Genomic DNA, 53,642 nt, shown 5'->3' with positions numbered 1-53,642 from the left:
ATTTCAACCAACGTTTTCCAGGGATTGGCAAATACCAACGAGCCACAGAAAGCTTACGTAAAGAGAGGGTATAAGCCAAAAGGATTTAGCCCGTCATTTTCACACTGGAAAATCAACAATAGAGCGCTGGTATCATTATGGTTATGAACGACAAGAGAAACGGATTACATCGCCTCTATGTCCTCGGGTATTGGGTATTGATGAACACTCCTTTACAAAGAAGCAGGGCTATATAACCACTTTATGTGATTTAGGTAAGCACAAGGTTTTTGATATTGTTAAAGGTCGTTCTGTGCGGGATTTGGAGAGTTACTTTAAAGCACTGGAAGGCAAAGAGCGTATACGCGTGGTTTGTATTGATTTAAGTAGTAGCTATCGTGCTTTAGTTAAACGCTACTTTCCTAATGCCAAGATTGTGGCTGATAGATTTCATGTCATCCGTCTCATCAATCAATTAAGTATGCAAACTTTTCATCAAATCGACCCGGCGATGAAGTACCAAAGAGGTACGCTAATGGCTTTGAAGACCAAGCCCGAGAACCTGTCTTGATTGCGTCTGAGTAAACGCAATCGCTATTTGGAACAACAACCCGCGATTGCTGCCATTTATGACTTTAAACAACAGTTGCATCAACTATTAACTAAAAAGCACTGTACAGCAAAAGAGTGTAAACGCTTGTTGCCGCACTTCTTAGAAATGGTCAAAGAATTGAAACAAAGCGCTTTTCAACACTTAAGAACATTAGGGAATACGTTATTTAAATGGAGAGAGGAAGTCGTTAGAATGCTTCGTTTTACAAAAAACAACGGAATTACTGAAGGGTTTCATCGAAAAATGAAATTGATTCAAAGAAGAGCATATGGGTTTAGAAATTTTGAAAATTATAGGTTAAGAGTTAGAGTGCTGTGTGGATGAGTAAAGTGCCCCCGGATTTGAGGAAGACCCGTGATTTTTGCTTCAGTGATCTACTGAAAAATGGCGCGCCCGGAAGGATTCGAACCTCCGACCCCCTGGTTCGTAGCCAGTGGGCATTAAATACAATTCATTTAAAATCAATAACCTGCGATGCATCATTGTGACGAATTACTGCCTAGAACAGCGATAAATATGTTAGCTGCGGCGTTAATTTGGCACGTTTTGGGCACACTTAAGTGAAGCATAATTTTGTAATGTGACCCCGTCCCTAATTCATATACATTTTAGGGACAAATATTTTTATTGGTATGTACTACTACATTGACGTATAATAATGATATGAATAATAAAAATAAATTTGAATGGGATGAGAACAAAAGGCAATCTAATATTGATAAGCATGGGATAGATTTTGAAGATGCTATACAAATATTTGAAGATAGAATGCGAGTTGAGGCTCCCAGTTCACAAAAAGGTGAAGAAAGGTATATTACGTTTGGCGTAGTTAATGAGGTTGTTCTTGCCGTGGTATATACCAATCGAAACAATGTAAAACGAATAATTAGCGCGAGGGTCGCACATGAAAACGAACGAAGAATCTACTACTTCCAAGAGTAAAGGTAAAACAAATTGGGATAGAGTAAAAAAAATGACAAACGAGGAAATAGAAAAGGCGGCAAATTCCGATCCTGATGCGCCTTTGTATTCTAAGGAAAAATTAAGATCTATGGGGTTCAAACGGGTTAATCCTGTACAGGAAGTAGACGTGAAGTTTATACGTGGAAGACTTAAGATGACTCAAGAGGAATTTGCACGAAGTTTTGGTTTTAAAAAACGTACATTAGAAGGATGGGAGCAACATAGAAGAGAACCTACTGGAGCTGCCAAGCTTTTCCTTAAGGTAATCGAAATTAACCCTAGAGCAGTGTCCCAGGCTTTGGAAGAATTGCATGGTTCAAATGATACGCTCACTAATCAAATAAAGAAAATAGACTCTTTGCAAAAAGAGTTAGAGTTAAATGCTTCCAGATCTGAATCACAGCGCAAAGATTGACTTCGGCCAAAAAGCCAGCTCTGCATATAAAATTTGCTGAGTGACAAGACCGGTAAAGTTACCCTCATAGCTAAATGATTCTTTCTGCTGCTGCTTGTAGGTGTTTTCCTGATAAGTGAGCATATCTTAAAACTGTCTCATAGTTAGACCACCCACCTAACTGCTGTAGCTCATGAAGGCTGGTGCCACTTTGAACATGCCAACTTGCCCAAGTATGACGTAAATCATGCCACCGGAAATCTTTAATACCAGCGCGCTTCAATGCCTTACGCCATGCATGATTATTACAGCGAGTGACAGGATTGCCATTATATGTGAACACAAAAATAGGATGTCTACCTTTTTGTTGGTTTAATATCTCTACCGCCTGACTATTTAAAGGAACAGGAATAGCTTTCTTAGTTTTTGATTCTTCTGGATGGACCAAAGCGTGCCGACGATTTAAATCAACATCTTTCCATTTTAATTGTGTAACATTAGACTCCCGTAATCCAGTGCATAAGGTAAAATGGACCATATCTTTAAGATGTGTGGGTAATTCTTCCAGCAATCGTTTAGTTTCCTGACGAGTAAGCCAACGAATTCGCTTATTGTCTATTTTTCTCATCCGAATAGGAGGAACAGAAAGAAGCCATCCCCATTCTTTTTGGGCTTTACGAAGAATTGCACGAATGATTTCTAGCATTCGATTAACAGTAGTAGGGGAGACATTCGTGGATTCTCGAGCTTTAGCAAGCGTCTCAATATGATCTTGATTAATTTCTGTTATTAATAGTCCCCGAAGATAAGGATCCGCCCAACGTAGGTGGATTTTGTCATCTTCTAGGCTTCGTTTATGAGCTGATTCTTCTAACCAGCGAAGAACTGCATCTACCCAACATTTTTGAGGCAACGAATTAAGTTTTGTATTGTTCCAGAGATCAAATTTTAATTTATCATGTAATTGTTGTGCCTTATTTTTTATTTCAGTCCCAGTGCTTTGACGTATTCGTTTTCCGTTGTGCGAGATGTCAATCCACCAGATGTTATTTCTTTTTGTGATTGCCATTGTTTATTGCTCCTGCTATCGCTTACAGATAATTCCTTAATGCTGTAATATTGAGATCGCATAAATTCAACGATATCTTGTTCTATAAATCGCCACGCTCTACCAATTTTTACCCCTGGAAGTTCACCTGAAGCTGCTAACCGCCGCGCTGTTTCTTTATGGATACCTAGAAAATTAGCTGTCTGAATAATGTCTAAGGTTTTTGTGTTATAATTATTTCCTCTATCATTATAGTTATTCATGTTATTGAAATCTCTATGAATCATCACAAGTAAAACATTACGTTTTTAATATTAAAACATATTGTGTTTTCTAGTGCAAGTTTTGTGTATTAAGAATTAGCATATAAAAAGCCCCAAAGAGGGGGCTTAGTAGCTAGAAAAAACATGCGTCTGAGCATCTGCTTCTACCGAAAAATAATCGTTTATAAAAAGATCACGTGCAAAAGCCTCATAATCAAAATAAAACAGCAGATCTTCCGGTATTGTACTGCTGTAGCAGTCGTCAAAAAGCGCACGGGCGAAATCAACTTCACTATCATAAGCGCCGTGGTAATTTTCCTCTAACATCCTCTCAGCATCGTCAATCGAGTAGTAGCTAAAAAGTTCAGCACCTAATTCCCCATGCTTCATAATGAAGGTGGCAAGCTCAGCAACATCATTGATGCTGTCATACTCGCCAATTTGCGCACCACCAAATCCTTCAAAATCATGGATCGCAAATTCCTCTGCATCCTCAATGGGGCTGTTAGCCAATATTTTATGAATTTCATCATAAATAGTGCTTACATCCTGAGTTGCATCAATCCATTCTCCGTGCAGCATGCCATTGTTATATGCTGCAAGGCATGCAACATAAATTTGAGGTGCATCCATTTTTTTAAGACTCCTTGCAAAAGAAGTGCTATTCCCTAAGTAGAAATAAGCACTCCTACTTAGGGTTAAACTAAATTGAGCTGAGGATGTTGAGTCTCTAAAAGAGAATGCAATTTCTTGCTTAGCTGCTTAATTTCCTCTATATCTTGTGCTGATAACTCATGGCGCAAGGTATGAAATTCATTAATAAAACAAGCTAAATCAAAAAATACGTATTCCTTTCTTGAGATAGTAGAACTCACATTTTCCATAGTTTTCTCCAAAAATTGGGAAAACCACCTTATCAGGGAAGTTTTTCCCAGATGAGTTAAAAAATGACTCATCCATACTTGGTTACAATAAGCCTGGTTGATTCGCCTAATTTTTAAAGAACAGCCGTTCGCAAATGACTATGCGAATGGACAAAAAGGTTTAAAACAAGAGGTTTTAATGTGGTTTCACCCTGGTGGATGATCAATGATCGAAACTGAGGTTCCCGACTTAACGTTCTGCCATAAGATTAGGGAATGATAGTGGCTCTTCACAAGACCTATTAGGTTTCGCCAGGCTTTCACTGGCTCTTCAGTTGTGTTATGGGTACTTTAAACTGTTACCACAAATAAATCAATCAAAACGTGTTATTAATTTAAATAAAACACGTTTTGATTGATTTTAGCCGCAATAGACCTTATGCTTAAGAGCACAAAAAATCTATTGTGGTTAGCAGATTATTATGTGCAGTAAATCTTGACTTATCTATGAATGCCATGCATCAAGCCTGAGTCATCATCTGATTTGAGGAGTATTCTCAGGCCTGTCTGAATATTGCTGGGAGTTACCTTTCACTTAATTGATGGTATTGCAAGATAATTTACTGGTTCTTCATTAAGACTACGTGTTTTATGACCTTTGCCAGTTAGATCTTCCGCTAACAATATTTCACCTGGGCTGAAATTTTTGATTTCACCACGACTTGTTTCAATTTGCATAACCCCAGATAAAACAATAATAAATAACTTTTGAGCAGGGTTATGCCAATCTTGCTCTTTATTAGGACCCTTGCCAAAAAAAACTTTGTGCGCGGGGATCACAGAGCTAGTAAAACCTACTTTAGCAGGATTTAACTCTTCTTTTGCTGTCTTAAAATAAGAGTTACCATCTTTGTCTGTAAGCAATATAGTGTAAGGGATAGGTTTGGCTGCGTGTAGCATAGAACTTAGTCCTAAATATATTAAGAAAAGAGACTGTGTAAATAACTTCATTGATCATTTAAGATTTATCAAAATTTACAGCGAGAATACCAAAAGCAAAATACACTGGCAATAACTGTTTAATGCTTAATAACTAGGTAAAGCAACCGCTTATGAGGTTTTGCAACAGATTCCAACTTTGATAAAATATTATGTAAAGTAACTATGACAATGCTTGCTGATTTTACTGATTTTTTTTAGGGAACTTTACATAATCACTTACTTTCCACAATAAATTCTTGTTATTGATAAACGAGAGTGTCCTAATTCAAGGCTAATCATTTGGCGTGCTTTTCTATCCATGGCTTTTTCTATTGGACTCATGTCCTTGAATTTTTTTCCGCCTTCAAATGGGCATACCATTCCTTTATTTTTTGGATCAAATAATTGGGTTAGCTCTCTATATCGTCTCTGGGCATAGGCATGTCTTAAGCCATGCAGTTTACTAACCCCCATGATTTTTGCTTGTTCTTCATAATGACTTAAGTGCTGCTTATAGGTTCTATTTGATGGTATGAGCGATTCCCCAGCTCTTACCAACCGAGAAACCTTTGTTAACCATTGACGTTGTGCCTCATTTGTTATGTTTAATGTTCTGCCTATGCCTCCTTTTGTCCAACTTGGTTTAATCATCAAGCTATCCCCATGGTGTGCTTCACTAAGTGTAAATTTCATGGATTCTTCACGCCTTAGGCCAAAAAGCATCTGACCTTCAATGGATAATCTAATGTAAGGATCGGTGCACCTGGATAGATCAATATGATAAATTGCTTTGTTGATTGAGGATACATAAGAGCGTTGACAGATATTATATGCACTATTTTCTGGCTTAAGGAGTTTTGGGCTATCTAATAGACACGCTGCTTTGCGTAGTTTGGCCATATAGTTTTTAATTGTTCCTGGATTTTTTCCTTCAGATTTCCAGTGATCTACTAACATGTAGATATGTTTTGCTTTTAATCCTTTTATATGGCCAATTTTATAGCCAAGCTCATGTAAGTCTTTCACACATCGAAAGAGCATATGACGCATGTCTGATTGGCTAGCATAGGAATGTCCATATGCTTTTTTAACCAATTCGTTGATTGAAAATTTTGCTGAACACAATTTTGTATTACTCATGCAGATAACTCCATAGCGTGCGTCTGGATTGCAATCCCATTTCACGCATGATGGTTTGTTTCGCCAAATATGGAGATAAGATTTGACTCAATTCAGAATACATATTCTTGGCATAAAAACAGCGATAGCTCTTTGATGATGACAAGCCTATTTTTTTCATTTCATGGCTGTACGCGCCGCGTACAAAATGATATCCAAAAGTTAAAATCAAACTTTCTTCTTTGCATAGTGTTTTAAGTGTTTTATTGGCTTGAGCTTGCCTATCATTTCTAACAGGAATCCTCCTGTCATGGCTGTTTGTGGCAATATCTCTTGTAATCCAAAGTGAATTTTCCTGAATATGGATAGCAGGATTTAGACGCATTACTTCACTAAGTGTTAATCCAAAATAAATTTGGAATTCGAGCATTATTTTTGCAACGGGATTTTTTAGTGTTTCTACGTGATTATTTGGAAAAAAGATTGTCTTGGAATGCTGTTGAGGGCTTTTAATTCCCAAATTCTGGTTACTAATATTATTAATTGAATGGTCAATACTCTGAAAAAATATACGAATGATGGTCATGTATTTCATGATAGTTTTAGACTTGATCTCCTCTTTTTGCCAATGAACAACAAGTTGCACCATATGATCATGAGTAACTGCATGCCATTTGGGGGGAACATGGCCAATATGATATAAATCACGAATCATTTTGTGTAATACAAAATGACGGTGTTTTTTCGCGCGGAATGACTCCGTGTGATTGTGTTTACAATACTGATCTACTTGTTGTCTAAGCTGACTTTTTCTCATCTGTAACCCTCTAAAACTATTTGCCCTGGTATTTTGTTTAGTGTTGGTAGAGCGGCCTGCAAGGTTGCAGTACCAGGCGTAGTGCCTCAAGGCTCAGTTCAGGGGCAAATCAGTTTTAAACTACAAACTTCTATTGACCTGATTACATAGGTACTACTTTTTTATGATGGTGATCTCCTTAAGTTTAATGGTTTTAAATACAACAAAGTCTCTACGAACTATTGTTGCGCCGGGGCAATACAGAGAGGGTATTGTGAGGTTCAATTCTTAAAGAATTGTATTGCTTTTTATTACAATAGATTCTGCGAAGTGCAGATGGTGTTTTGTTCTCGACTTATCGTTCTACCACAAGATTAGAGAATGAGAGTGGCTATTGAATAAGACCTATTCAGGTTTCGCCGGAATCGCACCGGTCTCGTCAGTTATGCTTAACGTTACATTAGCAAAACGACTTGTGTTGGACAAGGGCTTTTAAATGATTATTTTGAGCAATCGCGTTGCACGCGCTTGCCAAATAATGAATAGTAGCTTGAATTTATTGAAAAATTTCGCAGTCCTTGGGCTGCGTCACTGCGGATAAATCCTCAGTGACGCAGCCAATTTATTCTCACAAATTCCATCAAAGATTACTTAGTATGAAATATCTTCTGATAGTGTTGATAAATTGAAACTCCCTCTGAGTTCAAAAATAATACAGGATACGTAGGTATAAATATAAATGCGACAGGAAATAACGTTATTACACTTGGTGATGGTGATATAGTAAACACATTATATAACTTCATAGTGTACCTTAAAGATTTAAAAACATTATTCGCCTCAACTAATTTTGCTGCTGCAATTCACATAAATTCATTCTTTAATTTCCAACTTATTGCCAATCGGATAATTGTATCGTTAGATTAATGTCTACAGTTTTAGGTAAATTTTGTAACTGGAGATACCAATGGTTGAATAAGTAATGAGCGATATTAATCAGCTCATTTTATTATTTTTATTAAATCTAATAGTAAGTTTATTACCGGACTATTTCCAAGCGTTATGATTAAAAGGGTAAAGGCAAAAATTAATTGTACCATTGGAGAAAGAGACGCAAACCATTCCAATACCCATTTTACTGTTTTTACGAATTTTAATAAAATTTGATTTATTTTCTTTCTAACTGAAAGAGTTATTTTTTTCCATTTACCAATTGCTATTGGTTGATAGAATGTGCAAGACTCTAGGCATCCTATGAAATATTCTCCATCCTCTACGAATCTATATGAAGATTGAAGACACATTGTTGTAAATGCTGAGGCATATACCCTGTGTCGTAAAATTTTGGCATGGGAGCATTTTTTTATATAACCTAACTTTTGGTATCTTGCTTGAAAACAATACGCATCATGCTGATTATTAAAAACTAAATTTTTCTTTTTAATTGCTGGTTCCTTATCATCTACCACATCTGCCTCAGTATGCATTTTGTTCACTTAAAAGGGTTGCATTATACTTTCATTTGGCTCAATAGACATCCATTTTATAGATATCATGATGAATCTAGTTTGCTTGGAGATGTCATTGAACCGGGACAGTCGACAATTTCTTATTATTAAAAAGGATTTCGGAAAGCTACAGATCAGATTTATTGCTTAAGTGATTAAAAATTGCAGGATAAGGCGTAGATTTATCTTTCTGAATTTCTTTATAAAAGCGATGCATTTTTTCTGCTACTGAGGCATGCTTGGATAATACACTCTGGATTTTATCTGGTAAGGTGATAGGCAGATTGTTGCTAAGATAGTCGTTTAAAATTTTATCCCAATTATCTTCTCCGGCATAGCCTGTTAAAACACCATGCAGTAAATTGACGGAATAACTGCATCGATCATACAGCTTATGGTTATTTATAAAATTTAATTCCGCTCTTGATAAATCGAAATTTTTTGATAAAGCTAGGCCAAAATCACTGAGATAAATGTTATCTTCATCCGCTAAAATATTACGAAAGTGCGCATCCATGTGAAGGAAACTATTATCTTGCATGAACGTAAAAACTGTTTCAAATGATTGGTTCAATTTTTCAAGGTATTTTATTACACGTAATTCATTGTCACTGGATAAAATATCTTTTAATTGTTGGTATAAATTTTTAGGGGAATGCTCAAGAAATAACAAAATACTGCTGTTGGCTTTACACAAGCTTTCAACACGGTCTTTTATATATTCGTTATTTTCCCAATAATCTAAATAATTTTCTGTGGAACCCCAATAGGATAAATCGGTTTGGTTTAAAGAATTAGGCATAATTCGCCAACTATATAATATTGGAAAGTTTGGACATTGGCCGCTAATGACCCAATTAGTGGTTATAACATGTGCTGCAAGCTCACGCCAAGCATTAAAGCCCGCCGAACCAATACCATATTGATAACACATGGGTAAATTAAACAGGTTTGCGGTGGACATGAAGTTCTCTGGTTTTAATTCAAGCGTAGTAAGCGAAACTTTTTTTACAAAGATGGGGATATTTTCAACTTCTATCTGAACTGAAGTACCACCAATGCCGGTGTATATTGCTTTTCCAGTAGACAATGTTTGTTGTAATTGATTGTTACTCATACATGCTAAGGTGTTGGAGACAATAGTATAGTCTTGGATGCGCTTAGATAAAATCATTCTTTGTGTTCCAATTATATTCTTAAAGTCAACTTTTCCTAAGTGGCTCCACTAAAACATTACTCAATACCTTATTAGCAGTTTTTTGAATATTTTTTATGTGAAAGTAATAGTCGCTATCACTTGAAAAACATCCTGCTAAATGCAGTAACTTGATAGTTGCGACTAATTTATCATAACAGTCAATAAAGTTAACTAATAAAATGCCCAGATGGTTGGTAATTAGGATAGAGGGGTGAAATTGGGCAGTAAAATCTATTTTTTTCTGATTGAATTCTGACTTTTTATAAAGTAGCTGTTCGTATCGCGTTGTTTCATGAGTGAATACTTTGATCCCCTGTACAAATTGATGCTCCATACTATCCAATAATGATTTACTTGTATTGGTATGACGACAGGCGCTGCTGCGTATTTTATTGAACTTATGTAAAATAGCTTTGATAAATAAAGTATCATTATTAATTTTTCTCTCAAATAATTTATACACTTCACGGGTACGAAGGTTTAAAGTAATTTCTGCTTTCATATTAATCTCCAAGGTTATCATCCAATTGGTTAATTGCATGAATAGCGCTTTTGATATCCTTGGGGGCTAATCCATCGTTCACAGGTAAGGGTATTCTTACTTTGTACAGCTCTCCGCCATTCACTAAAACAAAGGCCTGCCCTTTGGGCAGTGAGATAATGTCATTGACATCAATCATAGGTACCGCGGTGGTTTGTACTCGATCTTCATTGGTGGTGTTAAAATAAACACCATTCTCACCATGGGGTGTATCGTTGACCATGGACACTTGAGTATGCTCGATCACGCCAATTTTTGGTAATACTTTAACTAATAAATTGGCTGTTTCTTCATTTTTAACACGTAACATGATGAGAGTATTTAGATTTCCTTCAGTCACTTCTGCTTTGGCTTTTGAGCCCAGTGCCACCTCCATATCTTGTTTGGTCTGAGCATACGCGGTGACTTGAAAACCAGCCCCACCTGCTTTATTCAAAATTTTTACAAACGAGTTTTGGATAATTTCAGAAAGCTCATCGCAATGGAGATTGAGGCGGTAATTCGCGTTACTTTCCTTATATATTTTTCCAGCAGTGGATACTAAATCTGACAAAAAAGCTTTACCGACTGCTTGGGCGATATTAGGGTTTGTTAAGCTATCCAGCCCGATATAGATGACTTGTTTGTTTTTTATTGCACTCATCAATTCTATTTCACAATTGCTTTTATGAAATGAAAAGATCTTTGATGCATTACTTTTATTAATTTCTGATAACACAGGGCCGACACTGGCCGTGATTTTATCGTAATAATTTTTGTCCATGATGGCCGCATCAAACAGATCAATGAGTACTTGATCATGAAGGCTTTCAACGTTGCCTGAGGTGATGGTTTTACTGATATGCTCTTGTAAATATTTCACCACCGCCTTTGAGCGGCTCATAGGTGGCGGAGTATTGCCGTATTTATCTACACGGCAATCATTATTAGCGATGATTTCTTCTATTTTTTCATGATAATTTGGATCATGTGTGGGGAGTATGGCATCAGAGTATGCCATTAGTAGTTGATCTAATCGATTGATGTAAAACCCTATAGAAGTATAAGAAATAAGTTGTTTCATTTCTTCAAGGCAGATCGCTACAATGTTCACGTATTTCCATGCAAAGGCTGCAAACTGTTTTCCTTCGCCCTCAGCTTGAATCGCATCGGTAACACGTGTAGCAACCTCACTGACTTGATCATAGTTTTTGAGCGGATTGTAGTGAGCAGACAATTCAGGAAAACCTAAATGCACCACTTTAAAATCATGTAATCTGCCACTAGCCTTGCAGGCTGAGTACATATCACGAACTAAATCTAAATCTCCTTTGGGGTCAACGACAATCACTGCATCGCCATTTCTAATATCCTGATTGATTAGGATGCTTGCTAGGCGTGTTTTACCAACTCGAGTTGTGCCCACTACAAAAGTATGACCAACTCGAACTTCATGCGGGATATAGACGGAACTATCTTTTTCACCCAACCCATGGAGGTATGAGCTGCCACCTACAGGCGGATCAGGTTTGAATGGATTAAATCTTGATGGGGTATTAAACAGTTGGGTTAATAATGAACTTTCGTGGTTTTTGCAATAATCACGTACTTTGCGATAGCACGTATTTCGTTGCATAAATAATTCATTTCTAATTTGTTTAATTTGATGTAATCGCTGCGTATGATGAGGCAACCAACGAAACCCTTTCCCAAGAAATAACCATTTCTTGGATAATGGCACTTCCGTGGTGGACAAAGCATAATAAGGCATAGCAATAAGTCTGCGGTGATAACGCTTGATGCGGAAGGCCTGGTATCCTCTAACTAGACCCAATATCATAAGGCTAAGTGCTGCATAGACTCCCATGTTTTGTGTGAGTAGAAACAGGTGTGGTTGAGCGACAGTAAGCCATGCCAGTGAAGTACAGGTTAGGAAGGTATAGAATTCAGTGGGTTCACGCAAAAGGTTTTCAACGGGATATTGGCTCATGATTTATCTCCACCAAATCAGTAATTCAAAAAAGATTAGTGCTGCAAGTAGGTAGTATTTGGCTTGCAAAGCCAATTTAATTTGGGCTTCATCAAGTTCATCTTGGCGTCGGTTTACCATGCCTGTAATCAGTTTTGGCCAAGCCAAATACAGAGCTATATAAAACAGCATATGGCAGAGTAAAAAACCTACTTGATGGATTTTGAAAAAGTCATTCATGCTGCTAAGCTCAGTACTAAATCGCATCAATTGAGGTGCTAACAACAAAAGTAATACCACTGGCAGAATGAATTTGCTTATGCCTATAATGGATTTATAAAACCAATTATTTAACATGGAAAAACTCCTTATGATTAGGAAGAACACCCCAGTACAGTCGGTGATTTGGACGGGATTGAAAATATTTGGCAAGATAAGTCTTCTTGTTTTGCAAGCGATCGTTGTCTTTGCTTCTGATGAAAAAGATAAACCACACTATGTTGCGATGAAGGCAACGGAACTTTATGAAGACGGTGCAATCAGTGGCTCTGAGTACGCCAGACATATTCATGGAGACTAGCTTCACTTTACTTTCCCCATGCTGGCTATTTTTGCCCCTTGCTTGATGGTATCCACACCTGAGTTAGCAACTTTGTTACTGTGTTGTGCTGCGTCATTAACCAATGCACCAAGGGCTGCCCCTGCTTCTCCACCAAAATGACTGGATAGTTTTAAGAGTAACATGGGTGCAATAAAGTAGAATAAAACCGCCATATTGCGCATGGCTGCAATGGCATCGTTTTGTCCTAAAGGATCAAGCACACTGCGCTCGACAAAACCTACCAGATGCCACAGGTATTGCAGGAAAATCGTCATTATAAACAGACCGCAAATGCTGCCTAACGCCTTAGGGTTATAACCACTTAAAGCCAAAATCACAGGAGTCAAGATAATCAGGAAGAAATACAAAAAGGCCTGCATGACAGGTAGTGTTTGCATAATTGCTTCACGTTTTAACGGCGTTGAGACCCAAGATTTTGTTAATTGCCCAATATTTACTAACCCATGAGAAATGGCACCACCAAAAGCCCCATTGGTATTTCCCATTAGGTTTTTCATACTGTTAGCCTGCATGTCGCGACTGTCATTAAGCAACATCTTGGCAATGTAGTCTTCTGAGCTTAACTGCGAACCCCAAGCTTTAGGATGGTTATTTTTGAACGTGCGTACCCTGTCTAAAACCGCGTAGTAATTCAGGTGGCTGTCAAAGACACTGGCGTTATTGGCTACTTGCACCAAATCTGTTTTGAGCTTTTTCCACCATTGATTGCAGGTGGGATAACCTTGCTCTGGCAGATGCTTGGCATCAATATCACCACGTTCTGCTGCTTTTTCGAGATTTTTGTTGGGGGCTTCGTTAAAGGTAAAGCCTGGTACAGGTTGTCTTGCGTAAATTTTATCATAGTATAGTGTTTGATAGACTTTGGAACCCACCCATTTTAAATCCTCCTCACCACCGTATTTTTTTAAAATGTCATTGACCTTGGTTTTGTCGTGCGGTTCATTGTGATATTGACTTCTGGCCTCAAGGAAGCATTGTCTGTGAAAATTCAATGCTTGTTCACGTACATCGGCAGGTAAATAGGTGGAAATTAAATCGCCTTCAATCGCTTGTAAGCTGTCGGTGCAACCCGTCACTTTCATCAAGCCGTAGGTAATCCCTGATATGTAATTTTGCAAGAGTGCAAAACCAATAGGCATTTTGACATTGGGGGTCAGTACGTCTGCAAATGCTTCATCATAAGTAGTACCTGTATCTTTTAAAGTAGAAGTTTTTGCATCTGTTCCTTTTTTTATACCGCACATGGGTTTGAAACTCATAGCTTTTTCTTCCAATGGCACACAGGGGTAGATAAAGATGCCGCAAATCAAAAAAGTAATTGCCAATTCATAAAGAAAATGATTCAAGGCATACTCTGCCGCGTGATGTGTGGCACCAGAAGGTGCCAGCACATTTTTTAAGAATCGATACCCTACCATAAGAAAACCAAGGTATAACAACCCGGTTTGCCACAGGGCATTAAAAATTACCTCATATTGCTGCCAGCCCAAATAGGTGGTGTACAAGGATAAAGGGCTAAATACGACCATCTTATGCTCCTTTGGAATCAGGTTTCGCATAGACTGCGCCATTTTTAACTTGCGATTGTTCATGGTCATCACCAAGCAAGCCCTTGGCTATATCGCTACCTCGCATATCCATCAAAAGACCTAGGGTTTCAGTCATCATTTTTTTACGAACTTCACTTTCAAAAGCTAAAGAATGAATGTCATCATCGAGTTTCTTTAAGGCAAATTTCACCATATCAAGCGCTGGCTTTAAGTTTTGTACTTCTTGTACTTGTAAACCAGCTTGTAAAATACGGCGCATCATCAAGGCTTTATCGAGCATGTTTTGTACAGCAATTTCCTCAGCCAATTTGGAAACAGTCAAGATTTGTTCTTCACGCGGCATACGTTGTATGGTGATAATGATTTCATCTGTAATCATCAAATTGGATGCACTAACCATTTTGAGTTTTTCTTCAGTCAATGGCCATTTTTTGTCTACTAGATTCCACAGTGCTTTAGATACATTCGAAGTACAGGTGTTGGAGCTGTCGCAACTTTGTAATAACGCGGATAATCCAATGCCAGCTTTGGCATCGTGTTTGGTTTTATCTGCATCGGTGGCGGTGCTTACATGAATATCACCTAATACTTTAACAGCCCAAAGACTTGCATCCGTTGGTGTTGGCCAAGTGTGCGTCATGGGTGTTTTGGTATCTGGCTTCTTCTCATTATTAAGCGGTTTGCGATTTAGTAAAATGTTGTAACCTGCAATGACTACATCGTTAATGACTTTGATAGGCCGTTGGTATGTTCCACCAGCATTTCCGCTTTCCCGACCTATCCAGGGCAGTCCATATTCGTCTCGTTTTTTAGCAATACTTTTAGCCGTTGAAGTCACATCCACATTTTCAGTTTTCGCTCGTTTTGCTGCCTCAAGCCAGCCCTGACTATCAGACACAGAAAGCATACTTTCCATAGGTGATTGACCCTCTTCCAGAGTCTTTTTCACATCCTGGCAATCTTTTACTTTGACGCTAAATTCATTCTGCGCGTAGCTGGCCGTATTTTGCAGTACGTTATAAAGCGCAGGCATGGATTGTTGTAGTTTATACAGTGGAAAGCCGGCAACAGATCCTTTGAGGTTATCAATAATACCGCCAGGAATATTCATGACAGAAGACTTCATATCCTGAAAGGTATTGGTAATAGAGACTACAGGATTAAATCCATTACAGGTAAAGCCAAGTCGCCCATCGACATTACCACCAATAGTGATGGTTTGGTCATTATTAACAGGGGGTACATATAGATTGGATGAGCCACCCAACTTGTAATAATAATCCGATTCATTAGGCATAAAAGAACTGGCAAAGAGCATTTTTGGTAGCATTAATGTAAGTAAAGACATAGACAGTTTGTGCATGATTAACTCCTATCGTTTTTGAGGATGCCCCACTTTGGGGAATGACAGTGCGCGAAGCAATTTCCCTTCATGGGCGATACAGCCTCGATATTTTCGCCAAACTACAAAGACATAATTCCCATTACCTGCTTTGTCATCTTCTACACCCATATCGCTGGTATCATTAAAGTTGAGGTTGCGGTTTTTGGGATATACTTCCTGCCAGATGATGTTTTTGTTGTGCCCATCGAATATGACATTGGCTACTACGCAATTAGCCCCACAAGAATTACTGGTGCTCTGGGTCACATGAAGACTGTTTTTATTGGTCACGATGTCTGCTGCATGAAGGGCTGCAACAACGGATGCTCTAAAGCGTGAGGGCTGCGTGACTCGCATAATCCTTGGGATTTCATGTCCCCACGACTGTGTTGTAGAGCCTATGTCATGGTTGAATAACAGATGAGGATGAGTTGCCATATAAGCAATTTCAGCAAGCTCTGTGCGGTCTGACACGGCATCAGCCTCACTGATGTAGTAGGGAGAACCAAAACGTGTTTCAGGTTTATGTGACAAATAAGGGAAACGATAAAGACCTGCTGGACTGCCAATTACATCTACAACCCGTGTGCGTTCTTCATTGATGTGCATGGCTGAGGTTTGTCCTGCATCATCGCCAAAACCTAGCGCTGAACCAGTCGCTAGTAGATAGGTTTTTTGATACAAGGCTTGGCTTGCCGGATTTTCATAAAGTGCACGTGCTTCAATCCATGGATTGGTTTCAGGGCGATTGGCCACTGTGACAATTAAGTCAGGTAAAAACTGCTCGATTGCAGGAACAGCTACCAGCTTAGGCGGAAGTTTTCCTACTGCCCAAGTACAGGAACCAATTACCTTGTAGTGACTGTTGGTAAAGATCCTGCCCAATACCTTGGTGGCAATACCAAAACTGCTAATAGGATGGGGTGGCTCTATGCTTTCTTTGGCATGGATGGGTAAGCTAATCATCATAGAAATAAACATCATGATTTTTGCTTTGTTTTTTATTTTCGAGAAGGTTGGCAAGCAGTTCTGCGGCTTTAAGGACATCATGTTGTTTCTCCAGGGAATGGCGTTGTGCTTTTTCTGATTTTTCAGTCATTAAAAGAGCAAGTAAGTAGCGAGGTGGAATGACACGAAATAAACCTTGATAACGTGAGCCTAATAAAACTGCTTCTGCATATAATCCTTTTTGTGAATCAATATCTCTAATTAAAGCTTCTTGTTGCGGAGTTAATGATTTAAATCGTTTGACATCGCTAATTTCCTTTTCATCAAGGCCTAATAAAATCCAGGTTTCAATTAGCGATAAAATCTTGGTGGCTTTTTCCGAATTCATATCAGTGACGTTTTGGGTAATAGCAACCAGCCAAAGACCTAATTTTCTGGCTACTTTGGCAACCAGTAAACATACGGCCACCACTGAAGGAATTTGAAATTGCAAATGAGATTCATCAATAAAAAGAAAGGTTGGTCTGTTGTCGTTTTGAGTGGCTTCTGCCATAGCCAATATTCTTGGTAATAAAGACACCATCACTAAAGCGAGCTTTCCGGTATCATCTTTAATCGCGGAAATATCAATATGAAAGATATCAAAATCTCCTAAAGGTTCAGTCGGCACATTAAAAAAGCGTGATTTAGCGCTGTTAATGACATAACTGTTTAATCGGTCGTGCATATCCAAAATACGGTCTTTTTTGCGAGGAACCGTTTCTTTATCCAGTCGCCGCTTAAAGCTACTTACAATATGCTCAGTCAGCATTTGCGGTATGTCATGATTAAAAGACGTTAAGATGGCATCACTTAAGACTTCAATTAACAATGTTTCATCAGCTAAGGTAAATTGTTCTTCTTCTAGTGCATTGGCTTCTGTAATCATGGTACGTAATGCTAAAGCCAATTCTGCGAGATATGAGCGAGAGCCATCATCACAGGCTAAATCTTCCGAACTGGCAGGCTGTTCGAGATTTTCTTTGAGTGCCATGATTTTTTGTGCAATTAAAGCTGCTTGCTCAGGATTTAGATTGTCAGTGATTTCAGGAATGGCTTTATAGGCCTCACAAAAAGGATTTAATGGAACAGCTTCATTTTTCTTATTGCTCAGTAATAACTGCTTTGTATTTTTGCCATGTGCTTTGGCATGAATAAGCATGCGGTCAAAGGAATTCCCCATTTCAAATAGAATGATGCGGGCATTTTTAGTGGCCATCAACGAATTAATCATCCAGCCAGTAGCCACTGATTTGCCGCCACCGGAATTGGCGAACAAGGCCATGTGGGAGTTTTGGCTGATAAAATCATGATGCAACACATCAAAGAGTACTGGTTCTCCCAAACGGTTAAAGAAGGTGAAACAGGGAAGATGTCTTGCTCCTTGGTTGCGTCCATACACAGGCAGTAAAGAGGCTAATTCGGACGCATACATCAATCGGTCAAAGCGCAAGTATTGGCGTGCGTATTGTGGGATGAAATTAAAAGGTAGAGCATTGAGATAACTGTTAATGGGATGAATGTCGAAACAAGAAGAAATCAAAGGCATTTTGGCCTCAATAAATAATTCTTTTAGTTCTTTTTCAATGCGTACTGCCTGGTCCTTTGTGTTGGCACGATAAAAAATAGATTGATTAACCCAAAACAGACGGTTTCCTATAGACAATTCATCTCGTGCAGTTTTGATATCTTCTCTGACTTGTGAGGGTTTAAGGCTTGTTCCTACGATGCCTTTTTCAAGACGCATCAGATGCGCATCTAAGGCTTCATCATTTTCAAAGACAACCTGAATAGTGTAGGTAGCACCCTCTGGTAACTTATCTAAAAGTGCGTATCGGTGTTTGGGATTGGCTTGTGGTTTTTCACGAGATAAAAGACCAATTTCAGGTGCTTCTTTTAGACCATCGATATAAAGAATACGATGAATCATCTCATCAAATATAAACCCATGCTCATCACTTTGCGGTTCATGAAACAAAATATTCTGGCTTAAGGTATAGCCTGCTGGTTTTTTGTCTTTAGGGTAAGGAAAACGAGCTAGTAGTTCTTCAGCGTTAGCTGCAAACCACCGCACCAACCACTGATAATAATCTTTACCGGTTAGTTGTTTTAGTTGAAGACCAGGTGATAGTAATTTGCTTTCAATCTGAGCAATGACTTCCTGATGCTCGGCAAGTGCCAGTTCTCTAGTGGTTTGCGTTTTTTGATAGAGGCGATAAAACAAAATCCTGATTCGTCTTCGTCTGCCGCGATAGGGTGCATCGGTTTTTGGATCAACAAACAAGCCTTCGGGTCTTGTCATCTTGCAAAACAGATCATCTAACCTTGCCAAATAGTCACGAGTAAAGGATGTTTCAGCAATGTCTGGTGCAATGCTTTGTTGAATATGATTAAGAACAGGTTTTAAACTGTATTCGTCATTGACATACATTTGCATTACCCAAGGATCTTCTTTGTGCAAAGGTACGACTGTGGCAAACGTATCGCGAATTTTGCTAAATACAGCGTCTAAATGTTCAGTAGATGTAGCCTCTGCTGGAATGGAGGCTAATTCAAAACCTGAACCAATGCTGACTCCATCATTGAGTAAAAAGAGATTGAGTTCATCATTGAAATCCACCATGGACAATTGATTGGCAAAGGAAGGGAAGGGATTCTCAAATCTTTTTTTTATGTTTTGTTGCGTTAATGCTGGTTTATTGGGTTGTCCTAACAGCCAGTCACTTACTTGGCTGAATAATTTCATTATTTACCTCTTAATAGTGCTCGGAAGCTAGTGCAAATTGATTTTGTTTGTAGAGAAAAAAGGCTGAGGTATAGCCTGGTTTTAACAATTGCTCATCACCAATGACAGCAACATGAGGAAACACATAAATCGGAACTTGTGGGTTATCCAAAGGCTTGAACAAATGTTGGATCTCGTTGGAAGCATCTCGTGTATACCCTGAATAATTCACTGTCTTCGCCTGTCTTTTAGGTACAGACCAGCCAGGCATGGCGTCACCTAGGCTTTGTTGATAAAGTTGGCTAACAGTCAATCCTCCTTCGGGAATAGCCGTGGAACCAACTGTCTTTGAGGCGCAAGCACTTAGCACCAAGACGCTACCTAAGGCTAAAATCATGTGCAGTTTGTTGTAAATGGCCATAATCTAATACTCTCCCATTGGTTTCTTTATCAAGGTTGATGGTTTGTGTGACGTGAAATGAAAGTTGTGTCGGTCTGTATCGTTGAGATGCTGGAACAAAAACCATATCGAAGCTGCCTTGAATGTGCTTTTCCAGCCAATCAGCAGCTTTAACTGTTCCCTGGGAAAGCGCACCACCCAAAGCATAATTGCCCATGGAGCCGGTAGGTATGCCTGTCGCACCATTCGCATTGGCGGTATAGCTCATTTGCCACTGGGAAAGTGCATTACCAAACCCTTTAATCCCATCGGAAGCCACAAGTGCTGTAAGTACTCTTGGAGCATTAGTAAAATACTGGCCTTTAATGCAGGGATTACCAAAAGCGGTGGTGAGATAACCTAAACTTTCGTTATTGACCATTTCAGCTGTTCCAGTCATTTGCTCTTTACCCACGGTCACAAAATGGCCGTCATCAAAAACAAATAAAGCAGAGGTCACATAGGCTCGAACACAGCTGATGTTATCCAAAAAAGAACCAACACCGATTGCATAACCATTAACTTTCATACCTGAAATATTGGGAGGCAAAGGGATACCATTAGCAGCCATTAAATCACCACGATTAATAATGGCTGAGAAGGGAAATAAAGGCTGCATGAGCTTGCCTTCAACTGGTACCTCACCAATCAGTGCTGATAACAAGGTAGTTCTGCCTAAATCGGAGCCTGCTGGAATGGTGTAATAGGGAATACTTTTTTTATCTTCACTGTTTGAAGCTGCTGTTTTAACTTTTTGAGTGAATGTCTGTTGTTTTTTCTTTAAATTTTCCCAATAGGCTTGTTCATTAGGATTGTTTTCACGTTTCATTAATAAGGCATCGATGTCCTTAACACTTTGTTCTTTGACAAGAGTCGATTCTCCATTGACAGTGTAGGATTGAGAGTTTTGTTGGGATTCCTGATTGGTTTTGACATGGGCCAATTCGGATTTTAGTTGTTCTATTTCTTTAATCACCTCAGGATCATAAGAAGCCTGCACATTTTCATTTTTGCTTTTGAGTTGCTTGTTTTCCAATTCAAGTCTGGCAAGTTTCTTTTCGGTTTCCTGTAGTCTTGCAGCAACATCACGGATGTTGTCATTAAACTGACTTGCAATAGCTTCGTTCAGATTATTAGGATCGTGGTGAGTGACATCAGGTTCACGGTCATGATGTTTGCCATTCATCATAATGAGTGCAACAACCGCGATCACCGTGCCAGTCAATACTTTAAGTCCAGTATTCTTTTTCATCGTACATACTCCCGACTCGCTGAAAGTGCTATGCCAAAGGGTCTGTCTGATACCAGAAATACCGTGGTAGACTCTTTCTTATCACGAGGTGATAGAGTGTTGGTGGGGTAAAAGGTAGCGGTTTGCCAGTTACCCATCATTTGGCGAGGATCAACAACTATTTCCTTGTTTAACAGATTTTTCAACTCTACCGCAGTCACATAAAAAGCTCCTCCATGCCATGAAATCAATGGTCTTGCTTCAATGCTGGCACCGTAAAAAAGGCTTACTTGTTTTCGGGTTTGCATAGGAACACGCCCCACGCCATCAGGAATAACCAACAGTCTTTGTGGGGCATACAAGGATTGGATGGCAAAGCGTGTCAATGTTACTGCATTTAAATCCAGAGAATTGGTCGTTTCTTGAGAGGCACTGGTGCTTTCTTGGGATTCCAAAAGAATTTCTATCGGTTTTACATCATGAGTTTTATCATTAACGTTTAAGTTTAAGATGATAACCTCACCTTGAGGCATGAGCTGCACCAAGAGCCTTTTGTTTTTAAAAACGTTCTTGCCTTTCAGATACAAAGCATCCTGAATTTTCAAAAGCGTGGTTTGGGAAGCTGCTTCATTATCTACAATACTAATGGCTTGCGGAAAATGTATGAGCCTTTCCTCATTCAAGGATAGTTCAACAGGGATGGGTGTTTTATCCCACAAGACATGCTCTGCATCTAGCGCAAGCGCGTATTGACTGCTAATTAAGGCAATTATGGCGAGTAACCATTTAGTTGTTGTCATGTTGTGTACCTCTTGTATTGGTTGCCAATAAATCGGTGATTAGTGTTTCTGGTTGGGTGTAGCCATCCAGTGCCAGTTGGAAAGGATTTTGTAAGCGCGAGAGATTGATCTTGACCACTCGTACATGGTAATCCACAATCTTGTCTGCAATGACCATGGGGCTATCGTCTTTTAAGCGTTGGGTAATGCGTAAAACCAGATGAACTTCCCATGTGTTATGAGCGATTACTTTGACATCTTCGTTTTCCATAAACCGATAAAGACTTGCTACTTGTATACGATTAAAAAGTTGAGCATCTTTATAAGCTATCAAGGTTTTATCCATTAATGCCTGATGTCGTGGAGTGAAGTAGTAATGAAAGCCTGAAAGATTAGTAGCAAATTCTTTTTTACCACCTTGTGACCAGGTGTTTAAGGTGGGTAGCAGTGTGGCAACAAAACCCTGAACGTACTCTTTGGGGATGGCGTTTTCCTCGATTAATCCACCATTACTACTCATCGAAGGTGTTAACCAAAACTCAAAACGATTGGGTATTTTGGCCAATGTGATGATAAGGCCAAATACAATCATAATGAGCACGGACACAAAGGCCAATAATAAGCGATTGATGTGATTTAAACTGTCTACTTTTTTCCAATAATGAAACATAGAACTACCTCACGAGTCTTGATTTTTGCCAGACACCTTGATGGTGAATGTAGGGCGAGCGTCTTAACCCCCACTTTGCCATCAACAACACAGTTTTTTTCATTAAATAACCATGCGGTTTGCCAGCCTTAATGGCAGCTGCCCGTTTAGGGCAAAAAGTAATGGACACAATAAAACCAACAATGAAACCAATACATCCGAAGGCCAACGGATAGCCAATAAAAAGTCCTGCCAAAGCACATCCCATGCTAATTAGTGGTGTTGTTACCACCACTATCCAGAAAAGCTCTCTTAGACTTAACCCTTTATAGGCTTCATAATCAAACGACAGATGACGTGAGGACGGTTGATTCATGAATCCCCCCTAAATCTTGAATTTGGTAATCATGCTGTAACCGACATAACCTGCTACGATACTGATGGCAAGATAAGTAATTCCCATCACCGCAAACGTACCAAAGGCCACCATAGAGCCATCATTTTTCTTGGATTCTTCAATGCCATGCTGAATGGTGGTGATGAATTTAATAAAGCTCATGACTGCAGCAATAAAAAGCAATAACCCCAAGCCTTGGCGAACATAGTTTCCTGTAACCGTCATCATGCTTTTGTTACCGTCGCTGATGTCATCGGCATTAGAGATTTTTGGAAACCAGTTATCGGCAAACAATGCGGGCGCATAATTTAAAGTAATGAGTCCTGTACCCATTCGTTGCCCCCATTGTTTGACACCTGCAATTGACTTTTTCATGATTAATTCCCCTTAACGATTAAAATTAGAATGAATAAACAAAACCCAAGAACAATGCGGATTAAGCGGGAACCTAGAAGGATAAGAAATCCTTCTTGTTCTTTTTCTGCATTGCCCATGAATTGATTGATGCACCAAATAAGGCCAATAATGACAAGCATGATGGCGACAAATCGGATGCTGCCGGAAAAGGCACTTGCAGCAGTATCGCCCGCAGCTTGCTTAAAACTGACAGCAAAAGTTTTGGCAATATCCACTTTGCTCATGGTTACTTTCCTATAAAATCCAGCGCTAAGGGTTTGATAATTTTAGGAACAATTGCGGGTTTATTGATGTAATCAATCAGCGCATTACGAATGGACAGTAAATCGGTACGAAGGCCTGCATGAGTTTTTCCATCGGAGCTTTCAAAATTATCTATGTGCAATTGGATGCGGGTATTGGGTTCAATTTCAGTTTGGGCTTCATCAAGTAAAGACATGATGGCGTTAATCTGATTGATTACTCTAACTAGCGTTTGGTTGAGTGCATCGTTACTCGCATGAGAGGCTAGTGGCAGACTTAATATGAGTAATAACAACAATCGTTTCATGTTTTCTCCTTACAAATATTTTTTAAATCGGCTTGCGGTGATGGAAACCGTGATGCCTAGCAACAGGCTTGCTGGTACAAAAACAAAGGCAGGTGTGATGCATATGGGTAGCGCAAGCCAGAAGCTCAATAGCAGTAAAAGGCCTCTCTTGGCGTGGCGATTGAGCTGGTGAAAGACATAGGAGGATTCACGACCAAGGGACGCGGTACGGATAGCGCGTTGATTTAACCCATCGACAAGTCCAACCACAGTCATTAATAAAAACAGAGGTACAGCCGAAATCAGAATAACCAGTTTGATGAATATCACCTGAGTAGTTAATCCCATCAGTAACCAAACTTGATTGGCGATTAGGCTAAAATCTTGTGCTATTTCATTTAAATCATTGGTTTCATCAGGCATCACTTCATCCAGATTTTTTTTAATCAGAGAGCCTGTTTGTGCTGCTTTGTTGGTAACCTCTTGAGTAGGAATGTTTTTTAACCAGGATTTAACGGTGTTAGCAACCATCACTCCGTTAAACGTGGTAATTGCTTGCGTTTGTTTTTGATAAAGTGTGGTAACTGAAGTATAAGCTTTTTCAAACCCTACACAGCACCAAAGACTGGATACCCAACCCATTAGGATTAACCAGCCTAATAAAAGAAGGATCATAAAACTCATGATGGTTTTTTGGAATGGTTTGGGCGTTACAGTCTTTATTGCCATAATTCTTTCCCAAAGAAAGCGAGTGGGTAATGGGTTTCTTGAAAGAGTTCCATTAAGTCATCCACGTTAGCCGGTAATAAAGGCGCTTTGGTGAGGCGTTGTAACGCTTGAAGTTGCTCACTGGTATTGATATTGGCGACAAAGCCCAATGCTTGTGCTTCTTCAAGCTTTTTCGCGTTGGCTTGCAACCACTGGTAAGAGGCCGCATCATCCCCAATGATAAATACAGGATTTGAGAAATTAACGAGTGTGAGTGTTCGTCTCTCTACTTTACCAGCAGTTACATGACTTGATACGGGCAATCTCGCATCGAGCTTTTCTTGTAGTTTTAAAGACTCTTCAGTGAGCTGTGCTTGGCTTTCTTTAATATATTGCTCCATGTTAATGGTTTGCCAGGCATAACAGGATGTAATCATTAACAACCCCAAGAGTATGGCTGACTTTCGCATCTTAAAATCTCCCCAAATCAACAATGCTGGAATGACCGTTTTTGGAGAGCAGCAACAGTGGTAGTGACTTTTTATTGACCTTGAGGGATTGGTAGCTTAGTTCGCCGTGGTTGAGACTAATACGGCCACCATTAACAAGATGTTGTGGTATTTGATGTTGATTCGCCCATATCTGGATGGTTGTATCATTCATATCCAATAACATCAGATGCAGACGTGCATCCGGTGTTTGCTCTATGGCATCAAAGAGCATTAGTAAAATGGTTTTTACAGCATCCTGTTCTTTGATAAAGAAATACAGTGTATCGCCCTGGGTTAATTGCACTGGTTTGTGGGCATAGGGCGAATAAGGAGATGGGTCAAACTCACCAACCACAGGGACATTAGCAAACAATTTGTTATAAGCGTTGTAAAAAGCATTGTTCCAGGCAATATTTTTAGCTACTTTCTGGGCTTCCTGTCTTGCTGCTAATTCTGCAAAATGGTTGCGTTCGGTTTCATTTCTGGCATTAATACCCAGAATATCAATAGGAGTTTGTCTTAAGCCTTTGTAGTAGAATTTACTTTTATTTTGCATGAGCAGGACATAACGTTTTTCTTCATCAGTAGTTAATCCCCATACTTTAGCTTCATGCAATTGGATATCGGTCAGTGTAATTTTATTGATGTCTTGCTCTGAGGTCAGATCGTCTTCATTAGTCGTTAATCCTGTTCTGGCCAATGTTTTATCTTCAATGGCAAAGTGATTTAAGGGCTGTTGATTTAATCCTGGAATAGTCATATCAGCATGTACAGCATGACAGGCTAATATGGGAATCAGGAAAGCAGAATACTTAAGCATCAGATTCACCCTGCAACACATCCATCCTCACCACAACATGCTCTTTATTACCGTTTTCCAATTCCATGCGTTGTAGACCGAAGTCAATACTTAATACTGTCCAGCCAGCTAATTGGTCGCTTTTTTCCAAAGGCACTGTCTTAAAGGTATAAGCCACTGTAGCCACACTGACTTGCTGAATGCTGTCTATACTGATGACTTTAAACGGTAAGGTGTTAATGGGCAGGTATTTAATGGGATGCTGCTTTTTATCCAAAGTCCTCACCATTTCACGCAAGACATCCAATTTTTGTGTTAATTCAGTACGATTATCATTGATCAGGCGATTAATATCTGTTTCATTATGATTGTTGAGCTGTTCAATCAAGGAGATCAGTTTATGAAAATCCTGATTAATAACGGTTAAATCAACTGTCTCAACGGGTTTTTTAACTTCCTCATGCAAAGCACCAAGCTGTGCTTGCAAGGTATCAAGACGATGTGAAATAACAGCCGAATTATTCGTTTTATTTGTTGGAAAATAGTTAATACCAACAATGACACCTGCCAAGGTCAAGCCTAAGCCTGCTGCCAATAAATACTTTGAGGTCGTTTTGCGATTGATCATGATATACCCCCATTTCTTACTCCAGCTCTTAATTTGAAATTCACTTGCCGTAATAAAGGATCTTCAATTAAGGTAAATGACTGTTGGCCAACAAGAACTTCAAGGCCGTCCTTAACAGTCAAAGGGCCGAGGTTTCTATCAATCTGAGGCAAGGCTTGGCGCATGATGGTTTGCAGGCTCTGAAGTTGTTTTTCTTTCGATACCAGAGAAAATCCTGAAAACTTCAACCACCATTCAACTGCCTGACCTATGGTTTGTACTTCTTGAGGAAAATGGACTTGTTGAATGGCAAGGAGTGGATTGATCTGGGCTGCTAATGGTTTGTTGGCAACAGTCGCGTAGCGGTTTACTTGAGTAACGTTAGCTGCCATAGAATAAAAGGCTGCTACGCTAAGTACGCCAATTACAGAGAGTTGAGCACTTATTTTCATTTTGGTTCCTCTATATCTGTGTTTTGAGGATTAGTTTGTTTTCTTAAAAAAATTTCTTTTCTATCAACATCAATATGAGCTGGAGCTTTAATACCTAAAGCGACTACACCTCTTCGTTGATAAATAACGTGTATTTCAATCTGCCCTTTATCAATTAATATTTGTTCACCCTTTTTTCTTGTCAGTACCAACATTATTTTTCTCCGGTTATTTTTATTTCATGTTTAAGATTGCTTTTATTTTTTTCAGGTGTGCGTTGGCAACAACAGGATTACAAGGTTTGTAAGGTTCTCTTTGAAAACACTGTTTTTTTCTGGCTGATAGTTGCTTACAACACTCAATAAATTGCGCCAGCGCAGGCGGCATTTCGCGGTTTTTAAGACACTCATCAATCGCTTGATCAATTAACTGAGTATCGAATCCCTCTAGTGCTTTTGACCACTCTTGACGTGCAAAATTTGAATAAGCTTCATTCTTGAATTGGCTACGCCATATGTGTCCATAAAAGGTTGAGAATTTCAGAAAAAGTTTATTGACTTGCTCAATGCAATTTCCAGAGATTTTGGAACTCGGCGTCACTGAAACTTGAGCTTTCACCCGATTCTGTAATCCTGATGCTGTTTGTAGGTGATACGTATTTACGATTTGTTTCATGGATTGCATGATCATGCTCCTTGGCTTCAAGATTTGTTGATGTTGTTTCCCAGCATCGCTGTGCTAACCAATTTGCTGGATACTTCCAGGCCGGAACCCAAACGCCCTCGGCGCGTTTTTTTATCTCAAGTTGAATTTGTTCGGTTAAGCGAGCTATGATTTGCTGGACTAAGCTTTGAGAAGGCTTTAGTTTTTTAAATACCTCAAAAGCGTTTTCTTTTTCTTTTTTCAGAGGGTACAGATCCCAGAAGACATCAAAGGCTTGTGATAAAGAAATAAAAAAATAATTATTATTATCTTGAGGAGTGGCGGGTTCATCCTTTGGGGTTGTGTCGGGATCTAGTTTATTCGTATTGGATTTTGTTGAGTCTAATAGACTTTTTTGTGGTTCTTGAGGTGCGCTATAGTCATGTGTTTTTATGGCGGCTTTATTCTGAACAGAATCATGCCTATCCAGTAATAAACAACGTAAAACAAGCTTTCTTTCCCAAGACCGGATTTGAATTAACCCTGCCTTCTCAAGCCCTTTCAAAGCACGTCGCAACTGATCCTTACTGGGACTTCCGCTTTTAATGCCAGAATGAGGCTCTATGTAAAGCGCTTCACTCAATGACTGATAACTAATACCACGACGAATACCGACTATTCCTGTCTTGTAATCGACGTAGGGCTTAATGCCTTGAAGATAAGTTAATTGTTGTAGATAAGGTAAACCACTTAGTGCAGAAAGTTCCTGATGGGTGATAATAATAAATTCCATAGTTTGACCTATTATCAAGAATATAAATGAAAAAATAAAACATGATGTGATTTTTAAATAAATTTATGATTAAATATGATAAGTATCACTATTTTATAAAACACAAAACGTTTTAACTGGTCAATAATATAAAACAAATAGTGTTTAAGTCAATGGGTATGTATCATTTTTTTGAAGGATCACAATGGATATTAGAGAACAAATAGGTAATCGTATTACCAAAGCTCGTAAAGAGCTGGGTATTACGATTAAAGAGTTAGCAGCAAGAACAAAAGAGCTTTCGCCAGCAAGAATAAGTAACTGGGAGCAAGGAACGCGAAGTCCTGGGCCATTGGAAGCTAAACTGCTTGCAGATCAGTTAAATGTATCTGCCTCTTATTTGTTGTGCTTAACGGATAATCCGCAAGGGGATCTCATTCAGAGTTCTGAAAATAAGCTTCGACATATTCCTATATTGAGTATGAAAGATTCAGCACATGCTAGAGAAATTTTAGGACAACAAGATACATTTACGTTTGAGAAAACAATTACCATTGATAATTTTAATTTATCCATCAAAAGCGCTGCACTATTTGCAGTTGTGGTTGAAGATAACAGTATGCAACCCGAGCTCAATCCAGGTGATATAGTGATTATTGATGGTCAATTGCAACCCAATCCAGGTCAATATGTCTTGGTTTACCTAACAGGGAAAAAACAGACTGTACTGCGTCGATATGGTGAAGCAGATGGTTGTTTATTTCAGTTGTTGCCGAATAGTGAATTATGGGCCACAGTAAGTATCAAGCAAGCCAATGAAGCGCAACTGATTGGTGTTGTTACTGAAATCAGAAAATATTTGCAGTAGTTATGAAAAGTCCCATTATCCTTTTAACATCATGGATTTCGGAAGAACTTGAAAAAGGAGCACCTAATCCACAGCACGCTATATTAACTACGACTCGCAAAGATGCTATTCCTCATGGACGAGTTATTGCCATTCGTGAAATAAATGAACAAGGCTTATTATTTTTTACTCAACGAGGAACCAAAAAAGTTGCCGAGATGACTAGCAATCCTGTGGTATCGCTTACTTTTTGGTTTGAGTTATTTGAAAGAGAAGTCATCATAGATGGAACGGTCATTGTGTTAACAGAAAGCGAGAGTAGGGCTTACTGGGATACTTATCCACCTTTTGCCCAAATTAGATTTCATAGCTATGCGCCTACCTCATCGCAAGTGATACCCAGTAAACAACTGCTCGAAGATAAAAGAGAAACTTGGCTACCCAGTTTCAAAATAATCCATTACCTATGAGCGAGTATTATTGTGGTTTCAGGGTAATTCCTCAACGAATGGTATTTTATACTTACAGAACTGATGAATTGTCTGATGTGGTAGAATATTGCTTTATAAAAATAATTGGGAAAAGAATCTGCTTTCACCTTGATTATCATTGTATTGATTTCCCGATGGCTATGAAAGTAGTGCTCGAGATACTGCGGTAGGGAAAAAATTATGATTCAAATTGAAAAAATAACTGGGAAATTGGCTCAAACCTTGTGTCGAACAATTACAAAGGATTTACCTGAATATTTTGGTTTACCAGAAGCTAACGAGTACTACTCAATAGGTGTAAAAACACGTACTAATTTTGCAGCGAAAACTGAGAATAACTATATTGGTCTTGTTTCGATTGATTTTCCTTACCCTAATAATGCCAATATTTATTGGATGGCAGTATTGCGTGATTTCCATCGCCAAGGCGTAGGAAGCCAATTGATTGATGTAGCTTGTCAGTTTGCGAAAACGCATGGGGCTAAGACGATGACCGTTGAAACACTAAGTCCCTTTGAGACAGAAGAAAACTATTTAAAAACCTATCAATTTTATCAATCTGTTGGCTTTTCACCTCTCTTAAATTTAAAACCAGAAGGGTATGAGTGGAACATGGTCTATATGGTAAAAGATCTTGAAATCCCAACTCAAAGTAACAAAGCAATATCCATCAAAGCATTAGAGCTATCCGATATTCCAGTTATTGTTGACGCATTTCAGAAAGCAAACTGGCCAAAACCTGCTTCCCTTTTTAAATTTTATTACCAAGAGCAACAGCAATCGGCCAGGGTTATTTGGTTGGCTTATTTTCAAGGACAATTTGCTGGATATATCACCTTGAAATGGGAATCGCAATATGAACCGTTTGCCAAACAAAAAATCCCTGAGATTATGGACTTGAACGTGCTGCCCATTTTTCGTCAACGTGGGATAGGTAGCACTTTACTGAAGGCTGCTGAAGAAAAAGCCGCAAGCCAAAGAGATGTCGTTGGTATTGGTGTAGGATTATATGGTGGTCCTGATGGAGGATATGGAGCGGCACAACGGCTCTATGTGAAGCGGGGTTATTCTCCAGATAGTTTAGGAGTGACTTATGGCTATAAATCAACAGTGCCAGGGGAAAACTATCCGCTTGATGATGATTTAATTTTATGGTTTACTAAAACATTAAGATGAGCCTCTTGATCCCTCATGGTATGTGAGCACTTATCTTTACATGGATCAGCTAAGAGGAGTGCATATAGTTGTTCTTCCTTTTAATGCAGGCACTTCATTAAATTTTTTAAAATTTAACTCAGCGGAAAAATAATCAGCAACCGCTGTTAAATCAGAGGCTTTGTTAGGTTAATTTTTCATTCAGCGTAAATAGAGTGCTTTTTCAGTCAGAATATAGCGTGAAGAATCATATTGGCTATATCTATTTTCATCCGGTAATTCTTTCAATTTGTAGAATCCACAATTTGTGGTGCCTGAAAATTGATAATCTATTTCCCTTGAATCATGGTTGTCCGTGATAGTCCCGGGATATCACTATAATGTCTTATTTCTTCGACTGCTGTCGGGTTATCAGGCCTCATGATGTTTCCTAAAATACAAAGCAATAGGTTACGTAGAGTATAGTAAACAAGTTGCCTGAAAAACGATCAGGATTACTGCGTACGAGATATGGCTTATTCATTAGAAAATTAGCAAAAACATCTTGGATGTAAGAATAAAAAGCGAGGAGTGTGTATTTTATAAGTTCAGTTGTATTATTTGTAAAAATGCGTTGTTTGTGTATCAGTCGCGTTTATTTTAATCAGTTAATTTTGATTTATGGTATACTTTGTTTTTTTACCCTTTTGATTAAAGTTTTCTCTATTAAGATTGAAGATAATATAATTAATCCATCTCCAGTAATACTACATTTATGGAATCATGATAAGAAATTATTATGGGGAAAACCAAAAAGGCATTTATTTTTTTAGAGATAGTGCCAAAGTTGACAGTGGTATTGCTATGGTTTTTTCAGCGGGGGAGGACTAAATTGAGTGTACTAAATTTTGACGCCAAATAGAAAAAGAGAAAGTCTAGACTAATGAAAAACACAGAAAACGAATTAAAGCAAACAGAGGATAGAACCCTATCTTCTTTATCTAGTGAAGAGTCGCTAGAAAAATCAAAATTGCATGATAGTACCGTAATTGGCTCAATTGCTCATGGTATTTCTAATTTAAACACAGCAGTGCATATGACGGGATTGCACGTCATGCCAAAACAACTTAAATATGTTGGGCCTGTCGCTGAGGTTATATCAGAAATTATTCACAACCCCTCCGAACCTGTTGTTGAAAAAATCGTATGTGGAACAGGCGTTGCTCTCGCTAAAGAAGGTATTAACAGTACAGTTGCTGCAGTATCCGGTGTTACTATTGGTAGTGTTGCAAGTTTAGGTACGACACCCATAGGGGGAGCATTCGTAGGGGCTGCAGTAGCAACGGGCGCATACGTTATGGCAGATAAAATTACTACACCCATGGGTAAAGTTGTTACAGACGCGTGTCATCAAGCATTTGAAGCTATGAGTGATACATCAGATAAACAAAAAACCTCTAATGAATGGAAAAATATAGATATTAGCTTAAATAGGTTAAATGAAATTGAAGAAAGTATTAAACAAAGAAAGTCTGAGCTAGAAAATTATGATAATGAAGATAACCTAGAAGTAAGTATCCCTCCTGAAAGTGAAGAAGACATCTCTATACTGATTGCCAACATTGCTCAATTAAGCACCAATGATGTCCTAGATGCATTAAACGAATTATACGAGCAAGAAGCTTATGACGATGCAATTAAACTACTTTCTGCGGCCCTTGCTCAAGGAGAAAATAATCTTAGATTCCACAATGAGCTAGCGTACTGTTATGAAGCCATTGATGAGTTTGATAAAGCATTATCGCATTGTGATAAAGCCGCAAACTTAAATCCAATGGACCTTTCTTCTTATTACATTCGAACCAGAATCTATCTCAACAAAAATCAATCCGATTTAGCACTACAAGACATTCAATATTTATTAACTTTCGACAGAAGTGATGAAGAATTTATAGCAATAAAAAGAGAGCTTGCTGAATATTGTTATGACGCCAGCATCAATAAATTAGCTGAAGGTATGAATGAAGTAGCGCTGCGTTTTATTAATGCTGCATTAGATTTATATACAGAGGATAAGGACTTATTATATTTACAGCGCAGTAAAGTATATTTGGGAATGGAAGCATATGACTTAGCATTTGATGAATGTGAAAAAATTCTTACTCATAACCCTGAATCACAAGAGGCTAAAATTCAGAATTTACTCATCCTTGCTCATATGAACAGCAAAGCAAAAGAATACATACAGCAAGGTCAACAAGCTTTTGGTAATGATGATTACCAAGCTGCAAAAGAGGAAGCACACAAAGCTTTAAATTTAGTAGAAACGGTGGATGCCGATTACTTGCTGGGTATGGCTAATTTATATTTAGAAAATATCGATGAAGCCATTGCCAATTTTACCAGTGCTATTGTTTTAGAACCTGATAATCCTGATTTATATTTGGCTCGAGCTTATGCAAACCATTTTTCTATAAATAGAGTACAACTATTTGCTGATTACGATAAAGCATTAGAATTATTAGAAGGAGCTGATAATTTTACTGAAATGAAACAACAAATCGCTAATAATCTGCATCACCATGCCACAAGCGATTTTGCTTCTGGTGATCTTGAAGGTGCGCTTTTAGTAGAGAAACAAGCTATTCAATATGAACCCAATGCACCAGAATATCAGCAATTTAAACAAGCGGTAGAACGAGAGATTAACCTAAATGAGGCCGAGCGATTATTAAATGAAAGCATTGTTGCCTATGATGAAAACAATGTACAAAAGGCATTAACATTAATTAATCAATCATTACAATTAAATCCTAATGGGGCTGAAGCATTTGGACATCGCGGTAATTGTTATATAAAACTAAACCAATTCACCAATGCAGAACAAGCCTATATGAGAGCTATAGGCATTGATCCTAATTGTGCTACCGCTTATAACAACCTGGCTTTTGTTTCTTATCAATTAAATAAATATGAGCAAGCGCTGGAAAATAGCAATAAATTTTTAAGCTTTGAGCCTAATCATGAGTCAGGACTGGCCATAAAAGTAGCAGCGGAAGAACAAATTAGGCAGAGAGTGCAATTAGCAGAATCACAAAAACAAGCACAAGCTGTGGAGGCAACAGCGCCTAAAGTCGCACCAACTCAGCAATCCGTGAAGTTCTTCCTGGATAAAAAAGGTCAATCGCGTAGAGAGTGGAAAAAAGCTTATTATGAATCAGAAGAAGGCAAAGCCATGTTAGCCGCAACTGCGAAAAAACGGGCCGAGAAAGCTGCTAAACGAGAAAAACGTGCAGCGCAGTATCCAACTTCTCAGAATCATGACCCTTTTGCGATGTCGCATAAGGTACAACAAAATATGCGAGCACACAGTCACTTTATTGCCAGTCATAGTATACAACCAACAAGCTATACCTCATCTATCAGCTTACAAAATTCAATGGCAAGATCCAAAGAAAGCTTGCAAAAAACAACGATTGCCGTGCAAAACGCAGCTACCGCTTGTGGTCAAATAGGTCATCAAATACAAATTAATCACTTAAAGCAACAATTGGAGGCGAAGGTTTCATCGCAAGGAATGTTCTCAAAATCTGCTTCCTCTGCACCTAAAGTTGCCACACCAAATCCAGCCATTGTTAATGAAATTAAAAAAGAAATAGCAAACGAGAAAGCACAAGGAATTGTGAGTGGGAAAGCGGCTGATGGAGTTGACATTACTAAAAAATGGCCTGGGTGCCGAGTGCGTCATTTTCTTACTACAGAAAATACGGCAGGAAGGCAAGTTCATTATTATGATGTTAATTGCCCAACAGATTCAGGTGAAACCAGGGTATTTTCCGGCTATACCATTAGCAAATAATTAGATATTGGGTGCATGTTGAATGGACAAAAAAATCCACTGAAAAAATAGACAATTTTTTTCATCATTATCTGGGAGGGTAGCTGCCTAATGCATTGAAAAAGCCACCCGGAAAGTCATATTGTTCTTTAATATATGCTGTAGCATTTTTTTGTTAAAAATACGTAAAAAAAGAAAAATACTACGCTAGAGTACAACTCAATACACTAGAATGTTAACAAAAAATGTATGATGTTATGGAGTATAAAATGCCAGCTGAATCGAGAAGTAAAAATGAAAATAAAAGGGATGAGCGATCAAAGGCTCTTGAAAACAATCCCTGTGGTATTTGTCGTGCTTCTGGTTTGCCTATTTGCAAAGGTCATGGTGGCGGAGGAGGTGGTGGTGATAGTGGTAGCGATGAAGCCAAAGATGAAAGCTCCCAAAAAGATAATGCCACTACCCCAAAATATGTACCTACAAATATAGAAGTGAAAACATTATCCTCTTATCTAGAAAATAGTGAGGTTTGGAATTTTAAAGATGATTTTCTTTATACTTTTAAAAATGACTTAGCAGTATTTTCTATTGAGTTGGACTTAGCTAAGGGCTCAATCCATTTTCAAGGTAATGAATTGCTCAGTGCTAACGATGAGAAGGATCTAAATGAGCTTTATGATAAGATTGAAGATGAACTCAAAACGTTTACTGATGAAGTAAATGCACAAAATATTAGCTTCTCTAGGGAAGGGAATAATTTGAGAATTAATATCCCTGATCCAAAATTATATGATCAATTTGTTACTAGACTTTTGAATAAAAACCTAGTTCCTGACAACAACTATAATGCAGATCTTGCCTATAAGACTAATCAAAGTACTGCACAAAAGGTTGATGAGAAAGGAGCTGCTGTTTCTTATAAATCACCAAATCCATTGGATATATCAAGTGGACCAAAACCAAATGGCTTTAAAGAGTAATTAATCTTTTAGCTAAAAGCATTGATAATTTTTGTAAATAATTGCTTGTAATTTAATGGAAGCAAAGCAAGTTACTCATCTTTATGATGGATTCGTAATTCTAAGAGGTAAAGACTGAACGCCTGTACGTAAATTTGATTTATAATTAAATATATCTTTAAAGTATTTTCAATACATTATGCCTAAACCGTCTGCTGATACATTACAAAAAATAATAAAGCCTGCTCATATTCCAGCTATAGGTTATGCGTATGTTGAACCGATAAAAGAAAGCGCAAATGAATTTGTAGAAACCTCACTCTCTGTTGGCAAAAAAGACGCAAAATCCGCTGATGCTGACGGGTGTGACCTCCATTTGATGTCTGAATTACCCAAAAGTCCTGCACAATACAAAAACAGTTATATATTTATCAAAAAGAACGATACTCAGGAACTTTATTATATTAAGCCTGATGGAAAATATGAAAAAACAAAAATTGTTGATTTCAATTTATTTGAGGAAAAAATAAACGCCATTAAAAATAAGGATGAGAGTAAATTACATCTAAGTGTGGAGCAAATTAAAGAAATTGTAACATCTAACGGAGGTCACACCCATACTGACAGGAATGAAGTAGATAATGACACCCAATTTCCAGCATCCTCTCTGAGCAAAATTGTATTTACCTATTTGGTGTTACAATTGGTTAGGGAAAAACGTATCAATTTAGATGAGCCATTACTTCCTATTCTGCAAGCAGCGGGTCAGGAATATGAAAGATTTAAGGTAAAGGGTCAATATCCTGAAAAGGCTCAACAATTAACAGCCAGACATGTATTGTCACACACCACGGGCTTGCCCAATTTTGGATCAGAATCAGATTTATCTTCTCCACTACTCTTTGATGATGAATCATATCTGGGCAAAGGGTATTCCTATTCAGGTGAAGCTATTCTTTTCTTGCAAAAAGTCATTGAGGCCACAACGGGTAAAAATTTAGAAGAATTGGCCCACGAGTATGTGTTTAAGCCTCTAGAAATGGAGCATTCTACATTTTTACCACAACCAGATGGCAATACCAATATTGTAGCAGTTCATACTCAGCTAGGAAAATCTACATCAATTTATGAAAGCCTCTCTCATCTTAGATATGATCTTGAATTGATGTCATCATTGTCCGATCTTAATCAAGCTGAAAAAGGTAAAATTTATTTATCTGAAAATCCCCGTGAGTATTATGTAAAAGGAATGAGTGAACCAGTATCTATCCCTCCTGAGATTGATTTAACAAACCTGGGAATAAAACTTAATAACCTTTCATTCAAAAGTGATATCTTGGCAATGACATCAAAAGCAGGTCATACCTCTCATCTTGATGCCGCTGGATCACTACTTACAACAGCCAATGATTTTTCAAAATTCATGACCGCTTGGTTAAAGAACATAGATGATCCCATCATCCAACAAGCATTTGACTATGAAACAAGTTTCGCACTTTCAGGTTTGACACCAGAAGAATTCGATCGTCTAAGCATTGATGATAACGCAAAAAAATACCTCAAGAGTGCAACAGATAGTAATTATAGGCGTGTTCCTTTCAATCAAACTGAGCTTGATGAATTAAAATATGCAATGAACAAATCTGCACAAACAGAAGTCAAGGTTTTAAGTGAGAAACTTGTGCCAACGAGGACTTACAGCATCACGAAAACATGTGGATTAGGTTGGCATATCTATAAAGATGCAGGTAAGGTAATTGCATATCAATATGGTGAAAACCTGAATACTCGATCTTTTATTGCGATCAATGTTACAGATAAAAAAGGTGCAGCATTTTTTACAAACTCTGAAAATGGAATGAGTATTGCAACCCAAATATTGAATTCTTCTGATTTAGCGCCTATTGGTGACATGCAAGACCTATTTAAACATATGCCTCATTATACTCAAAGCGATGAGTTAGGATGGAAAGAAACGATTGAAGGGATGCTTGCCGAAGATCAAGGTGATATTGAAAGAGCAAGAAGTTGTTTTGGAGAGGCGATTAAGTCATCGCCTAATGACCAATCCAAAAAACTCCGTTTGGATTGGTTTAATTTAGTACATCCATCCAAGCAAGAAAAGAAAGAATTCATTCCATCATTGGAAACATTTGGGGGAGTATATAAGAACCCCTTCAAAGAGAAGCGAGAAATATATAGCAAAGATGGCGGTTTAATATGTAAAGAATTCGATCGTGAAATAAAATTGGTGCGAATTTCAGAGACTGATTTTTTACCCGAAAAGAATCAAGATTTCAAAATAAGCATTAAGGGAGATCAAGTGACCATTCATTTTCTTCATGGCCAGCCGAAATACTTATTTGAACAGTCTTTGCCAGAATCACATGAACATGCTGCTTTTTTTACTGCTCTTTCAAAATTGTCAGGTCATCAGCCTGCTCATGAAGTGCAGACGCAACAGACTGATGAAGTTGATGTGCCTATTCATGAAACACAGGAAGCGGCTAATTTAGAGTCCGCTCGGGAAGTAAATCAACGATTTCGAAGTGCTTTAGCCGATGTTCGACCTGATAAGGTGCAACCTTCTGAAACGGTTGAAAAAACAGTAGCCAAAGATAATTCGCCATAAGTTATGACTCGAAACCACTGATTTATAATATTTTTTGTCGATTTTGATTTCTGACTCTATTAATTAACTCATCTAATTCACAAACTAATCTTACTGGTATCAAGTTAGATTGGCGTTTTTTAGCCGTAGCCAGCACTTTATTATTTAGCCATTTTTGAATGCGTATGACCAATTTACACAACTGGCCATATTATCTTTAAAATTCAGGAATGAATTTAATCACTAAAGGCCAGCAAAAATAATCTTCCCAAACATTCAGCACACTCTTGAGAAAGATCCATTTCTCCGTGATGTACCTTAGTTAATACTTCAGCTGGTATTTCAAGAATTGCTGCCATGTGATTGATATCTAGATTGGTAAGACGTAAAAGTGCTTCAATCCAAATTTTTTGTTTTATTCTGTTCCGTACAAAATTAAAACGAAAACTATCATTAAATTCCACGATACACACCATGTTACAACTCCATGTATAAATTTTTTAATAACATGGCGAAGTATAATTATTATAATAAGTAATCCTATCCCCCAATGTAGGTAATTTATGATATTAAGCCATAGCGAAATGCTTTTGATACAGCCTCAGTAATATTAATGCAATTCATTTTATTGCGAATGGACTTAGCATGTGTTTTTACGGTTTCTGCCGATAAATGTAAGCAGTCAGATATTTTTTGGATGGTCATTCCATTAGCAATCATACTCAGGCATTGTAATTCTCGTTGGGTGAGCTGTATAAAATGTTTTGGAATCGTCTTACGCATAATGATATTTTTTCTTAATTCACTATCGATAAATATACTCAGCCATTTTTGGCTTGGTATAGCAGTAGTTATCTCTGATAACATGGCATCAAGGAAGAGACAAATGAATTTTTCAAAAGTATCACGCACTTGATAGTAAAGTTTTTGAGGTTCTTTTATTTCTTCATTGTTATAAGCTTCAATAATAAAATCACATTCGTCACACTGTCGAACCATAGCAAAAGTAGTACTTAATTTATAGCGTGATTCCAGTATTTGAATAATTGGAATCTGCATTTCATCGTATTTTATTTCTCTCTGAATAAAAAACTCTTTTCCATGGTAAAGGTTACGATCATGATCCACATCTCCTCGAAATAAACCCTCAGTTCGGTATGGTATAGCCCAGAGGTAAAGATTAGAGATATAGTAACGTTGGCCACCACGAAAAAGCATTGAGATTGAAAAATTGGATATCTCTTTTGGACAATTAAGTTTTTCTGTCAGATAATCGATTTTTTCCCGAAATCGGATTGAATCTGATAACTCATTATAATCATTTAAATTAACGCAAATAGTTCCATCTTCATTGACGCTATGCATTGATATATCCCTAACATCGTTACTACTTACAACCAACCAGCCAATATTTTGTTAATCTTGTCCGGTTTTTCCAACATGGCAATGTGGCCACATTGTTCTAGATAAATTAACTCCGAACGTTTCAAGTTTTTTTCCATATGCTCTGATCTTTCAATAGGCATGACGTTATCCTGTCTACTGGCAATTAATAATGTTGGACATTCAATCAAAGGTAATAATGATGAATGATCCGGTTTATTAAGAATGGCACTCAATTGTTTTTTATAATTTTCAACGCCTACTTCTTGTGCCATGTCTTGTGCCAGGGGTAACAGAGCTTTATGTTTTTCTTTATCATAAATTGAGTTTTTAAAGATCAGCTTAATTAAGAAATCAAACTTCCCCTTACTAATTAAATCGAGAGAACGTTCACGCTCTAATTGCCCCTTTTCAGATACCAATTTTGCAGCGGAATTAATTAGAATGAGCTTTTCTATGCTATCGGGGATATAGCGATATAAATCGAGCGCAATATAGCCTCCCATAGAGAATCCAATTAGAGTAAATTTTTTAGGAGCACTTGGAACAAAGCGATAAGCCATCTCTGTAATGGAGTCGCTATTGAGCACATCAACGTAATGAAATCGTTTGCCTTCCTGAAAAAAAGCCACTTGCTGATGCCAAAGCTTTGGGGTTGCTAATGCTCCGGGAATGAGTACTATATCCCTATTCATATTTGTGACCATATTATTTACAATCGTCCTTAAGATACCCTATGGTGATAATATTTCAAGCAAAATCGAAAAATTTGGGTCATATTTGTGCAGAAGGAGTAACAAATGAGAATATCCCCCGCGAGTAAAGCATTATTCGCTGGTGTTTCAGGCACCGCATTACAATGGTATGACTTTGCACTTTTTGGCTATTTTGTACCAATTATTGCAGCAACTTATTTTCCCAGCGATGATCGATTTGCTTCGCTTTTAAGCACATTTGGTGTATTTGCTGTAGGCTATTTGTTAGCTCCACTTGGGTCACTATTTTTTGGTTATATTGGCGATCATTTTGGTAGGAAACGCGCATTGTCACTAAGTATCTTAGCGATGGCGATTCCTACAGCAATGATTAGTATTGTGCCTTCTTATCAACTCATTGGGATTGTAGCGCCTCTCCTAATCACTCTATTAAGAGTAATGCAAGGTTTTGTCGCAAGTGCTGAATTTACTGGATCCGCTATTTTTCTTGTGGAACATGCTAAGCCTGAGAAAAAAGCATTATATGGTTGCTTAACCAGTTCAGCATACAGCACAGGTTTGATTTTAGCGGGCCTAGCTGCTTCGTTATTTACTGCTTCATTTATGCCTTCGTGGGGATGGCGGATAGGGTTTGGGGTAGCATTGATTGCTGGTATTCTGATTTTTTATTTGCGTACTTATGTTGCTGAAACACCTGAATATCAGAGGATAGCTCAGTATGATAAAACACGCCTGCCATTTCTGACTGCACTAAATGAGACTCCTTTAGCTGTGATTGGTATTATAGGGATAGCGTGGCTAGTCAGTATTATGACCTTTGGTACCTATGTATTTACAGCAACTTATTTGCACAGTTATTTCCATGTTCCGCTTGGTTTCGCTACACTGATCATCACTTTATCTTTGACAGTGGATGCCGCACTTGAGCCATTTATTGCGCTCTTAGCAGACAGAATAGGGTTTTTAAGAATCATCCGATTCGGTATGACAGCTATGTTATTTTTTAGCATCCCTATCTTTTCATTACTCTCCACAGGAAATATTGGTTTAATTGCAATAGGACTGGTTTTCATGTCTGTTTTGATTGCAATTACCTATGCACCTTTAAATGCGTATATGGTTTCTTTATTTCCTCATCAGTACCGTTACAGTGGTTTTGGTGTTGCCTTTAATGTTGGTATTTCATTATTCGGTGGCACAACGCCATTAGTGATGATGTGGTTGGTGAGCAAGACTGGCAATTTTATTTCACCAGCTTGGTATTATATGTTTGGAGCAATCATAGGTCTGGTTTCTTTACTAGTTTGTGAGTATAGCCGCAAAAGGTCAATAAACCCGCAATCAGCCATGACTATTAATTATTGAGGTATTAACATGTTACTTTTCAGTTCTGCTTTGACGAAACACAAACTTACTTTTACCAAATTGAGTGACTGTATGGACTACGTACCCATTGCAGCTAAATGGGCTGAAGATGAGTGGGGGTATATCCGTAATAAAGGAATAGACTACCGAGCAGAAGTTATGCGAACACTTAAGGATAATGTGTATATTGGTACATTCGCGGGACAACCCGTGGCGATGTTTGCTTTATTAGATCATTCTTTTAATGCTGATTTAGTGAAGACAACAGATAATCTAACCCATGCACGTGAATTAATGTATGTCTATGTAGAGAAAGATTGCCGTGGACTTGGTTTTGGTAAACAAATAATAGAGAAAGCCAAGAGGTTGGCAGCAGAATTAGGCTCTGATTTGATTTTATTGGATACTTTAAAACCAAGTTTGAACGGGTTATATAAGAAACATGGCGCTGAGGTGGTATGCGAAGGGCAGTTATTTTCACACCCAACGGATGTCTTGAGAATTGTTATTTAGATTCTCAAACTATTTGCTATATGTGTTAGGGGTAATGTGTGTAAATTGGCCTAGCGCTCCGGAACTTGCGCCCTGACGCAAAAATCTAAAATATCAGATCGGAAAATCCCCTATAACATCATTATACTTATCTTGTGCATCAGCTAAGCTTAATTTTGAATAAATTTCCAGTGAGTCTCTTTTCGCATGTCCTGAGTAGGGTTGAATAAAAGCATCATCGATATTTTTCTTTTTAAGCCAGGTAAATAAAAAATGCCTTAGCTTATGAGGTGAGATAGAGCGTTCAATACCCGCAAGCTTAGTATATCTCATAAGGATTTTTCTAATTCCACGATCTGTATAGTGGCGACGAAAGCCTGACTCGAATAAAAACAACCTATTTTCATTTTTATATTGTTTTATGTGAAGAGCCAAGGCTTCTTTAAATGCCGGTGAAAAGGGAACAACCCTATCTTTTTTACCCTTCCCTTGATTTATTTTTATTCGACAATTTGTTAAATCAACATCAGCTAACTGAATATTAATTAATTCACTAACCCGTATTCCAGTATAAAGCAGAACTTTAACAATAAGCATTGGAACAATATCGTGAGACTCCCAAACTGCTTTATAAAAAAGCCTGATCTCATCTTCCGTGGGTACATAAGGTAACCGTTTGGGTGTTGTTGTAACCTCGATTTTCAGATTTTCTCTCACAAATCTGAATACATCTCGAAGATAATCATAATTAGGATTCTGTGTTTTAAGCAAACTTGAAACTTTTTGCGCCATTTTTTTAGCTGATATTCGTTCCATTATGCAGCCACCTTATAGTGAAGATGGGGCAACCGTGTTGATAAATTCAATGGGAATAAACCATAAGGGTTAACATGCTCATAAATAAGAGGAGTTAATGCCCTTTTATCCTCCTTAGTTAATTTATTTTGCAACCCATACTCTTCTATTATTCGCTGAATCATTAAGGTATTGATATACACCATTGATAGTTGTAAAAGATGTAAAGACAACACAGATAAGGTTTGTGCTTTCTTATGGTTAGAGGAAATTTCACCAGATCGGCCATAAAAAATAAATTTGCTGACACCATTCCAAAGTTCAACTACATTTAATCCTTCTTGGATTTCCTGCCTGATGGATTCATGCATTAAGTAGTTGCAGATGAATATGGTTTTTAATACCTTACCTAACTGTGATAATGCTATGTACGTTGGATGTTTCAGATTGTTTTGATTAAAACGCCGGAGAATAGACTCTGGCTCAGCGTGACCGGCCTTCATCGCAGCAGTATATTTTACAATTTGACTGTATTGTTCTTTAATTAATTGCCAATTAATGGTATCTGTCAGCACTGCTTGTAGATTTGTATATTTTTGATAATCTCCAAGTTCACATTGTGCCAACTTTTGTTTATTCAAATTGGCAAGTCGTGGCATTAAAGAAAATCCTAAAAGGTGTGAAAAGGCAAATCCCACTTCACTTTGACCATGAGTATCAACATAATTTTTTTGAACCGACATTTCGGTGCAGTGTCTTAATACACCTTCAATCATGGCAGAAACTTCAGAACTTGAAACGCTTTTTAATTGTGAGTGGATGCAGCAGGCATTTTTTTCAACATGCCAGTAAATCATCACGCCTCTTCCCCCATAGCGATTGTGGTATTCTGATATCAAATTTTGAAAATAAGCGGAAAATTGAGTTGAGTCACTGGCAACAGCTACAGGCATACCACCCCATATTTCTTCTAGTCTGACTTTAAATAATGCATTTGCTACTTTGCTTAAAGCGTTTTTTAAATTGTCAGTAGATAAAAAATAATTTTTAATGTGTCGAAGCTGATGCTCACTAACATGGCCGTTTCCAGCACACATGTGTTTTAACCCAACGTTTGTTCCCAGTCCATAAATAGTAAGTAAGATTCTTTCGGAAATTTCATGAGGTTTTAAATAGATTTTGTGGCCATATGAAATAAAATCACGGGTAAATTGGTTTTCCAAATCGACTTCTTTAATCATGTCGATGAGATTGGTTCCTTCCCATTTTTCCTGTAAATGTTTTTTTATAATTCCAATGCTACTAGACTCTGCTTGAGGTGTAAGGGGTGTTACAATAATACGACCTCCATTTTTGGAACTAATTTGAACTTTTGTATTGTTGGGTATATTGTCATTTAAAGAGGCTAATGCGCTTGTCAGGCGTTGCTTTAGTTGTTCAATAAAGACATCACTATCAAGAGGCAAGGAAAGATCCTCAAAATACACTTCTTTGTTTTCTTCAAAATTATTCGGCAAATCTTCATCTGGATTTCGATGTTTAAACGAGCCTTCAACCCTTATTTCACGACACCTAATCCTGTCTGCAAGTTTTTTTAAAACATACACTTCATAACAAATTCGCTTTATTTTACCGCTTACTGGATCAACAATGCGTTTTTTCCATTTATCAGGCAAGAAATCAATAGGGACATCTTCATTGTCTGGGAAATAAATTTTATTACTATCGAAATATTTTTTAATCAGCGCTAATGCATCCAGTATTGGCTGATACTCGGAGTTATTAGAACAAAAAATTACATTTTCTAATAATGGTTGGATCATTCGTCGGTAATGACTGGCATAAGAACTTCTAATTTGTTGATGCAAAAGGCTCTGGTACTTTGGTCCTCTTTTCTTATACTCATCGATGATATTTTTTAACTTATCCTGGCCAATAATAGGAAAAATTTTATCTCTTATTGTTCCATCTGGCTGTTCTAAACTTATCTCAGCTATATTAAACAAGATCGTATCTTTACCGTAGACTTTTTTTACATCATTAATAAGTTTTTTAACCACACGCCTTTCTGATTTATGAATGACGTTGCGGATAATGCGGTTAAACATGTCGATTGTTTTATCGATAATCTCTTCTTTTCTTGTGTGGCAATACATAAGTAAATGAGCGCATCGCTTATTATCAATCATTTGTTTTAAATCACTAGGGTTTAAACGTGTAAACGCTTCTGAATAATGCACGATTCTTTTTCTTGGAATGGTGTGAATGGCTACTAAATCAAAATTAAATCGGTTCAAAATGGATAGCTGTTCCATTAAACTCAATATAGAATCAAGTGATGGGTTGTTAATTTCTTTATTTATCCAACCTAAATAAGACAAGCCTTCTTTATAAAGCAATAACAAACCATTTAACTGTGCCTCATCTTCTGGGGACAATGTGTTTTTTAGTTTTTCGAATAATTCATTCTCAAACGCGTTGCTAGCATCAAGAATAATTCTTGCCATCGTTTTTTCTTTAAATAACTCAATACCTCTTTCTTTTAAATACTGAATCGCCTGATTTTTGATTTCTTCGTCAGCTAAATAATGATTGGGTAGTAGTTCGTTTTTTATCCATACCTCAAGCTCTTTATAATGCGTTTTTTTAGAGAAAGAAGTATTAAAATATTTTCTAATCAGTGAGATATAATTGTCATATGTTCTTGAAGGCACTTCACAAATAACAGGCGGAATATTAAGTTGGCTTGCAACTTGCTTGATAAGATAAGCAGGTAATTTTGTTAGGTCACTTATGAATTGATGACTTTTTTGGTAGTATTTAAATAGCAAAGCGAATGCTAATTGCCTACTTGAATGCCTTGTCCTTATAAAGCCAATTTCTTCTTGGGTTAAATCAAATTCATTTATTGTTAAATCGATCACACTCATTTCACCAGTTCCTAGAATAGCCAGAGTCGGAACTCTAATAGCTATATTCCTCTATTTTTATGTTGTAATTTATCTAAATCTGATGATAGTATCAACCACTAAATAAAAATAGGAACCAAAAGGCATTTCACTCTGCCTGCTACTAACATTTGTTAATGGCGTATACATTAAGGATTATTTAATGAACAAAGGATATTTACCATTAATTTTAATGATTTGCGCTGCAAATGTATGGGCAAAACATCATATCATCGATTTAACTGTTGCTTATGATACCTTTAATTTTACTGGATACCCTGCACGAGCAATTACTATCAATCATCAGATTCCAGCTCCAACGCTTCGATTTAAAGAAGGGGATGAGGTCACTATAAATGTTCATAATCATTTAGATAAAGAAGCTGCCATTCATTGGCATGGGATTATTCTCCCTTGGCAAATGGATGGTGTCATGAACATCACACAAAAAGGTATTCCTCCAGGCGCTACTTTTAAATACCATTATACCCTGCATCAATCTGGTACCTATTGGTATCACTCGCATGCAGGTCTTCAGGAGCAAGAAGGCTTATATGGCGCTTATATTATCGAACCAAAATCACCACCTGCTTTTAAATACAATAAGGACTTTGAAATAGTTTTATCTGACTGGAAAAATACCAAAGCCGATCATATCCAAGCCAATTTAAAAAAAACAGGTGAATATTATGGTGCAAGATTTCCTTTGCAACCATCACTTCAACAATTTATTCAAAGCTACAGTAAAGCCTCAAAAGAAGAGGGTAAAAAAATATGGATGGATTATAAAATGATGCAGTACATGCGTATGGGCATCTTTGATCTAAGCGACGTTGCTTATGATACTTTTTTGATGAATGGTCATCCAACCTCTCGCCCATGGACACGTCAAGTTAAGGTGGGTGACGTAGTACGTCTGCGTTTTATAGGAGCCGGCGCTAATACTTTTTTTCGCGTCAAAATACCTGGTGTTACCATGAAGATGGTACATGTGCAAGGTAATGATGTTATACCTTATCCGGTAAAAGATTTTTTTATCGGCCCTGGAGAAACGAATGATGTATTAATAAAAATTGAACAAAACAAGCCCTACATCATTTATGCAGAATCTTTTGATAAAGTTGGAAAAGCACTGGGAGCTTTAATTACAAACGCAGATCAGCCCGTCCTTTATAAGGAGGTTATGCCTTTTCCAGATCCAAAACCTACCACTCGTGGCAAAATGAAAAATGAAAAAAAACGCGGTTTAAAGCCGATGGCGCACATGGGAATGCAGAGTGAACTTCACCATCAGCCGCATATCAATACGATTGAGACAGGCAATATATCAACCGAAAGCCACACGCAAGCAAAACATCACAATAAACAAAAAAAACCTGTCACAATAGGTACGAAATACCAGCATTTAAGAGCAAAATATGAAACCAATAATCCTAAAAAGCCCATCTATAAAACGATTAATCTACAATTGTTCGGCTTCATGGATCGCTTTATATGGTTTATTAATGGTGTTCCTGAATACAACGCTAAACCCATTAAACTATTGCCTGCAAAACGATATCGATTAGTTTTTATTAATAATTCCATGATGCATCATCCTATGCACTTGCATGGTCACTGGTTGATTCTAAGAAACGGTCACGGAAACCACGATCCTTTGCTACATACTATTGATATCCCTCCGGGCAGTGAAGTTACAGCTGATTTAGATACCGATGCTAGTGGCCAGTGGTTTTTCCATTGTCATATGCTAAATCACATGGCTTCTGGTCTTGCCAGAACATTTCAATATGCTTCTATTATTGACATTGCGAAAGGTAAAGAACCGCCAAAAAATATCATTAAACATACATCCTACTATAACCGGCCAATTGTTCGAGTAGATGAACTACGTCCTATTTCGTTGCCGATGGTAGAGCATCCTGTGCACACACCCAATAAATTTTTTGCAGCATCTTTTATTGAATTCGGAGGTGATTTCTCCAAAAATCGACAAACCCTGACTTATTATGGATTATATGGCCCTGATTTTAACAAATTACAGCTATATATTAATGATGCTGAAATGGAAAAGGGAAATATTTCCAACGCGGATATTGATGTATTCTATTGGCGACAAATCAGCCAATTTTGGATGATAAAAGGTGGTGCAAATTATTTTTATCGCCCATCAAAAACACCTTACTGGCAGCCTGGGATCGGTTTTGAAGGACTAATGTATTATTTTATCACTAACAATTCCAGGTTCTATTATCATAAAGAAAGTTTTAAAGCAGATATTGAATTTGGTCGTAATACTCAATTAACCAATAATTTATTTTTAGGGACCCTTTTTAGAGCTATTGCTGCAACGAAAACTATTACAGAAGATGAAATTGGTAGTGGTCTTAATGAGACGCAATATGTGATTCGTCCAAACTATAGAATTACACCAGGCATTTCTGCCTTTATAGAATACGAACATACCAAATATCACAGTATCTTAAAAAATATCAGGCGAAGCAATGGAGAAGCAGTAGTCGAAAACTCGCTTTTTTTTGGCTTAAATTTTATTATTTAACCCGATACAGATTTTCGATCTTTTAAATCAGGGGTGATGTTTAAAAAGGAGTGAACATGGATAAGCAAAAGCAAAGAGGAAGTATGAGTTGGGGACGATTTGTTGCGATGATTACAGTCTCTACTTTTATTATGTTTTTTTTGATGTACCAGCTTGTTTATTCGTTTGACCATGCCATGTTTAGTCTAAACCGGCTGATTGCTTCCTTGATAATGGGATGCGTTATGAGTATTGTAATGCTAGGGTTTATGTGGTCTATGTATGAAGGAATAGTAATTAAAGTTAGTATTCTCAGCATCGCGGCAATAATGGGGGTTATTTTATTAGTGATTAATCGAGGGCAGTTCGTTATTACTGATATTAGCTTCATGAAATCAATGATCCCTCATCACTCCATTGCTATAAATAACTCCAGAAAAGCAACAATTAAAGACCCTCGTGTTCGTAAATTGGCAGATCAGATAATAGAGGCTCAAGTCCGCGAAATAGCCGTGATGGATCTGCTTATTAAAGATATTGAACAAAATGGCTTGCGTGGGACAACAAAGCTTCCTCCTCGATCAACTGAGATAACTTCTGAAATGGAGCAAAAAATCAGGAAGGCTGTTCAGTAGTATGAGATAAGTATTTTTGCGTCAGGGCGCAAGTTCCGGAGCGCTAGGCCAAATTGTGATTACAGTCACTCGCAATTTTAGGCAAAAATCCACCTGCTTGCATTTGCCACAACCTTGCATAATGACCATCAAGCCTCAATAGCGCTTCATGAGAGTCATCTTCAATAATTTTCCCTTTGTCAAATACTAATATTCTATCCATTTTTGATAGCGTTGCTAAACGATGAGCAATAACAATAGTGGTTTTGTTATGCATCATTTCATCTAAAGCTTCTTGAATATATTGTTCAGTAAGGGAATCCAATGCAGAGGTTGCCTCATCCAAAATTAGAATCGGGGCATTTTTGAGCATTGCTCTCGCAATAGCAATTCGTTGGCGCTGGCCACCTGATAGTTTAATACCACGCTCACCGACCACTGTTTGATAACCTTCTTTAAGTTGACTGATAAATTCATGGCAATGGGCTTTCTTAGAGATGGCAATCACTTCTTCATCTTTTGCATTCATGTCACCAAAGCGTATATTCTCCATTAACGTACGATGAAATAGGGTTATGTCCTGCGGGATGAGAGCTATTTGTTCCCTTAGTGATTGTTGGGTCACGTTTTTAATGCTTTGATCATCAATTTTAATTGTGCCTGATTCAACATCAAAAAGACGCAAAATCAGATTAACAAAGGTACTCTTTCCGCTTCCAGAAAATCCTACAAGACCTACTTTTTGACCAGGTAAAATAATGATATTTTTATTCTTGAACAGATAAGTACCTTCATTATAATGAAATGTCACTTCTTTAAATTCAATTTTGCCTCGAGTTACCAGCAGTGGCTTTGCATCCTTCGCATCGACGATATCGTGTGATTTACCTAGAATCGATAAAGCTTGCTTACAATTACCTACTTGTTCAGAAAAAATTACAACTTGCCCCGCGATAAACCATAAATTCCATAAGATACTAATGGATACACTGATAACAAAAGCAAAATCTCCAATAGTAATAAGATCCTTACTGTACATGAGAAGCAAAATATAAATATTTAATCCCGTAAAAATTAAAATGCTAAAATCCCAAAATAGGCGCATTTTGATAACCTTAGCTTGCATGGCACGGTCTTTAGCTACCGTATCGAGAATGCTTTGATGAATGTAGTGATTTTCCTTTTTATGTCTGGCAAAAAGTATCACATTAATGATATTGCTGATGCTATCAACTTTTTTACCAACTAACGTTGTTACACTTTCTGAAAGAGCATGCGAAAGCCTTTGAATCGGTTTCAAAAATAACATGGTGATGAATAGGAAAGAAACAATCCAGCCAAATAGAATGGCTGCAAAAATTGGGTGAACAAATAGCATGGTGATAATAGCCATGAATATGACTAGCAACTGAACGTAAAGCTCATCCACTATAGAAAGAATGCCAATGATTCCTTTTTGCATATCATTAATTTTATTAATTAAACTCCCAGTAAAATTATTTTGAAAGTACTGGTGTGAATGTTGACTCAGATAATTGAACATTTCTTTGATTACATTTTCACGCACGCTAGGAAAAAACTTCATCTTTGCCCAATCTAAAAGACGTATACTGGCACAAAGTCCTATCCAAAGTGCAATATAACTAAAGAAATATGATTGTAAAGTTTTAGGTAATTGGGCTTTATGTCCTTGAAAAACCAAAACTTTATCAATAATAAGTTTAAGTACATAAGGTATGCAGGTATTGAGGGACGCCCAAATCAATCCTGCTAAGGCTATGATAGGGATCCAAATTTTATAAGGCCACACTGTGGAAAGAATGAAATGAGTTAAAGAGGTTTTTTTGGCATTCATTTTTAAGTTAATTGGTAAGTTATTTTATAAGTTTCGATCATAGCGTACGAAACATTTAAAATGTTTGCCGTGATTGAAACGATATGTTGTAATAATAACACGTTTCGTTTTATATAGAAATGATGTAGATTTTTCTCAAATAACAACTAAGAGGTTAATATGAAATCCCAATTAATAAAAAAAATTATTGAAATAAAAATTCAGCAAAATGCGAACTCAAAGTGCGCGCAATGCAAACATGGCTGTCATCCTGTCCCTTGCGCAGGCCAATGTGGTGTGTGAGCATTTGAGCAATTTTTCAAAGTAGTTAAGAGTACTCTTAACTACTTATCTCAAATTTACAGATAGGTAAAAAAATGATAGTTCCACTTAGCCAGCTTTTACAATATCAAAATTCAGATGTGATTAATCGTTATAAAAAAGAATATCCTGATAATACTCTTGGCCCAGAAGAGGCTTTTACTGAGCTTTTAAAATTTTTATGGCTATGCAATAAACATAAGTATGATCAAATGACTAACCCTGAACAAGAAGAATTAAATTTCCAATGTGTTATTCATCATGAGATGAAAGAAATTGATGATATGTGGCATACATTTCTATTATTTACAAAAGGTTATATGGATTTTTGTAATTTTTACTTTAAAAAATATATTCACCATACCCCTTTTAGCAATGAGATAGCTCCCTCACAAGAACAATTAACCACTCATCTAACATATTATTTATCTTATATTTATGACCATCTTGGTGAAAAGACACTTATTAGATGGTTTGGCATCAGAGATTAGTTAATTTTTTGACGACTATGGCTCTCACTTCCATGCGCAAATTTTTCTAGTTTTTCTTGAAAATTTAATAGCATACTTCTTGCTATCTCTATCTTAAGGAGTAAACAAGCCAATAAATATATTAAACCAGCCAAAAAAATAGCAGTAATTATGGAGATACTGCTTATTAATAGTGAAGGATGATAAAGGAAGTTACTAAAGTGAGATGATATTATCCAACAAATTAATCCTAGAAGACCTGATGCTAAAGTACAACGAAGAAATGTGCTTATAAAATACATAGTCTGCAGGTTATGCAAATGATTCATCAGTATATACAAAATTAAAAAATTACTTGTTGCTGAAATAGACGTTGACAGCGCCAATCCTCCATGTCCCAAAGCTAATTTAAAAATTAAAAAATAATTCAAGAAAATATTCAGACCAATGGAAGAAAAGCTAACCATCATGGGTGTCCATTTCTTATTAATAGCATAAAAGGCTGGGGATAATATTTTGATGCAAGCATAGCTGATCAAACCAAGTGCATAAAACTTTAAAGCATAAGCAGTTTGTAATGTGTCGGCCGAGTGAAATTTACCATGCTCATAGATTAAGCAAATGATTGGTTCAGCAAAAAACCAAAGACCAATTGCTGCTGGCATGGTTAGAAATATGGCTAGGCGCATTGAGCGACCTAATGTTGGTCCAAATTGAGTTTGGCTGGTACTTGCTGCAATACGTGAAATTACAGGTAGGGTGATCGTGGCAATAGCTACCCCCAATGCGCCAAGAGGAAACTGCATTAGTCTGAATGCACTGTTAAGCCATGTGACGGCCTCTTTTCCAAGATAGGAAGCAAATGCTGAATTGATAAATACATTGAATTGTACTGAACTAGCAGCAATGATTGCAGGAAAAGTTAAGATCAAGATACTACGGATCCCTGGATCGTTCCATTTGAAATCTGGTTTAAAACGAAAGCCAACTCTCCATAAGCTAGGAAATTGTATGATAAGTTGTAAAAGTCCACCCACCATTGTTCCAATAGCTAAACCAGTCAATGCTCGCTCACCGAATGCAGGGTCAATTAACCAGCCACAAAAAACACCACCAAAAATTGAGCCAATATTAAAAAAGCTTGAAGCAAGTGAGGGTATACCGAAGACATTCTTGGAATTTAAAATCCCCATTATGATAGCGGCAAGAGAAACCAACAAAATAAAAGGATACATTATTTGAGTGAGAAGGATAGTTATACCAATATCTTCTATTGAAAAGCCTGGTGCTAAAGCATGGATTATATATTTAGCAAAAATAATTCCAATTAGGGATATTATACTCATTACGACGCTGGTTAACGTGAGCATTTTAGCAGCCAGTCTCCACGCAGAGTCATCACCTTCTGTTTCTATTTTTTTAGAAAAAATTGTGATGAAAGAAACTGATAATGCCCCTTCTGCAAAAAGATCTCTTAATAGGTTGGGCGCTCGAAATGAAATCAGAAAAATCCCCATCGAAGCGGTGCCAAATAAGGTATTAAATAAGACTTCCCGGATAAGACCTAATACGCGACTAAACATCACTGCAAGTGCGATAATCCCAGTCGCTTTAACATTTAGGGTTTTATTGGAATTCATTACAAGTATTAAGTAGCGTGAATAATCAATATCATAACTTAAAGATGAGACTGGGTCGACGGCTCTAAGTGCTTAATGAAGAGTGGCATAATTTCGAAAATTAACACAAGTCCAACTGGAATCTATTTCTTAAATTTGTTTATCTTGTCACATATTAGAGATCAAAGTATCCTTATCATGATGCATCGCAGGGTGTCAGTCATAGGAGTAATTGTAGATGGCACTCAAAAAGCGAAATGGTGTTTGGTGGATCGATATAACCCATGATGGAG

Annotated in this window: 52 protein-coding genes and 2 pseudogenes; 15 read left to right on the top strand and 39 right to left on the bottom strand. The window is 37.6% G+C overall.

Going from position 1 to position 53,642, the window contains the following annotated elements:
* The 3 genes and pseudogenes from Ljam_RS14880 to Ljam_RS15400 form a co-directional block, all read left to right on the top strand.
* Window positions 1-916, top strand: a pseudogene (locus tag Ljam_RS14880) (ISL3 family transposase); the annotation flags it as partial.
* 339 nt (window positions 917-1,255) lie between these two features.
* On the top strand, window positions 1,256-1,534 hold the full coding sequence (locus Ljam_RS03525) for a BrnT family toxin (protein ID WP_058448752.1): 279 nt from the start codon (window positions 1,256-1,258) through the stop codon (window positions 1,532-1,534).
* Window positions 1,497-1,970 (top strand): helix-turn-helix domain-containing protein, encoded by a 474-nt coding sequence (locus Ljam_RS15400; RefSeq protein WP_058448751.1) that lies wholly within the window; start codon window positions 1,497-1,499, stop codon window positions 1,968-1,970. Before Ljam_RS03525 ends, Ljam_RS15400 begins: the two co-directional genes overlap by 38 nt.
* A 70-nt stretch (window positions 1,971-2,040) precedes the next feature.
* Here Ljam_RS15400 and Ljam_RS03515 read toward each other — a convergent pair whose 3' ends face one another.
* The 12 genes from Ljam_RS03515 to Ljam_RS03465 all read right to left on the bottom strand — a co-directional run bounded on the left by Ljam_RS03515 (window position 2,041) and on the right by Ljam_RS03465 (window position 12,571).
* Window positions 2,041-3,018 carry a tyrosine-type recombinase/integrase gene (locus tag Ljam_RS03515; protein ID WP_058448750.1) on the bottom strand — a complete coding sequence of 326 codons (978 nt, stop codon included), beginning with the start codon at window positions 3,016-3,018 and terminating at the stop codon, window positions 2,041-2,043.
* Entirely contained in the window at window positions 2,931-3,260 is a 330-nt protein-coding gene (locus tag Ljam_RS14875) for a helix-turn-helix domain-containing protein (protein ID WP_074881745.1), read from the bottom strand. Before Ljam_RS14875 ends, Ljam_RS03515 begins: the two co-directional genes overlap by 88 nt.
* A gap of 126 nt (window positions 3,261-3,386) precedes the next feature.
* Complete coding sequence (locus tag Ljam_RS03510; protein ID WP_058448749.1) at window positions 3,387-3,893, bottom strand: antirestriction protein ArdA; 507 nt, start codon at window positions 3,891-3,893, stop codon at window positions 3,387-3,389.
* A gap of 65 nt (window positions 3,894-3,958) precedes the next feature.
* On the bottom strand, window positions 3,959-4,144 hold the full coding sequence (locus Ljam_RS03505) for a hypothetical protein (protein WP_058448748.1): 186 nt from the start codon (window positions 4,142-4,144) through the stop codon (window positions 3,959-3,961).
* A 570-nt stretch (window positions 4,145-4,714) separates the two neighbouring features.
* The gene (locus Ljam_RS03500) at window positions 4,715-5,134 is read right to left on the bottom strand and encodes a cupin domain-containing protein (protein ID WP_131762488.1); all 420 of its coding nucleotides are present in this window, start codon (window positions 5,132-5,134) and stop codon (window positions 4,715-4,717) included.
* 207 nt (window positions 5,135-5,341) lie between these two features.
* The gene (locus tag Ljam_RS03495) at window positions 5,342-6,244 is read right to left on the bottom strand and encodes a phage integrase N-terminal domain-containing protein (protein ID WP_058448746.1); all 903 of its coding nucleotides are present in this window, start codon (window positions 6,242-6,244) and stop codon (window positions 5,342-5,344) included.
* Window positions 6,237-7,040: a hypothetical protein gene (locus Ljam_RS03490; protein ID WP_058448745.1), complete on the bottom strand. Its 804-nt coding sequence runs from the start codon at window positions 7,038-7,040 to the stop codon at window positions 6,237-6,239. The genes Ljam_RS03495 and Ljam_RS03490 overlap by 8 nt, the downstream gene beginning before the upstream one ends.
* A 980-nt stretch (window positions 7,041-8,020) precedes the next feature.
* Window positions 8,021-8,506 (bottom strand): hypothetical protein, encoded by a 486-nt coding sequence (locus Ljam_RS03485; RefSeq protein WP_058448744.1) that lies wholly within the window; start codon window positions 8,504-8,506, stop codon window positions 8,021-8,023.
* Between the two features lie 148 nt (window positions 8,507-8,654).
* A complete protein-coding gene (locus Ljam_RS03480) occupies window positions 8,655-9,701 on the bottom strand; it encodes a hypothetical protein (protein ID WP_058448743.1) in 1,047 nt (348 codons plus the stop codon).
* Between the two features lie 28 nt (window positions 9,702-9,729).
* Window positions 9,730-10,227, bottom strand: coding sequence for a hypothetical protein (locus tag Ljam_RS03475; RefSeq protein ID WP_058448742.1), 498 nt, complete (start codon window positions 10,225-10,227; stop codon window positions 9,730-9,732).
* 1 nt (window position 10,228) lies between these two features.
* Complete coding sequence (gene traD, locus Ljam_RS03470; RefSeq protein ID WP_058448741.1) at window positions 10,229-12,235, bottom strand: type IV conjugative transfer system coupling protein TraD; 2,007 nt, start codon at window positions 12,233-12,235, stop codon at window positions 10,229-10,231.
* Between the two features lie 3 nt (window positions 12,236-12,238).
* The gene (locus Ljam_RS03465) at window positions 12,239-12,571 is read right to left on the bottom strand and encodes a hypothetical protein (protein ID WP_058448740.1); all 333 of its coding nucleotides are present in this window, start codon (window positions 12,569-12,571) and stop codon (window positions 12,239-12,241) included.
* A 13-nt stretch (window positions 12,572-12,584) separates the two neighbouring features.
* Here Ljam_RS03465 and Ljam_RS03460 point away from each other — a divergent pair, with 13 nt between their 5' ends.
* On the top strand, window positions 12,585-12,794 hold the full coding sequence (locus Ljam_RS03460; RefSeq protein WP_058448935.1) for a hypothetical protein: 210 nt from the start codon (window positions 12,585-12,587) through the stop codon (window positions 12,792-12,794).
* Window positions 12,795-12,796: 2 nt separating this feature from the next.
* On the opposite strand, the gene Ljam_RS03455 is transcribed toward Ljam_RS03460, so the two are convergent.
* The 20 genes from Ljam_RS03455 to Ljam_RS03360 are packed head-to-tail and all read right to left on the bottom strand — an operon-like array spanning window position 12,797 to window position 28,394.
* Window positions 12,797-14,365, bottom strand: a complete 1,569-nt coding sequence (locus tag Ljam_RS03455; RefSeq protein ID WP_058448739.1) for a conjugal transfer protein TraG N-terminal domain-containing protein — start codon at window positions 14,363-14,365, stop codon at window positions 12,797-12,799.
* 1 nt (window position 14,366) lies between these two features.
* The gene (locus Ljam_RS03450) at window positions 14,367-15,749 is read right to left on the bottom strand and encodes an integrating conjugative element protein (RefSeq protein ID WP_058448738.1); all 1,383 of its coding nucleotides are present in this window, start codon (window positions 15,747-15,749) and stop codon (window positions 14,367-14,369) included.
* 9 nt (window positions 15,750-15,758) lie between these two features.
* A complete protein-coding gene (locus Ljam_RS03445) occupies window positions 15,759-16,754 on the bottom strand; it encodes a TIGR03756 family integrating conjugative element protein (protein WP_082651563.1) in 996 nt (331 codons plus the stop codon).
* The gene (locus Ljam_RS03440) at window positions 16,729-19,503 is read right to left on the bottom strand and encodes a conjugative transfer ATPase (RefSeq protein WP_058448737.1); all 2,775 of its coding nucleotides are present in this window, start codon (window positions 19,501-19,503) and stop codon (window positions 16,729-16,731) included. Before Ljam_RS03440 ends, Ljam_RS03445 begins: the two co-directional genes overlap by 26 nt.
* A gap of 10 nt (window positions 19,504-19,513) precedes the next feature.
* Complete coding sequence (locus Ljam_RS03435; protein WP_058448736.1) at window positions 19,514-19,903, bottom strand: TIGR03751 family conjugal transfer lipoprotein; 390 nt, start codon at window positions 19,901-19,903, stop codon at window positions 19,514-19,516.
* Window positions 19,860-21,173 carry a TIGR03752 family integrating conjugative element protein gene (locus Ljam_RS03430; RefSeq protein ID WP_058448735.1) on the bottom strand — a complete coding sequence of 438 codons (1,314 nt, stop codon included), beginning with the start codon at window positions 21,171-21,173 and terminating at the stop codon, window positions 19,860-19,862. The genes Ljam_RS03435 and Ljam_RS03430 overlap by 44 nt, the downstream gene beginning before the upstream one ends.
* Window positions 21,170-21,952, bottom strand: coding sequence for a TIGR03749 family integrating conjugative element protein (locus tag Ljam_RS03425; protein ID WP_058448734.1), 783 nt, complete (start codon window positions 21,950-21,952; stop codon window positions 21,170-21,172). Before Ljam_RS03425 ends, Ljam_RS03430 begins: the two co-directional genes overlap by 4 nt.
* Entirely contained in the window at window positions 21,939-22,601 is a 663-nt protein-coding gene (locus tag Ljam_RS03420) for a DUF2895 family protein (protein ID WP_058448733.1), read from the bottom strand. The genes Ljam_RS03425 and Ljam_RS03420 overlap by 14 nt, the downstream gene beginning before the upstream one ends.
* Window positions 22,602-22,605: 4 nt before the next feature.
* Window positions 22,606-22,956 (bottom strand): TIGR03750 family conjugal transfer protein, encoded by a 351-nt coding sequence (locus Ljam_RS03415; protein WP_058448732.1) that lies wholly within the window; start codon window positions 22,954-22,956, stop codon window positions 22,606-22,608.
* Between the two features lie 9 nt (window positions 22,957-22,965).
* A complete protein-coding gene (locus Ljam_RS03410) occupies window positions 22,966-23,352 on the bottom strand; it encodes a hypothetical protein (protein ID WP_058448731.1) in 387 nt (128 codons plus the stop codon).
* A 2-nt stretch (window positions 23,353-23,354) separates the two neighbouring features.
* Window positions 23,355-23,618 (bottom strand): hypothetical protein, encoded by a 264-nt coding sequence (locus Ljam_RS03405; protein WP_058448730.1) that lies wholly within the window; start codon window positions 23,616-23,618, stop codon window positions 23,355-23,357.
* Between the two features lie 2 nt (window positions 23,619-23,620).
* The gene (locus Ljam_RS03400) at window positions 23,621-23,944 is read right to left on the bottom strand and encodes a hypothetical protein (protein ID WP_058448729.1); all 324 of its coding nucleotides are present in this window, start codon (window positions 23,942-23,944) and stop codon (window positions 23,621-23,623) included.
* A gap of 9 nt (window positions 23,945-23,953) precedes the next feature.
* Window positions 23,954-24,652 (bottom strand): TIGR03747 family integrating conjugative element membrane protein, encoded by a 699-nt coding sequence (locus Ljam_RS03395; RefSeq protein WP_058448728.1) that lies wholly within the window; start codon window positions 24,650-24,652, stop codon window positions 23,954-23,956.
* Window positions 24,643-25,101, bottom strand: a complete 459-nt coding sequence (locus tag Ljam_RS03390; RefSeq protein ID WP_058448727.1) for an integrating conjugative element protein — start codon at window positions 25,099-25,101, stop codon at window positions 24,643-24,645. The genes Ljam_RS03395 and Ljam_RS03390 overlap by 10 nt, the downstream gene beginning before the upstream one ends.
* 1 nt (window position 25,102) lies before the next feature.
* Window positions 25,103-25,942, bottom strand: coding sequence for a TIGR03759 family integrating conjugative element protein (locus Ljam_RS03385; protein WP_058448726.1), 840 nt, complete (start codon window positions 25,940-25,942; stop codon window positions 25,103-25,105).
* Window positions 25,935-26,549, bottom strand: a complete 615-nt coding sequence (locus Ljam_RS03380) for a hypothetical protein (protein ID WP_058448725.1) — start codon at window positions 26,547-26,549, stop codon at window positions 25,935-25,937. Before Ljam_RS03380 ends, Ljam_RS03385 begins: the two co-directional genes overlap by 8 nt.
* On the bottom strand, window positions 26,546-26,980 hold the full coding sequence (gene pilL2, locus Ljam_RS03375; RefSeq protein WP_058448724.1) for a PFGI-1 class ICE element type IV pilus protein PilL2: 435 nt from the start codon (window positions 26,978-26,980) through the stop codon (window positions 26,546-26,548). Before pilL2 ends, Ljam_RS03380 begins: the two co-directional genes overlap by 4 nt.
* The gene (locus Ljam_RS03370) at window positions 26,977-27,174 is read right to left on the bottom strand and encodes a carbon storage regulator (RefSeq protein WP_014843975.1); all 198 of its coding nucleotides are present in this window, start codon (window positions 27,172-27,174) and stop codon (window positions 26,977-26,979) included. The genes pilL2 and Ljam_RS03370 overlap by 4 nt, the downstream gene beginning before the upstream one ends.
* A 19-nt stretch (window positions 27,175-27,193) precedes the next feature.
* Window positions 27,194-27,577 (bottom strand): Vir protein, encoded by a 384-nt coding sequence (locus Ljam_RS03365; RefSeq protein WP_238583683.1) that lies wholly within the window; start codon window positions 27,575-27,577, stop codon window positions 27,194-27,196.
* A complete protein-coding gene (locus Ljam_RS03360; protein WP_058448722.1) occupies window positions 27,522-28,394 on the bottom strand; it encodes a hypothetical protein in 873 nt (290 codons plus the stop codon). Before Ljam_RS03360 ends, Ljam_RS03365 begins: the two co-directional genes overlap by 56 nt.
* 184 nt (window positions 28,395-28,578) lie before the next feature.
* Between Ljam_RS03360 and Ljam_RS03355 the strand changes: the two genes are divergently transcribed.
* The 6 genes and pseudogenes from Ljam_RS03355 (at window position 28,579) to Ljam_RS03330 (ending at window position 38,274) form a co-directional block, all read left to right on the top strand.
* Window positions 28,579-29,241 carry a helix-turn-helix domain-containing protein gene (locus Ljam_RS03355; RefSeq protein WP_058448721.1) on the top strand — a complete coding sequence of 221 codons (663 nt, stop codon included), beginning with the start codon at window positions 28,579-28,581 and terminating at the stop codon, window positions 29,239-29,241.
* A 2-nt stretch (window positions 29,242-29,243) separates the two neighbouring features.
* Window positions 29,244-29,823 (top strand): annotated as a pseudogene (locus tag Ljam_RS03350) (pyridoxine/pyridoxamine 5'-phosphate oxidase).
* A gap of 68 nt (window positions 29,824-29,891) precedes the next feature.
* Entirely contained in the window at window positions 29,892-30,887 is a 996-nt protein-coding gene (locus Ljam_RS03345; RefSeq protein WP_058448720.1) for a GNAT family N-acetyltransferase, read from the top strand.
* Window positions 30,888-31,788: 901 nt separating this feature from the next.
* Complete coding sequence (locus tag Ljam_RS03340) at window positions 31,789-34,704, top strand: tetratricopeptide repeat protein (RefSeq protein ID WP_058448719.1); 2,916 nt, start codon at window positions 31,789-31,791, stop codon at window positions 34,702-34,704.
* A 248-nt stretch (window positions 34,705-34,952) separates the two neighbouring features.
* On the top strand, window positions 34,953-35,663 hold the full coding sequence (locus tag Ljam_RS03335; protein ID WP_058448718.1) for a hypothetical protein: 711 nt from the start codon (window positions 34,953-34,955) through the stop codon (window positions 35,661-35,663).
* A gap of 178 nt (window positions 35,664-35,841) precedes the next feature.
* Window positions 35,842-38,274: a serine hydrolase domain-containing protein gene (locus Ljam_RS03330; RefSeq protein WP_058448717.1), complete on the top strand. Its 2,433-nt coding sequence runs from the start codon at window positions 35,842-35,844 to the stop codon at window positions 38,272-38,274.
* Window positions 38,275-38,489: 215 nt separating this feature from the next.
* On the opposite strand, the gene Ljam_RS03325 is transcribed toward Ljam_RS03330, so the two are convergent.
* The 3 genes from Ljam_RS03325 to Ljam_RS03315 all read right to left on the bottom strand — a co-directional run bounded on the left by Ljam_RS03325 (window position 38,490) and on the right by Ljam_RS03315 (window position 40,331).
* Window positions 38,490-38,729: a hypothetical protein gene (locus Ljam_RS03325; protein WP_058448716.1), complete on the bottom strand. Its 240-nt coding sequence runs from the start codon at window positions 38,727-38,729 to the stop codon at window positions 38,490-38,492.
* A gap of 85 nt (window positions 38,730-38,814) precedes the next feature.
* On the bottom strand, window positions 38,815-39,618 hold the full coding sequence (locus Ljam_RS03320; protein ID WP_058448715.1) for a response regulator transcription factor: 804 nt from the start codon (window positions 39,616-39,618) through the stop codon (window positions 38,815-38,817).
* Between the two features lie 26 nt (window positions 39,619-39,644).
* A complete protein-coding gene (locus tag Ljam_RS03315) occupies window positions 39,645-40,331 on the bottom strand; it encodes an alpha/beta fold hydrolase (protein WP_058448933.1) in 687 nt (228 codons plus the stop codon).
* 105 nt (window positions 40,332-40,436) lie between these two features.
* On the opposite strand from Ljam_RS03315, the gene Ljam_RS03310 reads away from it, so the two are divergent.
* Together Ljam_RS03310 and Ljam_RS03305 are read left to right on the top strand one after the other, a co-directional pair.
* Window positions 40,437-41,717: an MFS transporter gene (locus Ljam_RS03310; RefSeq protein WP_058448714.1), complete on the top strand. Its 1,281-nt coding sequence runs from the start codon at window positions 40,437-40,439 to the stop codon at window positions 41,715-41,717.
* Window positions 41,718-41,726: 9 nt separating this feature from the next.
* Complete coding sequence (locus Ljam_RS03305) at window positions 41,727-42,230, top strand: GNAT family N-acetyltransferase (RefSeq protein WP_058448713.1); 504 nt, start codon at window positions 41,727-41,729, stop codon at window positions 42,228-42,230.
* A gap of 93 nt (window positions 42,231-42,323) precedes the next feature.
* Here the strand turns inward: Ljam_RS03305 and Ljam_RS03300 are convergent, their stop codons facing one another.
* Together Ljam_RS03300 and Ljam_RS03295 are read right to left on the bottom strand one after the other, a co-directional pair.
* A complete protein-coding gene (locus Ljam_RS03300) occupies window positions 42,324-43,025 on the bottom strand; it encodes a tyrosine-type recombinase/integrase (protein ID WP_058448712.1) in 702 nt (233 codons plus the stop codon).
* Window positions 43,025-45,934, bottom strand: coding sequence for a Tn3 family transposase (locus tag Ljam_RS03295; RefSeq protein WP_058448711.1), 2,910 nt, complete (start codon window positions 45,932-45,934; stop codon window positions 43,025-43,027). Before Ljam_RS03295 ends, Ljam_RS03300 begins: the two co-directional genes overlap by 1 nt.
* A 181-nt stretch (window positions 45,935-46,115) precedes the next feature.
* Between Ljam_RS03295 and Ljam_RS03290 the strand changes: the two genes are divergently transcribed.
* Both Ljam_RS03290 and Ljam_RS03285 read left to right on the top strand, forming a co-directional pair.
* Window positions 46,116-48,512 carry a multicopper oxidase domain-containing protein gene (locus tag Ljam_RS03290; protein WP_058448710.1) on the top strand — a complete coding sequence of 799 codons (2,397 nt, stop codon included), beginning with the start codon at window positions 46,116-46,118 and terminating at the stop codon, window positions 48,510-48,512.
* A 56-nt stretch (window positions 48,513-48,568) separates the two neighbouring features.
* Window positions 48,569-49,126: a DUF305 domain-containing protein gene (locus Ljam_RS03285; protein WP_058448709.1), complete on the top strand. Its 558-nt coding sequence runs from the start codon at window positions 48,569-48,571 to the stop codon at window positions 49,124-49,126.
* 43 nt (window positions 49,127-49,169) lie between these two features.
* On the opposite strand, the gene Ljam_RS03280 is transcribed toward Ljam_RS03285, so the two are convergent.
* On the bottom strand, window positions 49,170-50,960 hold the full coding sequence (locus tag Ljam_RS03280; protein ID WP_058448708.1) for an ABC transporter ATP-binding protein: 1,791 nt from the start codon (window positions 50,958-50,960) through the stop codon (window positions 49,170-49,172).
* Window positions 50,961-51,316: 356 nt separating this feature from the next.
* Between Ljam_RS03280 and Ljam_RS03275 the strand changes: the two genes are divergently transcribed.
* Complete coding sequence (locus Ljam_RS03275) at window positions 51,317-51,751, top strand: glycine-rich domain-containing protein (RefSeq protein WP_058448707.1); 435 nt, start codon at window positions 51,317-51,319, stop codon at window positions 51,749-51,751.
* Here Ljam_RS03275 and murJ read toward each other — a convergent pair.
* Window positions 51,748-53,370, bottom strand: coding sequence for a murein biosynthesis integral membrane protein MurJ (murJ, locus tag Ljam_RS03270; protein ID WP_058448706.1), 1,623 nt, complete (start codon window positions 53,368-53,370; stop codon window positions 51,748-51,750). The genes Ljam_RS03275 and murJ overlap by 4 nt on opposite strands.
* Window positions 53,371-53,642 lie beyond the last annotated feature (272 nt).

Source organism: Legionella jamestowniensis (genome assembly GCF_001467745.1).
Lineage (GTDB): Bacteria > Pseudomonadota > Gammaproteobacteria > Legionellales > Legionellaceae > Tatlockia > Tatlockia jamestowniensis.
The sequence above is the reverse complement of the archived record's forward strand: the minus strand, read 5'-3'. Positions and strand labels throughout refer to the sequence as shown.

Coding starts and splice junctions, on each gene's coding strand:
- Ljam_RS03525 (WP_058448752.1), top strand. CDS start 1,256: ATGAATAATAAAAATAAATTTGAATGGGATGAGAACAAAAGGCAATCT.
- Ljam_RS15400 (WP_058448751.1), top strand. CDS start 1,497: ATGAAAACGAACGAAGAATCTACTACTTCCAAGAGTAAAGGTAAAACA.
- Ljam_RS03515 (WP_058448750.1), bottom strand. CDS start 3,018: ATGGCAATCACAAAAAGAAATAACATCTGGTGGATTGACATCTCGCAC.
- Ljam_RS14875 (WP_074881745.1), bottom strand. CDS start 3,260: ATGAATAACTATAATGATAGAGGAAATAATTATAACACAAAAACCTTA.
- Ljam_RS03510 (WP_058448749.1), bottom strand. CDS start 3,893: ATGGATGCACCTCAAATTTATGTTGCATGCCTTGCAGCATATAACAAT.
- Ljam_RS03505 (WP_058448748.1), bottom strand. CDS start 4,144: ATGGAAAATGTGAGTTCTACTATCTCAAGAAAGGAATACGTATTTTTT.
- Ljam_RS03500 (WP_131762488.1), bottom strand. CDS start 5,134: ATGAAGTTATTTACACAGTCTCTTTTCTTAATATATTTAGGACTAAGT.
- Ljam_RS03495 (WP_058448746.1), bottom strand. CDS start 6,244: ATGAGTAATACAAAATTGTGTTCAGCAAAATTTTCAATCAACGAATTG.
- Ljam_RS03490 (WP_058448745.1), bottom strand. CDS start 7,040: ATGAGAAAAAGTCAGCTTAGACAACAAGTAGATCAGTATTGTAAACAC.
- Ljam_RS03485 (WP_058448744.1), bottom strand. CDS start 8,506: ATGCATACTGAGGCAGATGTGGTAGATGATAAGGAACCAGCAATTAAA.
- Ljam_RS03480 (WP_058448743.1), bottom strand. CDS start 9,701: ATGATTTTATCTAAGCGCATCCAAGACTATACTATTGTCTCCAACACC.
- Ljam_RS03475 (WP_058448742.1), bottom strand. CDS start 10,227: ATGAAAGCAGAAATTACTTTAAACCTTCGTACCCGTGAAGTGTATAAA.
- traD (WP_058448741.1), bottom strand. CDS start 12,235: ATGAGCCAATATCCCGTTGAAAACCTTTTGCGTGAACCCACTGAATTC.
- Ljam_RS03465 (WP_058448740.1), bottom strand. CDS start 12,571: ATGTTAAATAATTGGTTTTATAAATCCATTATAGGCATAAGCAAATTC.
- Ljam_RS03460 (WP_058448935.1), top strand. CDS start 12,585: ATGATTAGGAAGAACACCCCAGTACAGTCGGTGATTTGGACGGGATTG.
- Ljam_RS03455 (WP_058448739.1), bottom strand. CDS start 14,365: ATGGTCGTATTTAGCCCTTTATCCTTGTACACCACCTATTTGGGCTGG.
- Ljam_RS03450 (WP_058448738.1), bottom strand. CDS start 15,749: ATGCACAAACTGTCTATGTCTTTACTTACATTAATGCTACCAAAAATG.
- Ljam_RS03445 (WP_082651563.1), bottom strand. CDS start 16,754: ATGATGTTTATTTCTATGATGATTAGCTTACCCATCCATGCCAAAGAA.
- Ljam_RS03440 (WP_058448737.1), bottom strand. CDS start 19,503: ATGAAATTATTCAGCCAAGTAAGTGACTGGCTGTTAGGACAACCCAAT.
- Ljam_RS03435 (WP_058448736.1), bottom strand. CDS start 19,903: ATGGCCATTTACAACAAACTGCACATGATTTTAGCCTTAGGTAGCGTC.
- Ljam_RS03430 (WP_058448735.1), bottom strand. CDS start 21,173: ATGAAAAAGAATACTGGACTTAAAGTATTGACTGGCACGGTGATCGCG.
- Ljam_RS03425 (WP_058448734.1), bottom strand. CDS start 21,952: ATGACAACAACTAAATGGTTACTCGCCATAATTGCCTTAATTAGCAGT.
- Ljam_RS03420 (WP_058448733.1), bottom strand. CDS start 22,601: ATGTTTCATTATTGGAAAAAAGTAGACAGTTTAAATCACATCAATCGC.
- Ljam_RS03415 (WP_058448732.1), bottom strand. CDS start 22,956: ATGAATCAACCGTCCTCACGTCATCTGTCGTTTGATTATGAAGCCTAT.
- Ljam_RS03410 (WP_058448731.1), bottom strand. CDS start 23,352: ATGAAAAAGTCAATTGCAGGTGTCAAACAATGGGGGCAACGAATGGGT.
- Ljam_RS03405 (WP_058448730.1), bottom strand. CDS start 23,618: ATGAGCAAAGTGGATATTGCCAAAACTTTTGCTGTCAGTTTTAAGCAA.
- Ljam_RS03400 (WP_058448729.1), bottom strand. CDS start 23,944: ATGAAACGATTGTTGTTATTACTCATATTAAGTCTGCCACTAGCCTCT.
- Ljam_RS03395 (WP_058448728.1), bottom strand. CDS start 24,652: ATGGCAATAAAGACTGTAACGCCCAAACCATTCCAAAAAACCATCATG.
- Ljam_RS03390 (WP_058448727.1), bottom strand. CDS start 25,101: ATGCGAAAGTCAGCCATACTCTTGGGGTTGTTAATGATTACATCCTGT.
- Ljam_RS03385 (WP_058448726.1), bottom strand. CDS start 25,942: ATGCTTAAGTATTCTGCTTTCCTGATTCCCATATTAGCCTGTCATGCT.
- Ljam_RS03380 (WP_058448725.1), bottom strand. CDS start 26,549: ATGATCAATCGCAAAACGACCTCAAAGTATTTATTGGCAGCAGGCTTA.
- pilL2 (WP_058448724.1), bottom strand. CDS start 26,980: ATGAAAATAAGTGCTCAACTCTCTGTAATTGGCGTACTTAGCGTAGCA.
- Ljam_RS03370 (WP_014843975.1), bottom strand. CDS start 27,174: ATGTTGGTACTGACAAGAAAAAAGGGTGAACAAATATTAATTGATAAA.
- Ljam_RS03360 (WP_058448722.1), bottom strand. CDS start 28,394: ATGGAATTTATTATTATCACCCATCAGGAACTTTCTGCACTAAGTGGT.
- Ljam_RS03355 (WP_058448721.1), top strand. CDS start 28,579: ATGGATATTAGAGAACAAATAGGTAATCGTATTACCAAAGCTCGTAAA.
- Ljam_RS03345 (WP_058448720.1), top strand. CDS start 29,892: ATGATTCAAATTGAAAAAATAACTGGGAAATTGGCTCAAACCTTGTGT.
- Ljam_RS03340 (WP_058448719.1), top strand. CDS start 31,789: ATGAAAAACACAGAAAACGAATTAAAGCAAACAGAGGATAGAACCCTA.
- Ljam_RS03335 (WP_058448718.1), top strand. CDS start 34,953: ATGCCAGCTGAATCGAGAAGTAAAAATGAAAATAAAAGGGATGAGCGA.
- Ljam_RS03330 (WP_058448717.1), top strand. CDS start 35,842: ATGCCTAAACCGTCTGCTGATACATTACAAAAAATAATAAAGCCTGCT.
- Ljam_RS03325 (WP_058448716.1), bottom strand. CDS start 38,729: ATGGTGTGTATCGTGGAATTTAATGATAGTTTTCGTTTTAATTTTGTA.
- Ljam_RS03320 (WP_058448715.1), bottom strand. CDS start 39,618: ATGCATAGCGTCAATGAAGATGGAACTATTTGCGTTAATTTAAATGAT.
- Ljam_RS03315 (WP_058448933.1), bottom strand. CDS start 40,331: ATGAATAGGGATATAGTACTCATTCCCGGAGCATTAGCAACCCCAAAG.
- Ljam_RS03310 (WP_058448714.1), top strand. CDS start 40,437: ATGAGAATATCCCCCGCGAGTAAAGCATTATTCGCTGGTGTTTCAGGC.
- Ljam_RS03305 (WP_058448713.1), top strand. CDS start 41,727: ATGTTACTTTTCAGTTCTGCTTTGACGAAACACAAACTTACTTTTACC.
- Ljam_RS03300 (WP_058448712.1), bottom strand. CDS start 43,025: ATGGAACGAATATCAGCTAAAAAAATGGCGCAAAAAGTTTCAAGTTTG.
- Ljam_RS03295 (WP_058448711.1), bottom strand. CDS start 45,934: ATGAGTGTGATCGATTTAACAATAAATGAATTTGATTTAACCCAAGAA.
- Ljam_RS03290 (WP_058448710.1), top strand. CDS start 46,116: ATGAACAAAGGATATTTACCATTAATTTTAATGATTTGCGCTGCAAAT.
- Ljam_RS03285 (WP_058448709.1), top strand. CDS start 48,569: ATGGATAAGCAAAAGCAAAGAGGAAGTATGAGTTGGGGACGATTTGTT.
- Ljam_RS03280 (WP_058448708.1), bottom strand. CDS start 50,960: ATGAATGCCAAAAAAACCTCTTTAACTCATTTCATTCTTTCCACAGTG.
- Ljam_RS03275 (WP_058448707.1), top strand. CDS start 51,317: ATGATAGTTCCACTTAGCCAGCTTTTACAATATCAAAATTCAGATGTG.
- murJ (WP_058448706.1), bottom strand. CDS start 53,370: ATGAATTCCAATAAAACCCTAAATGTTAAAGCGACTGGGATTATCGCA.